We start from the raw sequence: 57,671 nt of genomic DNA on the forward strand, positions 1-57,671 counted from the left end.
ATTATTATATGATTTGATACTAATGCTACTTGGTATAGGTTTCATTTATAGATTTGCCTATAAGGAAAATTTAAAATTAAAGGAAATAATAGAATAAAGAAAGATAGTTATTTATGTATAAAAAAGTAATTGAAATAAATAGTGATGAATTATAATCATTAGAAAAATAATAAGATAGTATTAAAAAAAGGCTGTAACTAATGTGGTAGCCCTTTTAATTTGGTAATAAAGCATAATTACTAGATAAATGTATATGAAATTAAAATCCTATGGACTACTAAAATTTTTAAGTGATATACTAGTAGTTCTAATTTTTGTATATAGTTCACAATTGCATTTAAATATGCAGATAATATATTACATATATGGTAATATATTGTATATTTATCCTTAAAAAATACTAAGGAGTGAGAATATGAGCAATTTAAAAGTTAATTTAGGCATTGGAGTTTCATCAGATGTGAAAAGTGACTATATTGATAAATTAAAAAGAGGAAAAACAAATGAAGAAGTAACCCGAGAGATACTAGAAATGTACAAGGAGGAGCTTACAGATAGTGATGATGGACCAGACGTATGGTTTGGATTAGCAAATGTACAATGGGATTATGGTAGGCTATTACCTGAGGTTAAAGAAAAAGCATTAGAAGCGCTAGAGGAAATAGAACATCTAGACAGGTACAAAGAATCAAGCAAAAGTGTATATGAAAAAAGAGTAAAAACTCTTGAACTATTAAAAGAAAAATTATCTATGGAAATGTCACCTGAGAAGAAGGTCAGTAAGTATAAACCCTATGTAATTGATTGGAAAGATGGAGACATATTTGCCTATAAGCTAGATAATAAATATAGTAAGGAGACAGGCTATTATGGCAAATATGCCTTATTAAGAAAAGTTGGAGATGGAAGTTATTGGCCTGTTCATACAGTTCCAGTAATGCAAATATATAAGTGGATTAGTGATGAAGTACCTAATATAGATATAGTTAATGAGTTAAGTCTTAATCCAGCTTATAGAACACCGAGTATTTATAAGGATTTAAAGAATGATAAGCTTCCATATAAATTTCAGTTGGACATAACATCAAAATCACAAATATCCAAAGATAAATTTGTGTATTTAGGGAATTGTGGTACTACAGAAAATCCTAAACATCAACAAAATCAAACGGAGGGTTTTCATGGTTATTTAATAAAAAGTTTAGATGACATAATAATTTGTTCACTAGAGTGGTGGAAGGATATAATTTAAGAGGTCAGGAACCTGTAAAAAAATACGGGTTCCTGATCTTGTTTTCATTTGGTAAATATAGTTCAGTTTAAAAATGAAGTATGTATTTTAGCCAATCTATCATTTCAAAATTGATTTATAGTATATACTATGAACTTTAGGTTATAAAATAATAATGAAGGTTATATAGTAAGTACAGAAAATTAATGATGAACTAAGGAGGGTGAACTAATGAAGAATTTATCTAATAATCTTTGGAAGTATATATCTATAGCATTGATATCACTATTAGTAGTAGGGCTATCTGTTAATATGATTTCTAGAGGTAATAATGAGGTTAAAGAAACTTTGGCAGAAGAAAGTAGTGGTAATACTATTATTCCAAAACCTATAAGTTATACAAAAGGTGAAGGGAAATTTATACTTACCAAGGATACTTCAATTTATGTAAAGGGAAAAACAGATGAGGAAACAGAAGAAATTAATAAAGTTGCAGAGTTTATAAAAGGAAAGCTAAAAGCTTCAACAGGATTTGAATTAAATATTATTAAAGGAGATAATCCCCCTAAGGGGAGTATTTATTTAACTACCTTAGGATCAGAAGAGAGTAAAGGAAATGAAGGTTATAAAATAGTAACAACTCCTGAAAAGGTTAGTATTATAGCCAATAAACCAGAAGGACTTTCAAGAGGAGTTCAAACTTTAAGACAACTATTACCACCAGATATTGAAAAGAGTACTGTAGTTACTAATGTAGAGTGGAGTATTCCAGCTTCAACAGTAGATGATAAACCTGAATATAGTTATAGAGGTTTAATGATTGATGTGGCTAGACACTTTTTTACTGTAGATGAAGTTAAGAGACAAATAGATCTTGCAGCTCAATACAAAATAAATAGGGTTCATTTACATTTAAGTGACGATCAAGGATGGCGTTTAGAAATAAAAAAATGGCCAGATTTAACTACTATAGGTGGAAGTACAGAAGTAGGTGGTGGACCTGGAGGATATTATACACAGGAAGAGTTTAAAGACATAGTTAAATATGCAGGTGAAAGATATGTAGAAATAATTCCAGAGTTCGATATGCCAGGTCATACTAATGCAGCTTTAGCATCTTATGGATTTTTAAATGAAGATGGTAAAAAGAAGCCTTTGTATACAGGAACAAAGGTAGGATTTAGTTCCTTTATGACTCATAGTGAAAAGACCTATGAATTTATTGATGATGTAATTAAGGAAGTTGCTGCAATATCACCTTCAAAATATTTTCATATAGGTGGAGATGAGGCAGATAGCACTAAAAAGGCAGATTATGATTACTTTGTTGGTAGGGTATCTAAAATTGTTGAGAAGTATGGAAAGACTCCAATTGGTTGGGATCCAATAGATACTTCTCCAGAAATAAATTCAAGTACAGTATTGCAAAATTGGAAGGATTCAAATGAGGCAGCTAGGCAAAAAAAGATGAATATGATTATTTCAATTGCTCCAAAAGCTTACTTAGATATGAAGTACAATGAAAGTACACCATATGGATTAGATTGGGCAGGTTATATACCAGTAGAAACAGCATATACATGGGATCCTACTGATTATGCTCCAAAGGAATTAGTTTTAGGTGTAGAAGCACCATTATGGACAGAAGCAATTACTGATAGAAAAGCTATGGATTATATGATATATCCAAGGTTGCCTGGTTATGCTGAAATAGGATGGACATCTAAAGAAGCTAGGAATTGGAATGAATATAAGAGTAGATTAGAAAAGCAAGGAATAAGGATGGAAAACCAAGGTATAAATTACTACAGGGATAGTAGTATATGGGGATCTGAAAATAAATAAATTTTACTAAAAGCTATTTGAATTATTATTCTTATAGCTTTTTTTATCATTAATGAAGTTATTAACAAACAAAATTGTTGACAGGGAAACAAAAATGAATTAATATTGTATCCAAGGAAACAAAAGAAATGGGGTGATTGCTTTGAATAATATAAATAGTATTATGGGGAGCCTTAAAGAAATATATGAAAAAGAAGAGGTCTTAGGTAAGGTAGCATTTAAAGGAGAATATGAAAAATATGGAGTTTCAGAAATACATTGTATAGACCTAATTGGTAGAATTGAAGATCCTAATGTTACTAAAATAGCTAAGGGAATGAATATGACAAGAGGTGCTATAAGTAAGATTAGCAAGAAACTTTTAAGTAATAATCTTATTGATAAGTATAAAAATCCAAACAATGATAAGGAAATATATTTTAAATTAACAGAGTTAGGAGAAGAGTTATATAAACAACATGAAATAAAACATAAGGAATGGGAAGAACGAAATAACAAGTTTTTTAAAGATATAGATAAAGCTGAGCAAGATGTGATAGCTAGCTTTTTGAAGAAATTCAATAATTACTTGGATGAAATAATAGAAGAAGAGGGAGAGAGATAATATGAATCTACATTTAAAAGAATTTAATATTCCCAAGGAAATACTAAAGTGGGGTGATTCAAAGCCAGCCCATCAAAGACAACATATAGGAACACATATTGATTGTTATAATTTATCAACTATAGAATTACCATCAGAAATAGAGGTAAAGGTAATAGATGTTAGAAATATTGATATTATAGATGTTGATATATTAGATAAAATATCAATAGAGGAAGAATCTTTTATAATATTTAGAACAGGATATTTAGAGAAGTATGGATATGGAAGCGAGAAGTATTTTAACACAGAAGGAAGTCCATATTTGACAAATGAACTTGTAGATAAATTATTAGATTTTAAGGTGAAGTTAATAGGAATTGATTTAAGTGGAATACAGCATGGAAAGGATCATGTAATAATAGATAAGTATATTGAAAGTAAGGGAGCTTATGTTGTAGAAAATATATGCAACTTAGATAAGGTGGATTCTGACTTTAAAGCAAGTTTAAATTGGATTCAATCAGAGGGTGCTACAGCTATAAAAGTTGAGATTGAGACAAAGAGTTCTGTTAATAAATAGGAAGGAAGAGGTAGTAATATTCTTATAATCAAAGTAAGTAATAGAGCTTAAGACATAACTTATGAACCAATTAAATATAGGCCGAATAATATATTATGTATAACATGTGACTAAAATATTAATTAAATTTTAGTTTAGAAAATATATGAAAAGATTAATAAATTAAATCAAAGTATATTGGGGATGAAACAAATGGCATATAGATATATTGGTTCAGGTTCTGGACGTGATGTATTCGATTTGAGAAATGGATATGTAATTAAGGTAGCAAAGAATATGGCTGGAATTGCACAAAATCAAACAGAATATAGGATTTCATTTAATGAGAATTCAGATATATTTGCAAAGGTAATAAAAGTTTCAGGTAATTTTAAGTTTCTAATAATGAAAAAGGCAGAAAGGATAAATAACTTCTCAGAGGTATTAAGATATTTTAGTACTACAAACAATACTGAGCTACTTAGACTAAAGGAAATAGAAGCTATTCAGAGAAAGTATGGTTTACTAGGAGCAGACTTAGGTAGAAGTAGTAGTTGGGGAATAATTAATGGTAAGCCAGTAATTGTTGATTATGGCTTCACTAAAGAGGTAAAAGGGAGATATTATTAAGCAAGTTTTAATAATAATATTAATTATAGAAATCAATAGTTAATAAGAAGGAGCAGTATCTTTTAATGGTATTTCTTCTTCTTTTTTTTATATTAAGATAAGTTAAGGAAAATAGACATTATGAAATAACTTTTGAATGTTATAAAAGAAGGGTTTATGAATAGGACAGGAAGAAATCTGAAATACTTTATTATAGGGGGAAGAAAATAAAACAACACAAATGTTAAAAATTTTTATAAAAAACTATTGAATAAAAATTATTTTCATGATAATATGTAAACATATTCATAAGAAAATTATTTTCTTAAAAAAATAATGGTAAAAATATTTTTCATAAACAAAGGAGGAACAAAATGTTTAAACAACTACAAAAAATAGGAAAATCCTTTATGTTGCCAATTGCTATACTACCTGCAGCTGGTCTATTACTTGGGATTGGTGGTGCATTATCAAATCCTAACACTGTACAAGCTTATCCATTTTTAGATATTCCATGGTTACAAGGTATTTTCTCAATAATGGCATCTGCCGGAGATATAGTTTTTGCAAACCTAGCTCTTATAATGTGTATAGGTCTTTCAGTTGGACTTGCTAAGAAGGATAAAGGTACAGCAGCTTTAGCAGGTGCAGTAGCATTTCTAGTAATGAATGCATCAATAAAAGGTATGATAACTGCTTTTAATCCTTCTGTTGAATCTATTGATACAGGTGTTGTTGGCGCAATTGTAATCGGTTCACTAGTTTCCTATCTACATAATAAGTATCACAATATTCAATTACCTGCTATTTTAGGATTCTTTGGAGGATCAAGATTTGTCCCTATAATATCTTCATTTGCTGCTATTGGTGTTGGTTTTATTTTCTTCTTAATATGGCCTACATTCCAAGGTTGGTTAGTTTCAGCTGGTAATGGAATTGCTAATTTAGGACCAATAGGAACATTCTTATATGGATTTTTATTAAGATTAACAGGTGCAGTAGGACTTCACCATATGATTTATCCATTATTCTGGTATACAGAGTTAGGTGGAGTTGCACAAGTTGCTGGACAAACTGTTACAGGTGCACAAAATATATTCTTTGCTGAATTAGCTGATCCAAATCATGTAGGATTATTTACGGAAGGTACAAGATTTTTTGCAGGACGTTTTGCTACAATGATGTTTGGTTTACCAGCTGCATGTTTAGCTATGTACCACTGTGTACCAAAAGCTAAAAGAAAATTAGTTGGTGGTTTATTCTTAGGAGCTGCAATTACTTCATTTGTTACTGGTATTACAGAACCAATTGAATTTATGTTCTTATTCGTTGCTCCATGGTTATATGTTGTTCATGCAGTTTTTGATGGTTTATCATTCTTCCTAGCTGATATATTAAATATCTCAATTGGAAATACATTCTCAGGTGGATTAATAGATTTCTCATTATTTGGTGTACTTCAAGGTAATGAAAAAACTAATTGGATATATGTAATCTTTATAGGAATAGCTTGGGCTGCATTATACTACTTCACTTTTAGATTCTTAATTACTAAATTCAATGTTATGACTCCAGGTAGAGATACAGAAGGAGATGAAGTTAAGGTAATAACAAAAGAAACTATGGGTGCTACAGCTGCTGAAATATTAGCTGCTTTAGGTGGTAAGGAAAATATAGATGATGTTGATGCATGTATTACAAGACTTAGAGTTGCTGTAAAAGATGTATCAAAGGTTGATAAAGATAAAATCAAATCATTAGGTGCTACTGCTGTACTAGAAGTAAAAGGTGGTATTCAAGCTATCTTTGGAGCAATGGCAGATCCATTAAAGCAAAAAATTAATGAAATTATAGATAATGAGTAGAGATAAGGAGTTAAAGAAATGAATAGAGGATTAATCGTATCATGTCAAGCACTAGAAAATGAACCACTTCATAGCTCTTTTATAATGGGTAGAATGGCTGTTGCAGCTAAAGAAGGTGGAGCTGTAGGAATTAGAGCTAACACAGTAGAGGATATTAATGCAATAAAGAAAGAAGTTGATCTACCTATAATAGGTATAATTAAAAAGGACTATCCTAATTTAGTACCATATATCACTCCAACAATGGTTGAAGTTGATGCACTTGTTGAAGCAGGGGTTGAAGTAGTAGCCCTTGATGCAACAATAAATCAAGATGTAAGCTTTATAAAAGAAGTATTTAAAAAGTATCCAAACCAAAAGTTTATGGCTGATATATCTACTATTGAAGAAGGTATAAGAGCAGATGAATTAGGATTTCATTATATTGGAACTACATTAGTTGGATACACAGATCAATCAAAAGGATTAAATAATTTTGATGTATTAAATGTCTTAATTGAAAAATGTAAGGCGCGTATTATAGCAGAAGGAAACTTCGATACACCTGAAAAAGCTAGACGAGCTATGGAAAATGGTTGTTATTCTGTTGTAGTAGGAGGAGCTATAACAAGACCTCAACTTATAACTAAGAAGTTTAATGATGAAGTAGTAAAAGCATTATAATAGATTAAGTACTACATATGAGATAGAGGTTGTAAAAATCTCTATCTCTTTTATTTCACTAAATCTTGTATTATGCTATTATATAATCAAATCGATTGTATAGTGGAGGTTTTTAAGTGGACATTTTATGCGAAATACAAAGGGTATATAATAGTTTTTCAGATAAAGAAAAATCTATTGCAGACTACATTTTGCAACATGGGGATATGATAAAAAATATCAATATAACGGAACTAGCAAAAAATATAGGAACTTCTGGTGCTACAATTACTAGATTTGTTAAGAAAATAGGCTGTGATAGTTTTGTAGATATGAAAATAAAGTTGAATTCAAATAAAGTAGATATAGATCCTACCCAAGAAGAAGGTATATTTTCTTATGTATATCAATATTATAATGAGGTTATTGAAAGAACCAAGCATCTTATAGATAATGAATCTATTTTTAGAATAGTAAGGGAGATAAAGAAGGCTAATAAGATATACATATATGGTGTTGGAAGTTCTGGGCTAACTGGAAATGAAATGATGCAAAGATTATTGAGAATGGGGTTTAATGTTTATTCAATTTCAGATTCTCATATGATGATAATAAATAGTTCAATAGTTTCTGAAAAAGATTTAGTTCTTGGAATATCTATATCAGGTGAAACTAAGGAGGTAGTACAAGCTCTTAGAATATCGAAAGAGAAGGGTGCAAAAACTGTCTCTATAACAAGCTTGGAAGATAGTAGTATAACAAAGTACTCAGATATTAAATTTACTGTGTATAATGCAAAGTTTATTGATAAAAACAGATTCATTAACACTCAATTTTCTACAATGTATCTTCTAGACCTTATTTCTATGGTCTTATTAAAAGACGTAAACTTAAGTAATAAAATGCAAATTACTATTGATGCAATTATAAAAAAATAGAATAGCCTAAATTGTTAGTAGTAATTTCATACAGAGAAGAGTTTAGAATGAGTCTGAAATATGATATTTAGATAAAAAGTTATACCCTATAGAAGAATCTATAGGGTATATTTATATAAATATTAATAAGGAGATTATATATGAGAAGGGAAAAAGAAATGATGGACCTACTTTTGAAGGTTGCTAGTAAAGATGAACGGATTAGAGCAGTATTTATGAATGGGTCAAGAACAAATATTAATGTACCAAAGGATATTTTTCAAGATTATGATATAGTCTATGTTGTTAAAGAAACAGAATCTTTTATAGAAGATGAAGATTGGATTAAGGTATTTGGAGAAATCCTTTATATGCAGAAGCCAGAGGAAATAGATAAATTATTAGGAGAAGAATGTAATATTTCAAAGTGCTATGGTTATTTAATGCAATTAGCAGATGGAAATAGGTTAGATTTACGTTTAATGAGAATTGATTATGCTAAGAAAATGGTTTTAGAAGATAAGCTTGCAAAGATTCTTTTGGATAAAGATAAAGTTTTACCAGAAATACCTGAGGTAACAGATGAAGATTATCATGTAAAGAGACCTGATGAAATCCTATATTATAGATGTTGTAATGAGTTTTGGTGGTGTCTAAATAATGTTGCAAAGGGCCTATGGCGTGAGGAGATTCCTTATGTTATGGATATGCTAGATCATGTTATAAGACCAGAGCTAAAGTCAATGCTTATATGGAATGTAGGAATAGATACAAACTTTTCTTTAAGTGTAGGTAAAAGTGGTAAGTATTTAAAGAAATACTTAAGTGAAGATATTTGGAGAAAGTATTTAGAGACATATTCAGTTGCAAGAATAGAGGCAATTTGGGATTCTGTATTTATAATGTGTGATTTATTTGAAGTACTTTCTCGTAAGATAGCAAAGGAATTTTCATTTAAATATAATGAAGAAGAGGCTAGAAATAGTCTTAGGTTTTTAAAGAATGTAAGAGAATTACCAAAGGATGCAATAGAGGTTCTATAAGTGATGAGAGTAGTTAATCATTACTTTTTTTATAAGCAATAAAATTTAATTATGATGAAGACTTATAGAGTGAGTTATTAAATAATAAAATATTTGATTAATATGCTATGGGTAAACTAAATGACTTTAATTTATGATTTATTCCCCTTGAAAAGATATTATTTTTTAGAATGTCCCACAAGTGGGTATAGGTGCATTCGCAATTATTATGTACAATTGGGATTATATTGAGGCAAATAGTGTGGAAATTTTAAAAGTATTAAAAAATGTTTTTTATCAGTTTGCAGGTTATATTCAATCATATTATAATGCTATATTAGTACAGAGGGAGAATATTGCAGAAGAAAATGCTAGAAGTCTGCTGGTAAAGGAAAAAGAAGTGGACCAATTAATAAATAGGAGTGATTACATTGATTAAAGGAATTACTTTTAATATTCCTAATGAAGAAGGTGATTATTTATTTAATATATTAAATTGTATAGATATAAAAAAGTATACTTGGTATATATCAGATGATGATGTTTTAGATGAAGATGATAAGTGTTTTTTTGAGAATAGCATTATCTCTGGAGAATTATTATATAATAAGTTATTAAATGAAAAAACATATGTAATTAATTTAAACTTAAGCGGTTATATAGAAGACACAGCTAAACATATATGTTTTCACACATATGAGGAATTTGAAAAAAGTAAATGTAGTATCTGTTTAATAATTATAGATTGTACTGATGTTGAAATATATTTTAGAGATGAGATGGATTTAAAAGATTCATACAATTATTTTAAAAACTATAATATTGATGTTAAATATATAGATGATAAAAGGCTTAGGGCTAGTTTAGATATTTTTTAATTTTATATAATATAAAGGACTGTAGTAGATTTGTGTAAATACAAATCTACTACAGTCCTTTTTATGCCTTATTTCCTCAGCAATAATAATGTCAAATAGAAAAAGACATATTGAATATATGTATTTCAAGTATCAAAAACTGTACCTTATGCAAAGGCTATTGTTATCAGTAATTAAGGAATATATAATAAAATCAACCTAGGGATAAAAAATAAAAATACTACTGAGTAGCAGAGATTGTATGAAAATATTGTAAGTATTTGTAATGGATTATATAATATTCTTTGGCGAAAGAATTTTAAATTTTGGAGAAGAATAATGATTAAAATTGCAATTTGTGATGATGACAGAAATATTATTAATGAAATCAAAAACTGTATAGAAAGTTACCAGGGGTTAGAGTATAGCATTACAACTTATGGAAGTGGAGAAGAACTTTTAGAAGCTAGTGAGAAATTTGATCTAATATTTTTGGATATTGATATGACTGGTATAAATGGTATTGAAACAGCAAAGGAAATAAGAAATTATGACAAAGCTGTAAAGATAATTTATGTTACAAGCTACACTGATTATTTAAATTTGGCATTTAGTGTACATGCTTTTGGATATTTAAATAAGCCCGTTAAAATGGAGCAAATACATAGTCAATTAGATGAAGTTTTAAGTTATTCAATGGAAGAAAAAGAAGAGGTTTTAGAATTTATAACTACAGAAGGAGTAGTTAGGCTAACAGCAAAGGAAATATATTATTTTGAATATATAAACAGGACTGTAAAACTAAAAACACTAAAGGAAAGTTATATTTTAAGAGATAAGATAACAAGAATAGCAAATGAAATGGAAGAGTACGGATTTTTAATGCCACATAAAAGCTTCACAGTAAATTTATTTCATGTTAAATCAATAAAAGGATACGATATCTTTATGATGGATGGAAGTATCATTCCGCTATCACAAAAGAAATCAACAGAATTTAGAGATGAGTTTAATATGTTTTTAGAAAAACGTATTTTACAATAAGGAGACTAAGTTATTATGGATAGCCTACTTCAAGTTACATTGGTAATTATAATTTTGTTACTTCAAGTTTTCTCACTATATATAGTATTTGACTTTATGAGTAAATTTGAGAGAACTTTATATCATAAAAAAAGTGATTATATTTTAAGCTACTTTATATTCTTATTAGTACTTATCTTAACTGGTGTTGTTTTTGGAAATGGGTTTATTAATTTAATCGTAAGCTTGATAGGTACAGTAATTATAGGCCATTGCCTTTATAATGATCAGAAGATTTTCATAGTCTATTATAGTATTTTTATTGTAATCTTATCTGCATCTCAGATTATAGTAAGTAGCATATTTCAAGGTATAGTTACTTTAGGAAATATAACCTTTAACAATTTAGATCTAGCTGTTATAACGAATTCAATTGTAATACAGTTTGCTAATTTAAGTGGATCAAAGTTGTTTATACATTGGTATAAGAATAAGAGGATTAATAGACTAAGTAAAGCTCAATTTTTTAACTTTTTACTTTTACCTATGTTTAGTATATTTTATATAGTTACTTTAATGATGTATTTTCAAACAAATATATCCTTTGGGGACTCCTTGGTATTACTTGTGAATATAGTTTCTATTATTGCTTTAAATATTTTTATTACAGATATTTTTCAATCTATATCAAAAAATAATGAAATGAAAAGTGAGCTGTTACTTTATGAGCAACAATCTAATATGCAGTATGAGTATTACAATTCCTTAGAGGAAAAATATAAAAGCTCTAGAAAGATTATCCATGATATAAAGAATCATCTTCATACTATAGAGAATTTGTATAACCTAAAAGAAGAGGAAAAAGCTAATTATTACAGTAAAGATTTATACAAGATGTTTGATGGTCTTGAGCAAAGATATTATACAGATAATAAGGTACTAAACATTATTATAAATGATAAATGTGAAGTAGCTAAGAAATTTGGAATAAGATTAGATTGTAAGATAGGGGATGTAAATTTAGGTTTTATTAAAGATATAGACTTAACTACAGTATTTTCTAATCTTCTAGACAATGCTATAGATGAGGTTAAAGGTCTTGTAGAAGAGAAAGAAATATTCTTAAAAGTAGACAAGTTTAATGAATTTTTAGTTATTAATATTAGTAATTCACTTAGATCTAAGCCTATAAGAACCAATGATAAATTTAAATCTACTAAGGAAAACCACAAGGGATTAGGATTGCAAAATGTAAAAATGGCAATAGAAAAGTATGAAGGTAATTTAAGAATAGATTTTAATGAAAAAGAGTTTAAGGTTAATATAGTTATTCCAATAGATTAAAAAGAATTTAAGGGGGAAGTTTAGATGAGTAATAATAAGCCGAAAATAAAAATAGAAACAACAAATTTACATAAGCTTTTGGACATAGTGTCACTTATTTTAGTAGGAGTTACATTAGTTTATACAGTTATGAAATATAGTGTATTACCTGAAATAATACCTATTCATTTTGATCTTGCTGGGAAGTTCTCAGGGAATGGAGCAGGTAAGAATGGAATATTTATATTTATCCTTATTGGTGTAATATTATATTTAGGATTATTCCTTTTATCCAAGTTTCCTGAAAAATATATGTATAAGGTTGAAATAACAGAGAAGAATGCAAGAAGACAATATTCATTAGTTAAAACTTATATGAAAGTAGTTAGCTTATTAATTGTCACATTAGTTTGCTATATGCAATATAGTGTAATAAATGCAATTATTCAGGGCAAGGATACTGTAGGTATGTCCTATATGATATTTGGTGGACTAATAGTAATATCAGCAATTGCATATACAGTAAGATCTAAACAGATTAAATAACTTAATTTGTAACTAGTTTAAAATTTTAATATTAGTTAACAGATTATATTAGTATATAAGGAAGATAGCATTATGAATAAATTTGAAAAATATTTAATTAGTACTTGATGGTTGAGATAAAATAATATAGTATATTAATTAATAATCAATATCAATTAATGGATTGAAATAGTTATTTATTTAATAAAAGGAGGGATAACAATGGAGATTCTAATTGGACTTTTAATACCACTTATAGGTACATCATTAGGCGCAGGTTGTGTTTATGCGATGAAAAAAGAAATGAATTCAAAGGTTAATAAAATACTTCTTGCATTTGCTTCCGGTGTTATGATGGCAGCAGCAGTATGGTCTTTAATTATTCCTGCTATAGATATGTCCGCGGATATGGGAAAATTATCTTTTATGCCAGCAGCGATTGGAGTATTAGCTGGAATTATGTTTTTATTTTCTTTGGATAAATTAATTCCACATCTTCATATAGATAGTGATAAACCAGAAGGTCCAAGTAAATACAACATAAACAAAACTACAAAGCTTGTATTAGCAGTAGTACTTCATAACATTCCAGAAGGAATGGCTGTAGGAATTGTTTTTGCAGGTATTATGAATGGAAGCAGTGCAATAACTATTGCTTCAGCTTTTGCACTCTCTATAGGAATAGCAATTCAAAACTTCCCGGAAGGTGCAATAATTTCAATGCCACTTAGAAGCGAAGGTATGAGTAAAAATAAATCTTTTCTTTACGGGGTATTATCAGGAATAGTAGAGCCTATAGGAGCAGCAATTACAATAATATTTGCTAGTACTATTACACCAATAATACCGTATCTGCTTTCATTTGCAGCAGGAGCAATGATTTTTGTTGTAGTGGAAGAGTTAATTCCGGAAGCAGCACAAGACAACAATTCTGATATTAGTGCAGTAGTTTTTTCTATAGGATTTGTAATTATGATGATTTTAGATGTGGCACTATCTTAGTATTGAATTATGAAAAAGCACAACCATTCTTTGTGATATGGAGTGCTTTTTTTATCAACTAATTCATATTTAATTCAAGGAAAGACCTATGCCCCAGAATTAAAATTAAATGCTATAAAAAGCGATTTAGGTCAATCTATTGATGATGATCAAAATAATAACTTAGGTTATGAAAAAATAACTCTATACTTGAAATAATTAAAAAGTTAATTTATAATATAATAAGTAAAAGTTTTAGACGCGTATAATGGTTCAGCGTGAGATCAAGTGATTGGTCTCGCGCTTATTTTTTTGCCTAAATCTTTTAAATATTTAAGAAGAAAGAGGAATGAGTTATGGATTTTCACATGAAATTACCACGAAACAAGAAAGAGTTTGCACTTTTTATGGCAATAATTTCAATTATATCAGTTAATATAATTGCACCATTAATTACTTGCTTTGAAGTTGGATTTCATATGCACGTATGGGGAGATGTGATAAAAGTGATACCGTTAATATGCGTAAGTGTTATTTTATTGGTTTTACTTACACATAAACCTGCTGCATGGATGAAATCAAAAATCATTGAAAAAGATGACAGTTTCAATGCTCATATTATTGTTGAGACATTATGCACTGTATTTTTAATGTCAATATTCTTGACTGTAATTGGAGCTTGGATTGGTGGAAGACAAGTTAGCATGGAACCTATTCATATGTTCTTTTACAAATGGCCACGAAACTTTGCTATTGCTTTTGCAGTGGAAGCTTGTGTGGCACAGCCAATAGCAAGATTGGTTATGCTAAGGTTGCATTTAATAAAGGACAATCAAAAAAGTAATAAAGTAGCTTAAGGAACAAGAGAAGTTGGTTAAAGTATTTGGCTGGTTCTTGATTTGCTTAAAAACTTATATAAAAGTAGTTAGCATAATAGAATGTAGACTGTGGAAAATTTATTATGGATAAAAATAGAAAAAATAAGATAAATATGATATTATATAAGGAATTATAAGTGCAGATAATAATATAATACACTAGCTAAAAATGTTAATCCTATTAAATCTAGCGAGTACTGGATTCCTAAAATGCCATCAGAGTTCTTGAATTATTGGGAGAATCTTAATCATCATTGTCATGGATATTATAAAAGTGTATCGAAGGCATATTATATTAAAATATAATAAGTGAAATATAGTATAGATAGGATGACAGGTGGAGGAGGCTATGAAAATAGGAATGGTTAGACATTTTAAAATTGATTATACACATAAAAGATTAATGGATTCTAATGAGTTTCAAGAATACATTACTAACTACGATAAAGCAGGCGTAATAGAAAATAAGATTGATATAAGTTATGATAAATGGGATAGATGTTACTGTAGTGATTTATCAAGAACTATAAAAACAGCAGAAAGTATTTATGGTGAAGAGATAGAAACTACTAAATTATTAAGGGAAGTTACAATGTATCCAGTAGTAAAATCAAAGATTAGAATACCAAGTTTTATATGGAGTATTACTTCAAGAATTGGATGGGAAATAAATCATAAGTCCCAATTAGAAGGGATAAATGATACTAGGAAGAGAGCAAAGGAATTTATAAATAAGTTGGATATTAATAAGTCAGAAAATATAATTATAGTATCACATGGATTCTTTATGATTACCTTAGTTAAGGAACTAAAAAAGTTAGGATTCAATGGAGATGTTCCAATGAACATTAAAAATGGTTATTTATATATACTTGAAAATTAGATGAAATTTTAAAGCTAATAAAAAATAATCCCCTATGTAAGATAGAATAATGAGTAACTTACATAGGGGATAGTTTATAATTATTTAAATTTATTTGGGAATTGCTTTATTATTCCATCAATAAGTACATCAGCAAACATAATCATATGATCTTCACCTTTATCATAAACTTCAATATCTGTTTTCCAATCCTTATTAAGTCGTGCTACAACTTGATCTGTTATTAGTTGCAAGTGTTTATATAACATATCTTTTAAAGTGGTTTTTGAATAACTAGGATTGATAGAGCTTAAGTAGTCAGCAATTTTATCTGCATTTTCATACCATAGTTTATTATTTTTATCTAATTCATCTTTATTACCTGCTTTAGCTGCATCAACGACTTTTCCGGCAACTTCTATATGTTCTCTTAGAAGAATAGCAAGTTTATTCCCAGCCTCATCTCCAAAGTAAGGTTTAATTGAGTTTCCAATATCATCTTGGTTTTTAAGAAGTCGTTCTGTTACAGGACCTTTGTCTACTAGTGAACTTAAATCACTTACAATAAAACTTCTGGTCCATAAAACATGATCAATCCAAAGTTTTCTTTCTGCCATCCTTAAGTCACAGATAGATTTGTTAGAAAAATTATCTTTGGATGATATATCCTCTATAGCATTTGTTGTTAGTGGTATTAATACTGAAGCAAATAAAAATAATGACAATAATAAATTTCTAAAAACTTTCTTCATTTGTGTATACTCCTTTTATTATTAAATTCAAATTTAGTTTGTTCAAAGTTATATTTATGTATACGATATTTCTATAGGTAATTAATCTTAATAATAAACTTGAAATTACATATAATAAGTTAGGTAAAACTAAAAGGAATAGCAGATGCTATTCCTTTCTCCATTTTAATTGTAATTTAGTAAGAAGTTTTTCTTCATTACCTATTATAGTATGAAGGGTTGTAATTGTATTATCATCATTTTCTATAACCTCAGTTGAGATATGAAGGGTATCCCCATCAGTTGTTTCCTTCTTAAATAAAATCTTAATATTAGCTAATTCATACTCATTAATTATATTCCTTGGTAAAGTATCTATGGACATTTCAATATATTTCACATTATTAACATGATTATTTGAATCAATATCACTATACCTAATAGGGAAGTCCTTAGAGAAATCTTCTTTTTCTAACTTCAATATATCATCTAGTGGAATGTCTTCTTCCAGTTCACCTTTAACGCCATATATCTCATATTGATCAGGATATATTTTCATAGGACGTCTTTTTTCGAAATCTATTAAGATTGCAATTGAAAGTACATCACCTATAACCTTATTTTCTGAATTTCTAATAGTATATTTTCTATAACCATAGAATTTTTTAACTCCTAAAACTTGAGTATCTACTGAGATGGTTTCTTTATATTTAGGATACTCATAAATATTTATATCATATTTTAAAAGAACCCAGATACAATTATTATGTACAAAGCCTTCCTCTGTTTCACCTACAGCTTCAGATTGAGAGATAACTATATCCCATAGATAATTTACTATAGTTGAATATTTACATTTTAAATTCGAATCTACATCGTAAATGTTTATTTGATAATCTTTTTTGAAAATATCATTCAAGCACATCACTTCCTTATAATTCCATAATGTTTTATAATTAAAATAACATAATAATAAATATTATACAATATACGGGGGGTAAATATTAAATAGATTAATTTTAGAAGGGGTGTATAAAAAGTGAAGAGAATGGTAAGTGTAGTATTAGTTATTTTAGTAGGTATTATTGGATTATTTGGTTGTAAAGATTCAAAGTCTAAAGAGATAACATTAGATGGAAGCAATGAATTAATAATGAACTATTTAGAAGCTTTGAGTAATAAGGATATAAAAGAACTTAAGAAATATAGCACTCCTGAATTTGGAAAGAGCATAGGTGATGATAAAACAGTCTTAGAGAATACTCTTAAATCTGCTGAATTATTATTAGCTAAAATTGATTCAATTGAAGAAGATAGAGTGAAGGTATATACAGAGGTGGAGATAATTTGTTATGATACTCCAGAGTCTGCACCAGCTGGTGATTGGATAAATGGAGAAACAATATCAAAGAAGTATTTTGAATTGAAATATGTTGATGGTGAGTGGAAAGTAGATGGATGGGGAGCCTAATAAAGAGTTGTATATTAAGGGGCATTATGTTAAACTTATAACAGTTTCATATGCAACTGAAATTAGGAGGAGATGTCTTGAAGAGAGAATCAATTGGAAAGTACATAGCTGGTATTTATAGAAATTCTCAATGTATTATTAATAAAAGATTAGAAGGTTATGATATTGGATGCGGTCAGCAGGATTTTTTATATATAATATGTAACAATGAAGGTTTAAGTCAAAAGGAATTAAGTGAAAAACTACACATTGGAAAGGCAACTACAGCAAAGTCTATTAAGAATTTAGAGGGGAATGGATATATAATAAGGGAAAAAGACCCTGAAGATAAGCGTTTTTATAAAATATATCTAACAGATAAAGGTAGAGAAATAGCACCTTTAATAAACTCAACTTATAAAGAAATGCTAGATATATATAGTGAAGGCTTTTCAGATGAGGAATATATTCATATACTTAATTCACTCAAGAAAGTCCTTGGTAATCTTCATGGAGCTAAAAACTGTGGAGAGTGTGAGTAGTAATTAAAAGTGATAAATATTGAAAAAAGTAGCTTCCAGTGGTCTTCTGGGCTACTTTTTTAGGTTGATTAATTATTTTGTAAAGTTTTTAAGAGGGATTTCATTTCTTGAACACCCTTACTTTGGGTAGATACTATATTTTCAGCTAATTTTGTTATGTCTGGATCTTTGGTATATCCTAATATGTCCTTTGCCATAGCAATAGCACCCTCATGATGATATATCATTTGTTGAAGGAAATTAACATCAACATTATCAGTGATTTTAACACCTTCCATTTCTTTAAACATATTATCTTTTATTTCATTATATTTTTTTATATAGCTTTCAGAAGATTCCTTATTTGAAGGTGGCTCTTTTTCAAATTTGCTTTTTAACTCCATCATTATTGGAATCTGAGCTTCTTGAGATGTAACGATATTTTCAGCAATTTTTTTTACAGCTGGATTTGAGCCATATTTTATTATTGCTTTTGCCATATTTATGCCACCTTCATGGTGTGGAATCATTTCTACTACAAAGTCTAAATTTACATTTCCAGTATTAGGTGCATCATTCATTCCCTTTTTCATAGTATTAAAGATTGTATTGTACTCCAAGTTATAACCTTTTTCACCTAAGGTGGAAATATTAATTTCACTGTTGGCATACTGATGTGATGTTAGAAAAATTGGATTTACAAGGGTTGTGGCTATCAATAGTGTTAAAAATAATGTTTTCATAAGTTACCTCCTAAAATTCATTTATAAATAGTATTACTTAAAAACATAGAGATATACTTAAACCATAATAGTAGAATTATTCATTATCTTTTTATAGTAAGATAAGAATAATTATTATTTAAAACAAATTAATTCTATGCTATCATATTTGATGAAAATAATAATGTACATATTAATACAATATAGGAAGAGTATATTAAAAATAAATAGAAGAATTTATTTAATTGGACAAGCTAAATTGAATTCTCAATACCATATTAATGAGGAAAATAAGATTCATATATATAATTTGGTATTTGTAGTTAATAGAATAATTTTAATTAATAAGGGGGATGGTTATGAAAATAAAAAAAATAATATCTTTTCTAGTTATCTTATCAATGATTATCTCAGGCATACCAATTACAGCCTATGGAACTGAGAATAATGAAAATATGTCAATTGATAGATTAGATGACTATAATGATTTATATGGGATTAATAGGAATAAAAATAGAAGTACAAGGTCCTCAATAACAGAAGGGAATTTAAATAATATCGCTGTTTTTATTGAGTTTTCTGATAGGGAAGACATTAGTATTGATGACCCAGAAACCCAATCAAAAGCTCAAGAAGTATTTAATACAGGTGGGACAAATGATTCTACATATGGAAAGATACCATTAATTTCTTTGAATGAATATTTAAAGGACTTATCTTATGGAAAATTAAATGTAAAAACAAGTATATATCCTAAAAGTAATTCAACTGTAGTATCCTACAAACCTGACAAACCAAGAACATATTTTATGAAGAAGAGTACTACAGCTAAAGATGGATATACAAATTTATCAGAACAAATGGCTAGGGAAAGAGAACTTATAGGAGGGGCATTAAATGCAGTAAAGGCTCATGTTGAAAAAGAAATGACAGGGAGCCAAATTGATATTAATAATGATGGATACATAGATGCTATTTCTTTTTATGCAGAGGGAGAGTATGGATATGGAACAGGAGTTGAATTCCAATCACTACTATGGCCACATAAAGCAGATGGATACTTTGATACTAAAATAGCTGGGAAGGAAGTTTATTCGTATAATTTAGTAAGTGTGGGAGATTCTAAGCAGCCAGGAGGAGTCTTTAGTAAAAGGAGAACAGTTTATGGAGTAATAGTTCATGAATTTCTTCATGTGATAGGACTTCCGGATCTTTATAGAGTGTTGGGAGATGATGGGGATCCGGTAGGTAGATGGAGTATGATGGCTTCAAATGGACAACAAACTTTAAATCCTATAACATCATTTTATCAGAGGGAAGTTTTAAATTGGGGTTCAAGGCTTGATACTTTGGGTTCAGGAAAGCATACTATAACATTGCAAGCTCCTAAATATATTAATCCAGATGAAAAAAGAGCTATTATAATAAAATCTCCATTAAATGCAAAGGAGTATTTTATAGCAGAATATCGTAAAAAAGAAGGCTATGATAAATATACTAATATGGACAATGGAGGAATAATAGTATATAGAATTAATACTAGTATTAATCAATATGATGGTAATAAAGAAAAAGACTTTATGTATGTTTTTAGGCCAGGAGAAACAGGATTAGGTCTAGGCAAAGGAGAATTAGGCAAAGCTACTTTATCAAAAGAAAGTGGAAGAACAACCTTTGGAAAATCAACAAGTGATTCATCAACATTTGATAATGATACTATTCACTATAGTAATGGTGAAAATAGTGGGATTGTAATTTCAAATGTTTCAAGTGGACTTGGTGATACAATCACTTTTGATGTGGAGGTTCCAACTGTAGAGGGTAATGGTACAGCAAGTAATCCATATATAATAAATGATCCATCAGATTTTAACTTAGTTAGAGGACAGGGTAAAGCATATTTTAAGATGACAAAAGATATTGATATGTCAGCTGTAGATGATTTTAAAAACCTAGGAATGTTTACAGGGAATTTTGATGGACAAGGTTATAAGATAAGTAATCTTACAATTAATGAAGATAGTATTAGTAGTACAGCAGCATTATTTGATGCAATAGAGGTTGGTGGTAGCCTTAGAAATTTAGTTTTAGAAAATATTAAATCAAAGAATAATTCAGGAAGAGCAGCAACTCTTGCAGGTTCAGTATCTGGTAAGATTGATAATGTACAAGTTACTTCAGGAGAGGCAATAGGCTCTAAGCCAGAAAGCTCATATTCTATTGATACAGCAGCTGGGCTAATAGGATACGCTATAGAGACAGCTGTAATTACCAATTCATATTCTAAAGCAAATGTAAGGGGGAATGGTTTCGTAGGTGGATTTATAGGTATTAATTCAAATGCAACAATAGAAAATTGTTTTTCAACTGGTAAGGTAGAAGGAAAGACTAATTCTGATAAAACAGGTGGATTTATAGGTAAGAACTTACTTTATGGTGGTGAATATAAAGCTCCTAAAAATAGTTATTTTGATATGAAAAGTAGTGGTCAAACTAATAGTATTGGTGATGTTGAACTTTGGGGACAAATAACTGGGGCTTTAACTGGACGAGAAGGTGCTATAGGAGTAGAGATAGATAGTAATGTTCTTTTAGATATGCAAGGGATAAAGAGCAAAGAAATTAAATTGATATCAAATCCAGTATCATCATTAAAGGGGAATTGGGAAAGTAAGGATAAATCTATAGCAACTGTTTCAAATGGTACTGTAACAGGAGTATCAAAGGGTAATACAGAAGTAATTTATAGATTACCAGTAGGGACAAATGATATGCTATTTATAACGAAGGTTGAAGTAAAAGATTCATTACCTTTTGAAAAAGAGGATTTAAATAAAGATGGTAAGATTGATTCACTTGATATAGCTATATTATCTAATAATTATAATAAAGTTAGTGGTCAGTCTGGATGGAATACTAATTATGATCTTAATAAGGATAATATAATTGATATATATGATTTAGTATTAGTATCAAGAAAAATAAAATAGTAATTTAATAAATCTCAAACTTATGTAGTTTGGGATTTGTTTTTTGTTTAAACATGTATATCTCCTCTAAGAATAGATTTTATAATTTATTCTAAAATAATTAGTGTGAAACAGAAAATATTAAACATAGCATATTTATGTAAAATCAAAAAGATGGATGCACTAATTAATATTAGTGCATCCATAACTATTTATTTAATTCCGTTTTCGTAACTTTCAACCATTTTTTTAACCATTTCTCCGCCAACACTTCCGTTTTGCTTAGAAGTAAGATTTCCTTTATCAGCATTTTCATAATCCTGTAATCCTACTTGAGAAGCAACCTCATTTTTAAGTCTATTTAAACCTTGTTTTGCTTCTGGTACTAAATTTTTGCTACCACTATTATATGAAGACATATATGTGTACCTCCTAAATTTATTATTCTGTCGACACTAATAGATTAACCATGAATATTGTAGACTACTCTATAAAAATATTGATAAAATTGGAGGATAAAACCTAGATTTCCTATGTTTATTTAATTATTTTCAGGAATAGCTCCTTTGATTTAGAATTTAATAATATAAATACTAATATAGTGGAGGTTTATGGAATTATCTGCAATGAAGTTTGTCAATTAATGAAGACTATGATATCATAGAGTCTCAAAAGAACTCTCTATGTGGTTTTTGTGAATTTTTATTACCTAATTACACTTTCAATGAAGCTGTAAAAGGGGATTAAAAGTTATAAATTATATTTAACAATGAGGAATGGAGGAAATGAAATTATGGATAATTTACCAAATTGCCCAAAATGTAATTCAGAATATACTTATGAAGATGGAAACTTATTAGTTTGCCCAGAGTGTGCTTATGAGTGGACAGCAGGTGGAGAAAATGAAAGTAATGAAGATACTCTTGTTGTTAAGGATTCAAATGGAAATATCTTAAAGGATGGAGATACTGTAACAGTAATTAAGGATCTTAAAGTAAAAGGAGCTTCATCAGCTTTAAAGCAAGGTACAAGAGTAAAGAATATACGTTTAGTTGAAGGTGACCATAATATTGATTGTAAAATTGATGGCTTTGGTGCTATGAAGTTAAAATCTGAATTTGTTAAGAAGATCTAAGGGGATTTAGTTGAGATTTAATTGGATATATAATAAAAAGGGTGCTAATCTTAAAAGGGATTAGCACTCTTTTTTAGATTTTGGTGGATTAATTAGAACATTTACAGCTATACCAATAATTATTCCGCATATTGTTTCAAAGGTTCTATTAACAGCATAATATATTGGATCATTAAAAGCGTGGGTAGTTGTCACTGCAAGAAAAGCAATGCAGGCAACATTTATTGCACCAGGCATTTTAAGAAAAAGATTATTAGAATAAATAACTATAATTATACCTAGGGCTATAAATATGTAAATTATAAGCTTCTTAATAAAAACAGAATCTATATTGTAGGTTACAGCTTTAAATATAAACATTACAATAAGACCAATTAGGGCTCCCATTATTGTTCCTATACCTCTATTTTTACCCATTTTATATGAGTTTTCAACAGTGTCTTGAATACAAAAAACAGAAGTTAGGCAAGCAAAAAAAGGTTCATTAGGTAGTATTGCCAAACATAAAAATACTGCTATAGATGTTTTTATAGTTCTTAGTCCAATCTTTGGTAATTCAAGGTTTTTCATATCTAATCCTCCTATTTTAAAGATGTATTATATCATAAAATTCTAGGATAAAGAATAAGTAATATGATAATTTTCATTTGTTTGAAAATAATACAGAGTCATTTATGTACTAACTATCCATTCAGTGGAGATGATAATATATAATAAGTTAAACTATATAAGGAGAATTAAGATGAATAAAGTAAGTATATTAGAAGTTAATTTTGATTTTGGAGGAGAAGTTAATAGAATTTATCCAGTTGTTTTGGAAGATGAAAGAGAAATGGTTTTAATAGATTGTGGATATCCAGGTTTCTTATTCTTAATTGAGGAGGAAGGAATAAAAAATGGAGTTGATATAGGAAGGTTAACTAAAATAATTATAACTCACCATGATTTTGACCATATGGGATCAGTAGCTGAATTTAAAAGAAAATATCCTAATATAGAAATTTTAGCTGCTAAAGAGGATGAGCCTTATATTAGTGGTAAGGAAAAATCCTTAAGATTACAGCAAGCAGAAGGGATATATGAAAGCTTACCAGAAGAGGAGAAGGAAGGAGCCATGGCATTTCATAAGGTCTTGGAATCAGTGGAATCCTGTAAAGTAGACATAACCTTAGAGGATAAGGATTACTTTGATATTTGTGGTGGTATAGAGATAATAGCTACCCCTGGACATATGCCTGGACATATATCAGTTTATGCTAGAGAAAGTAAATCATTAATAGCTGGAGATGCATTAGTAATAGAGAATGGAAAGCTTGATATAGCTTTGCCTGAATATACATTAGATTTAGTAGATGCAAAAAAATCTGTAAAGAAGTTTTTAAATTACGATATAGATAGGATTATATGTTATCATGGTGGCTTGTTTACAAAGAATATTAGAGAAGTACTTAATGAAATATAAGGAATTAACTTAGTGAAGAAGTAAAAGAAAAGAGAGAAGAAATAAGAATTCTTATTTCTTCTCTCTTAATCATTCCTTGTTAGATGTAAAAATTATTCTGCTTCAGCTACTTTATTATCACTATTATAAACATCCTTATCTATTTCATTAAAGCTATTTCCAACAGTAACAGCAGCAACCATAGTCCCATTTACATTAATTAAAGTACGTCCCATATCTAAGATTGGGTCTATTGCAAGGATTCCTCCAGCTAGAGGGAAGTAAGCTCCAAGGCCCATACCAGATACTACAACTGATACTGCAACAGTAGCTGTTCCAGGAAGTCCTGTAATTCCAAGTGACCCTATTGCAATTACTATAACAAGCATTGCGTAGAAGCTAATATCCATAGGTGTTCCAGACATATTAGCTATTGTAATAACAACTAAAGCTGGATATATACCTGCACAACCGTTCATACCACCATTAGAGCCTAAGCTTCCTACAAAGCTTGCAAGACCATGTTCTAAACCTACTTTTTCAGTTAATGTTTCTATTGTAACTGGTAATGTACCAAGGCTTGAACGTGATGTAAAAGCTAGAAGTAAAGGTTCAGTAACATTTTTAATATACTTTATTGGGTTTAATCCATTTAATGAAATAATAACCAAATGTACCACAAACATAATAGCAAGACTTATATATAATGCTAAAATAAAATCAATTACCGTAAGTATTGCAGATACACCTTTACCTGCAATTGTATTAGCTAATAAGGCTATTACAGCATAAGGCATAAATTTAATTACTGTTATTGTAATACTTGTGATGATTTTATAACCAGCCTCAACTAGATCTGTAAAAGGTTTTATTGCATCTGAATGTTTTACATTTAATCTCTTGATAGCAAGTCCAATAAATGCAGCAAAGATAACAACAGCAACTATATTTGCATCAGCCATTGCCTTTACAGGATTTGATGGTAATAAGCCTCTTAGAGTATCAACTACAGAAGCAACTTCCTTAATTTCTGATTTAGCCTCTATAACTTCAGCTCCAACACCAAGTTTGAATAAATTACCTACAATAATAGCGATTATTGCTGCAATAGCAGTAGTTCCAAGTAACACAGCAATTGATCTACCAGTAAGTTTCCCTAGTTTTTCTCCATCTTTCATATTAATAATAACTCTTATTATTGAAAGAAGTACTAGAGGAACGATTAACATCTTTAAAAGATCCATAAATCCATAACCAAATAATCCGTACCATTTAGTTACTTCACTAATCCAGGCAACTTCACCAGGAGTAGATGGGAATCCAGCTACTGCTTGTATTATTACCCCTAATAATAAACCAGTTAGAGTTGAAATTATCATACGTGTTGAGAATTTCACCTTTTTCTTTGCTAATATATTAACTGCAAAAAATATTCCTATTAATATAGCTATAAATAATACAGTTTTGATATCAGTAACCATTATAAATTTCGAAAAGAATGTACTTTCCATATATATGCCCCCTTACAATTGCATTTCATACTAAACTTATATGTTTAGTTATTTTTTATTAGTATATGCCTCTATTTGGGAAAAGTCAACAGTTTTATAAAAAATATATTAATTTTAAATTTTTTGTTTACTAGGGACTATGTTTTTGAAAAGATGATTTTGTGTTAAAGTATAGTTGTAGATTTTTTATATGAAGGGGGTAGCATGTGCATGTATAGTACAGACCATTTAGTTATTGTATCAAGCTCCAAGCAAAAGCTGTAAAATACAGAGCATATTTTGTGAGGAGCTATTCAAAATTTAATAGTTTATCAAAATAGTTGTGTGCAGTTTTTGCATCTATATTTACATTAATAATAGTGAATAGGAGCAAAAATATGAAATATGAAAATGCACAGAATATATTACCTAGCAGTATAATAAGAGAACTTCAACAGTATGTTGATGGAATATACTTATACATACCTAAGAGGGAGAATAATAAAAAGTCTTGGGGAGAAGATAGTGGTTTTAGACAGGAGTTAGTTAAAAGAAATATAGAAATTTATGAGAAGTTTCTTAAAGGAATATCGGTAAAAGAACTAGCTAAGGGTTATTACCTATCAGAAAGTAGTATAAGAAGAATAATAAGAGAATATAAACTATAAGAATAATAATATATAAAGAGCTAATTGAGATTATTTCATTAGCTCTTTCTTTAATATATAGGAAAGAATATTACAGAACCATACTCTCACATTCACTGTGTATGAACTATGCTATAATTTTAGTATATTATAGAAATTAATTACTCAAAGGAGAAAGTAAAATGAAGGAAAATAAATACGATAATTCTAATTTTTTTAATGAATATAAGAAAATGTCCCGTTCCGTTAATGGATTGAAAGGGGCAGGAGAATGGCATGAACTTAAAAAATTGCTACCTGATTTTACTGGCAAGAGGCTATTAGATTTAGGCTGTGGTTTTGGTTGGCATTGCATGTATGCAATTGAGAATGGGGCAAAATCGGCTGTAGGTATTGATTTATCAGAGAATATGTTAGAAGAAGCTAAAAGTAGAAACTATTCTCCAAGGATTGAGTATATAAGAATGCCAATAGAGAATATAAATTATCCAAAGAACTCCTTTGATGTTGTAATTAGTTCCCTAGCATTCCACTATATAAAATCTTTTAAGGATATATGTGATAAGGTATATAAGTGCCTTACTGTAGGTGGAGATTTTATCTTTTCAGTGGAACATCCAATATTCACAGCAGAAGGTAAACAAGACTGGTATTATGATGAGGAAGGTAACAGAATTCATTGGCCAGTTGATAGGTACTTTACTGAAGGTATTCGTAGTTCAGTATTTTTAGGGGAAGAGGTACAAAAGTATCATAAAACTATGACTACATATATTAACACTTTAATTAAGGCTGGATTTGAGATAACAGGGGTTGTAGAGCCAGAACCAGATCCATCTATGTTAGAAGGAAACTTAGAGATGCAGGATGAGTTACGTCGTCCAATGATGTTATTAATATCTGCAAGGAAAAAGTAAATAGGATATTGAAAGAGCTAATTGAGATTATTTCATTAGCTCTTTATTTATTGAGAGCAAGGGGATAATAGCAATAAAGGATAAAACAATAAAACTAAAGCGCAATAAATATCAATAAAGTACAATAAAATACAACAAAAAGCATTGACTTCTAAAATAACCTTGGTTATAATATCAAATATAGTAGATAAGGAAAGGAAGAATAGTCATGGAAAATAAATTTTATACTATAGATCAAATTGCAGAAATGTTAGGTATGCATCATAAAACTATTAGAAAGTTTATAAATGAAGGAAAACTTGGAGCAAACAAAGTAGGGAAACAATGGAGAATATCAGGACATGATCTAAGTCTCTTTATGGAAAAAAACAATGTTACTAGGTCTAGTAAAAGTGTAAAGGAAGAATCAAGCATTGAGTACTCAGCTACAGGAGGAAAAGGAACTTTAGATAATAGAGTAAGTGTATCTACTGTAGTAGATATTAATGAGATAGATAAGGATGAGTATATGAGGATATCTAATATGCTTTTAGCTATGATGAATTCTAATGATTCTAAAATAGATAAATCAACAATAAATATGCTTTATAAGGAAGAGGAAAATAGATTAAAGGTAATGCTATGGGGTAATGTGAAATTTATTGAAGAAATGTTAAATTCAATTTCAGTTTTAGTAGAAGATAGGATGGGGGATGTATAGAGATGAAATATAGAATAGTAGAAAAAGAAAATAAAAAATATATTATGTACGAAGGTGATGAGAAGAAGATTTCTACAGAGGATGATGTGATAGATATTGTTTCTACTTCCTTTGAACATGATACAGGGTTAATAATTATAAATTCAAAAGCTCTTTCAGAGGATTTCTTTAATCTTAGAACTGGTTTAGCAGGAGTAATGTTACAAAAGTTTATTAACTATCATATTAAGTTTGTTATTCTTTTAGATAATAAAGAGGACTTAAGTTTAAGATTTAAGGAATTAGTTGGTGAGGCTAATAGAGGAAATGAATTTAGGGTAGTTGCTGATATTGCTGAGGGAGAAAAGTGGCTATTAAATATAGGAGAAGATTGATATGAAGAAAATTAGTGCTTTTAAAAGTAAAGAAGGTAAGAGAGATGTTATTGAATATTATAATTCATTTCTTCAAAATTCTACTTTTTCCTTAGAAGAACTATATGTAGATACAGAGTATGGAAAAACATTTATTATAGCAGCTGGAGAAAAGAGCTCACCACCCCTTGTATTGTTACACGGAAGTGCTATGAATTCAGTAATGTGGTTAAAGGATATAGAAAAATATTCAGTTACCTATAGGGTATATGCTATTGATATGATAGGAGAACCAGGAAAAAGTGAAGAAACTCAATTACCACTAGAGGATGACTCATATTCTAAATGGTTAAATGAAGTATTCAATGGATTAACTTTAGATAAAGCTAGTATAATAGGTATTTCATTAGGGGGATGGCTAGGGACTAAATTTGCTATAAGCTATCCTGAAAAGGTAGATAAGCTTCTATTGATTTCTCCATCAGGAATAGGACCACAGAGGAAATCATTTTTATTTAAGTGTATTGGACATATGATCTTTGGTGAAAAAGGTATGGATAAGCTTTATTATAAAGTTAATGGAAATCAACCTATACCAGAAAAAATGTTGAAATATCAAAAGCTTATAGGGAAAAACTTTAATAATAGAACTGAAATAATTCCTATATTCTCTGATGAAGATATAAAAAGATTAAATATGCCAACCACGCTGTTTGTAGGTTTAAAGGACATAATGCTTCACTCTGATAAGACAGCAAAACGTTTAGAAAGATTACTTCCACAGGCTAAAATAAATATATGCCCAGAAGCAGGGCATACAATTATAAATCTTACTGATGAAATAAATAAATTCCTTAATGTTAAGTTTAGTTGACAAATATCCATTTATACTTGATAGAAAAGGGCTGTAGTTTCTAGTATACTATAGCTACAAGTTAACTTGAAATGAATGAAAGTATGGTGGTTATTATGTCATTAGGGGAAAGATTATTATATTTGCGTAAAAAGTCAGGTTTATCTCAGGAAGATGTTGCTGAAAAATTAAGTGTATCTAGACAAACAGTTAGTAAATGGGAAACGGATCAAACTGTTCCTGAGTTACTTAAGGCAAAACTATTAAGTCAATTGTACAATGTAAGCTATGATTATCTTGTAAGTGAAAGCCATATTGGTGGGGACCTTACTAGTATGGAAATGATAGTAGATGAAATTGATTGGACGAGTGCATGGAGTAAAAAATATCCTATTTTAGCTTCATATCAAGGTATAGAAGGAATAAATAAATATTGTGACAAGGTATCAGAATTGTACGATAGTTTTAAAGAAGAATTTAAACTTAATGATCAGGATACAGTTTTAATTTTAAAAGATATCCTTTATCAAAAGTATAAAAGGGAAAATAAGAAGTAATATATTTAAAAGCGCTTATCAGAAATGTTAGGTGCTTTTTATTTTAAGTATATTATGAATATATTTCATCTCTTTAAATGAAAATATATTAAAGAGATAAAGGAGCTACTATATTATGAAGATAATTATTTGCTTGATTCTAGCTTTAAGTTTAAGTCATAATAATATAGCCAATGAGAAAGATAAAAGACCACCTTTCATAGAGGCAATTATTCTTGCTTATGATGCTATGTATACAGGAGATAAAGAGGAATATAAGGATTTTATAATACTGGATATGGAGTCAGTATATTTTGTTGATACTACTTATGAAGAGCGAGGAAAAGCAATTAATTATTTTAAAAAGTACAATAAAAAAGTTTTAAATGCTTCCTTATTTAAATTAAAAGAGATAGGATTGGTAGATGAAATTGGGCAAATTAGTATTAATGGAGATTTGTTAATGATAAATAGTATAGTATCGGATAATGATGATTCTATAGTTATTGAAGGATATAAATATTATGGACCAATTTCTGCTTATAGATATAAAGTTAAACTTAGAATTATAGATAGGCAATGGAAGGTGATTAATATAGAGGAGGTAGGAGTAGCTTAGTACATATAAATAAAAATGCAGTAAACAGAATTTTTGTTTACTGCATTTTACTATGCGATTTTATCATCATTATCAATAATGATTCCAAGTTTAGTAGAAATTATAGTATTAAGTCTATTGATTGATGAAGAAAGACACAGTATTTGCTTTTCAAGTCTAATAAGCAAATAAGCGCTAACAGCAACAGGAAAACCAACATTACCTACAAGACCTACTAATTCATTGATTTCCATAAAAAAATCACCTCTCTTTCATATAAGATATATGCTAAAAGAGGGAAAATCTAAGTTCTAGTTTAAGTAGGCAGAATTTTCTTTAAGGGATCTACTAAGCTTTTTCATTAAAGTACCTTTTCTATAAACAGCAGTAGAGTATGGTATATCTTTTAAATTTGAATACTCACGTATACTTTTATTCTGTAAAGTTATGAAATGTAGGAATTCCTTTTCTTCAGAATTTAGGTTATTAATAGCTTTACTAAGTTCTTCACTTTCGCAAGCTGAACATATCCTATCATCTATATAAGACTTATCTGATAAGTTTAAGTTTTCTAAGTCACCATCCATAGTTAAAGCATCAGCTCCATCTGTACCTGATCGTTTTTTAGATTTTCTAATAAGTAGATATATTGAATTTTTTATGGCCATAGTGGCATAGGCAACAAAACGATGTCTATCTAAATCATAATATTGAAGTGCTTTGAAAAGTGCCTTATAACATTCATTTTGTATATCTAAAAGTTCATAACCGTGAATAAAGCTTTTACTTGAAAGATTGAATATAAAGGGTTTAAATTCCTCTATCAGACTTTCTTTAGCCTTTTCATCACCATTCTTAGCATGTAATGCTAGGGTTTCAATTGTTTTATAGTTCATAAACTAATCCCTCCTCTCTTAGGTTATATATGCTTTCAAAGGCGAGATTTAAGTTCAAAATATTATAATTTAAATTTTAAATATCTTTAAAGTGGTTGTTACAGATTAGTAATTTAATTATAGTATATAATGGAAGTAAATGGAATAAAGAGAAATATCAATTAAGTAACAAAAGATAATTCTGAAAATCTATTGACAAGGTTTACATAAGGTGTTACAATAGCATCATATTAAGGCTGGAGTCATTTTTGGATTGTTACTGTTCGGCAGGCAAAACCTAAATTGATACCAAATTTGTTGTGGGATAACCATAACTATTTGATATTGATTTGGGTTTTTTATATTCCAAAAAATACAAATATCTAATGAAAAAGTTAGCACGAAGGAGATTAGGAATATGCTAATAAACAAGGTGTTAAATAACAATGTAGTTACAATTATAAATGATAATAATGAAGAATCAGTTGTTATGGGAAGAGGTATTGCTTTCCAAAAGAAAAAAGGGGATATGATTGATGAGGAGAGTATAGAAAAAATCTTCACTTTAGAAAATAAAGGGATTAATGATAAATTGATTTCCTTAGTTAATGATATTCCAGTAGAGAATTTAGAAGTTGCAGAGGAAATAGTTAAGTATGCGGAGGAAAAGCTAAATACTAAGTTAAATGAAAATATTTATTTAACACTTACTGATCATATAGGATTTTCAATTGATAGATTAAAAAATAACTTAGCAGTGAAAAATGTAATGCTCTGGGATATAAAAAGACTTCACAAAGAGGAATTTTTAGTAGGTGTTAAAGCCTTGGAGATTATTAAAGATAGATTTGGTGTTGAACTTCCAGAAGACGAAGCTGCATCAATAGCTATGCATATTTTAAATGGGGAATTAGATCAGGATATGCCAGATGTAGTGAATATGATAAACTTAATTGATGAAATACTTAAAATTGTAAAATATCATTTTAATGTTGATTTTGATGAGGAATCAATAAATTACTATAGATTTATAACTCATTTAAAGTTCTTTACTCAAAGACTTGCAAGTGGAAGGTATTATGAAGACGATGATAATGAATTGTTTGACATGATTAAAGTGAAGTATCCAAAGTCTTATGAGTGTACTAAAAGAATTGAAGGCTTTATTAAGCAAAAATATAACAATGACTTAACTAAAGAAGAAAAGCTATACTTAATAGTACATACTGCAAGAGTTGTACAAGAAGGAATTGAACAATAAAGTGATTCTTAGCTTCAGGTGGAGTTTTCTTAATAGGAATACCCTACTCCATCTGAAGCTTAGAAGAACTAATCCAGGCGCGTAGCAGTGCTTAGCTCCCACTTATAGAAGATAGGAGTGTTAGCAATGGTAGCGATCGGATAAAATAGAAGCTTTAGGCTTCAATTGGGATTGTTACTGATTCGATCAGGCAAAACCTAAATTAATAATTAAAATTAGGCTACAAGTTTACTATATCTGCTTATTATCAAAGATTATAGGAGTAAATTAGCTAAAGTTTTAATGGTTAGTTTAGGTTTTTTTATTTATATAAGTACTGATAATTCAATTTTAGTGAAGGAGGATAGGAGAAGGATTTAATTTATAACCAGAAGTTTCATAGGATTGTTACTGATTAGATCAGGCAAAACCTTAATTCTTCATAATTTTAAATCAAAAAAATTAAAATTTTGAAATGGAGGAATTAAGCTATGAATTATGAAAATTTAGCAAAATCAATATTAGAAAAAGTAGGCGGAGAAAAGAATGTATCAAATGTAACACATTGTGCAACAAGATTAAGATTTAATCTAAAGGATGTATCAAAGGCAAAGACAGATTCTTTAAAGAAAACTAAGGGAGTTCTTGGAGTTGTGGACAATGGACCTCAATATCAAATAATTATTGGTAGTGATGTTTCAAATGTTTATAAGGAAATACTAAAGCTTGGAGATTTCCAAAGCAATAGCTCAAAATCAGAAGGTGAAAAGTCAGGTAAGCTTGCAAAGGTATTTGATATAATTTCAGGTACATTTACACCTATTTTACCACCACTTACAGCAGCAGGTATGCTAAAGGCAGTGCTAGTTATATTAACATCTTTAGGATGGATGGCAAAGGATAGCCAAACCTATTACATCTTAAGCTTTATGGGAGATGCAATATTCTTCTTATTCCCAGTAGCTCTAGGATATACAGCTTCAGTTAAGTTTAAGTGTAACCCATTTATGGGGATGTTACTTGGTGGAATAATGATTCACCCTAACTGGAATGCATTAGTTTCAGCAGGGGATCCTGTTTCACTATTTGGTTTACCAGTTAGACTTGTAAGTTATACATCATCAGTTATTCCTATAATATTAGTTGTTTGGATAATGTCTTATGTTGAGATGTTTGCAGATAAAATATCACCAAAGCCAATTAAGTTCTTCTCAAAACCATTAATAACAATTTTAGTTATGGGACCTCTTGCATTAATAGCTTTAGGACCTATAGGTTCAATTTTAGGAGATGGATTAGCAAATATTATTACTAGTATCAATAGTGTAGCACCTTGGTCAATTCCAATGATAATTGGTGGAGTTATGCCACTATTTGTTATGGTAGGTATGCACTATGCAATAATTCCAATTGCATTTAATGAATTAGGATTAAAGGGGCAAGAAAATGTATTAGGGCCTGGTAACCTTGTATCAAATGTAGCTCAAGGTGGAGCAGCATTCTGTGTAGCAGTTAAGAGTAAGAATAAGGACTTAAAGCAATTAGCAGGATCAGCAGGTTTAACAGCTGTACTTGGTATAACAGAACCAGCTATGTATGGTGTTACATTAAGACTTAAAAAGCCATTAATAGCAGTTTGCACTGCTGGGGCATTAGGTGGATTATATGTTGGTCTTATGGGAGTTGTTCGTTACTCTTCAGGAGCACCAGGACTTGCATCATTACCAATATTTATGGGTGAGAATCCAATGAATATAGTTCATGCAGTTATTGGTTGTGTTATCTCATTTGTTAGTGCCTTTGGTTTAACTTGGATTATTGGATTTGAAGATCCAGTAGATGAGGATGAAGAAGTTGAAGAATTAGAAGTAGTTGAAGATGATAAAAAGCCTTTAATGAATAAAATTAAAATTGCTAGCCCATTAAATGGAGAATTAGTACCTTTATCAAAGGTTAAGGATGAAACTTTTGCATCAGAAATGATAGGTAAGGGAGTTGCAATTAATCCAACAGAGGGTAAGGTTGTATCACCAATAGATGGGACAGTTGAAATGGTATTTAAAACTAAACATGCTATAGGTTTAAAATCAAAGGATGGAGCAGAAATCTTAATTCATATTGGTATGGATACAGTTCAATTAGAAGGTAAGTACTTTACAGCACATGTTAAAGATGGTGAGGAAATAAAGGTTGGAGATACTTTAGTAGAATTTGATATTGATGCTATTAAAAATGAAGGTTATGAATTAATAACACCTATTATTATCACAAATACTATGAATTATTTAGAAGTATTACCTGCAGAAGAAGGGGATATTAAAGCAGGAGAAAATATTTTAACTATTATTTAGTAGTTAATAAAGTATAGGGAATAACTTTAATTAAAGGTTATTCCCTTAATGAAAAATTAGTGGAGGTATTTATTATGAAAGAGTTAAATAGATTTCCTGAAAATTTCCTATGGGGAGGAGCATTAGCTGCAAATCAATGTGAAGGTGGATATAAAGAAGGTGGGAAAGGTCTAACAACAGTAGATCTATGTCCAGCTGGAGAAAATAGACGTAAGGTTATGGAAGGAAAAATTGATATTTTAAGACCAGTTGAAGGTGAATATTATCCTTCTCATGAAGGAATAGATTTCTATCATAGATTCAAAGAAGATATAAAGTTATTTGCTGAAATGGGCTTTAAGTGTTTGAGAATATCAATAGCTTGGTCAAGAATATTCCCAATTGGAGATGAAAAAACTCCAAATGAAGAGGGATTAAAGTACTACGATGAAATTTTTGATGAGATGCTAAAGTATGGTATAGAACCAATAGTTACTATATGCCACTTTGATACACCAATTGGAATTATAGAGAAGTTTTGTGGATGGAAGAATAGAAAGTTTATTGATTTCTATTTAAATTACTGTGAAGCTATATTTAAAAGATATAAGAATAAAGTTAAGTACTGGATGACCTTTAATGAAATAAATATGATATTACATCTTCCTTTCATGGGAGCTGGTGTTAGATTTGAAGAAGGGGATAATGAAGAGCAAATCAAGTATCAAAGTGCTCATCATGAACTTGTAGCAAGTGCATTAGCAACAAAGATGGCTCATGAAATTATACCTGGATCAATGGTTGGTTGTATGTTAGCTGCTGGGTCTACTTATCCATATTCTTGTAATCCTAATGATGTTCAAAAGGCTATGGAGAAGGATAGAGAAAACTTATTCTTTATAGATGTTCAATCTAGGGGGGAATATCCAGGTTATGCAAAGAGATTTTTAAGAGAAAATGGAATTGAAATTGAATTTGGACCAGAAGATGAAGAAATATTAAGGAATAATACAGTTGATTTCATAGGATTTAGTTATTATTCAAGCAGATGTGCAAGTACTGATCCTGAAATATTAAATGGTAAAACTTCTGGAAATGCCTTTAAAACCGTTAGAAACCCACATTTAAAAGTATCAGAGTGGGGATGGCAAATAGATCCATTAGGATTAAGAATAACTTGTAACACATTATATGACAGATATCAAAAACCTTTATTTATAGTTGAAAATGGATTAGGTGCTGTAGATAAGATAGAGGAAGATGGTTCTATAAATGATGATTACAGAATTGAATACCTAAGAGAACATATAAAAGAAATGAAGGAAGCTGTAATGGATGGAGTTGATTTAATAGGATATACTCCATGGGGGTGCATAGATATAGTATCTGCCTCTACAGGGGAAATGAAGAAACGTTATGGATTCATTTACGTAGATAAGGATAATGAAGGAAATGGAACTTTAAAGAGAAGTAAAAAGAAGAGCTTTGTCTGGTATAAGAATGTTATAGCAAGTAATGGTGAAGAATTATAGAATAATAGTAGTTGTGAAAATCCACGGTAATTTATCGTGGATTTTTTTGTGATCTTGTAAAGAAATTTACTGATAATTCATTATAAATGGAGAGATAATTTCATCTAGCTTTGTTAATTTATTTGATATTATATTAAGTCCCTCTATTAAAGGTTGATAACATCTTTAAAGGAATAATTTACAATAAAACAAGTAAGTGGTAAAGTTTATATTGTAAGGATATTAATTAATAGTATTAGAACAGAGGTGTATAATGTCAAAGTTTATTATAGAAGAAGAAGCTACTAAAGCAAAAGCAAATACAGCCTCCACTGCAGTTGAAAATATAAGAAATACATTGATTAGTGCAGAAAGATTTATAAATAGTGCTATTGAGCTAATTAATGAGGATGAGGAATTAGGGAATTTATATTTTCCATCTCAAAGAGGCTTTTATAATGAACTTGATGATAAAATACTTGATTTAAGAAGATTTGGAGATATATGCTATTTCTATGATAGGGAAGTAGATGGACCTTTTACTAAGAACTACGAACAGGTAGTAGATATGGTAAGCAATATAAAATCAGATGAGATAACTATTCCTAATAATATTGGTGCAACAAAAACTGAATACTATAGAGAAATGGGACCAGGAGGCAGCATGAATAGCGGCTCAAGGGAGGTTCTAAAAGAAGGCATATCCTTTGATGATGTATTAGGTTACGGAGATATCGGTGAACTAATGAAATCAAACTACGAAGCCTTTTCAAAGGCTAATCCGGATATAAAAACTGAATATCCAACCTTTGAAAAGTACTTAGATGGGCTTATTCATCAAGGAGAGTTTGACTACGAAATAATTCCTGAATGGAAGGAGTATACATCATTAGTTATAGATTGTATACCTGTAATTGGAGATGCTAAAGGCGTAATCGAGGCTCTTGTTGGACAAGACCTAGTAACAGGTAGAGATTTAAGCTTATTAGAAAGAGGCCTTTGCTTAGTTTCTTTAATTCCCTTAGTAGGGGACGGTGCTAAGATTGGTGGGAAGCTTGTAAAAGAAGGAATACAAACAGCAGCAAGATCCTTGGGAAAAGAGTTAGTTAAAAATGCAACTATGATGGTAGGTACAAATGCTCTTGCCTCTATGGGAATAAATCCAATTGCATGCATGGTTTTATATGCTGGTGGTAAGGGAATTAAGGGCGGTATTAATCTGCTAGAGGCTAGTGGATTAGGAAAAAACTTTGACTTGGCTAAGTCAGAGTTTAAAAATGTTATGAAAAGTAAAGGTGATGGAATAAAATCTGTTATTAGTAATATATCAGAGCAGAATGGTGAAATAAAGATAACTCTAAAAGATGGAATTGGTGATGTTAAGAAAATTATCTTTAGAAGTGAAGAGCTAACTCCTTATCAGAGATATGTTTGCTTTAATGGATGCTTTACTGCCGATACGTTAGTCGTAACAGAGAATGGATATAAAGAAATATCCTCTATAGTTGATGGGGAATTAGTGCTAGCAAGAGATGAGATGACTGAGGATATTGGTTATAAGAAAGCTAAATTGATACAGAAGTTAGCTGAAGAATTAGTAGTAGTAACAGTAAATAATGAAATTATACAAGCTACAAAAGATCATTTATTTATGACTGATAAAGGATGGGTCAGAGCAGGTGAACTAAAAGAAGGAGACAAGCTACTTACATCAGAAGAAATCTATAAGACCATAGAAAGTGTAGAAAAAACAGGATATAATAAGGGTAAAGTTTATAATTTAGAAGTCGAAGATTATCATACCTTCTACGTAAGTAAGTTAGGTCTTTTAGTCCATAATGATTATAGTATTACAGAGTTAAAAGATATATACAAGAAGTTTAATAGTAGTATAAAGGATGTAGGATTAAAAGCAGAGTTTAAAACTATGTTAGATAAACTTGAAAACTTACCAGAGGGTAAAATAAAAGATAACTTGCTAAAGGATTTCCATGGTAAGTTTGAAGGAATAACAGGTGCGGATGATGCTGGAATTAAGAAGATTATTGAGGATGTTAATGGGAAAATTACTGAGGGGGTAAGTAAAGCTACTGAAGGTTATTCTGGAGATTTAATGTCTGTTAAAGATGCAGAACGATATAGTGAACATTGGAGAAAGTTGGGTATTGGGTCAGATAAAACATGGAATGAATTTTCAAAAGCTAATCCTGGAAAAACTATTGATGATTATTATGAGTTAATAAATGGAATGTCGCCATGGCCTATAGGAGAATCAGGAAATACTAATGTTTTAAAGGCAGGAGATAGATTCTATATGGCAGTAGAAAATAATGCACCAGATAATATGATAGGAGGTTTTGGTGTAAAGGAAAGAATTCAAAGTACAGAATTTATTAGAAAAAATTTAGCAGTAAAATCTGATTGGAAAAATACATGTAACGTAATAAGAGAGTTTGAGGTTAATGAGGGAATAAGTTTAGAAGTTTTAGAAGGGCCAGTTGGTCCTCAAATAGATTTACTTATTGATAGTTATTTGCCGGGTGATATGAATATTACACAATATGACTTATTTTCTAAGTTGAATGGTAGAGTAAATAGAACAGATTATGTTCATATAGTTGATGAATTTTGGGTGGATTAAGTATGGAGGAGTTGCAATGAATATTTTTACAGATAGAAAAAATGGAATAGTAAAATGGAGCTATAATAATAAGGATATTAAAATACAGAATACAGATATGATGTTTGCCTTTGAATATGCTAATGATATGGTAATGTTAAAGGTTAAAGGAAATGATAGTAAAATAGGTTTTATTTTATATAATACTGATGGAACTATAATTTTATCATATTCAGCTAAGGCAGAAGAAATAGTTATTAAAGAAAATAAGCATCTAAAAATAAATAATTTGATATCAGTTGAGTATAGCAAGAAATATAATAAAATTATTATTCTTAGAGGTATAGATGATGAAAATCAAAAATTAATTATTATGGATTGTAATGGAGATGAAATTTCAAGTATTAAGAATCCAGTAGGCTATACCTTTTACTATACTAAAAATGTAGGAAATATGGTAATGGTAGTTTGTCAAGGGAATAGTGATTTAACCAAAGATAAATATGGAAGAAATGAGTGGAATTATAGAATTGATTTGGATAATTACTATGTTGAAAAATTATCTATAACACAATAAATATATTTTTATATGCCAATGTTTCTTAATAAAGAGATATTGGCACTTTTTGTATAGTAATCAAGCTATATTTGCAACAGTACCATTAGTAGTAGCAATAGCAACAAGAGCAGCCATAGGAGAAATAATTAATAAGAAAATAAGTATTATTAATACTGGTAAAGCGTGGGTTGGTGAAGGCTATAAAACAATAACTAAGAATGCAGGAGATATAATTGGCTACTCAAGTAGTGATGGAATGTGAGCTTTTAGAATTCAGTATAAACCTAGAGAAGGAATGTGGAGAGGTGATTTTACAGAAAATTACAAGTATATCAATGAATTTGGCGACATAACAAATAAGCAATTGAAGAATGTCCATATTTATATTTTAGGTAAATAGGAGGTTGAAAATGAAATTAGAGATAAAAGCTTATAATGTAATTAATGAAATCTGGGATGATATAGATGATTTTTTCTTATCATGTCAAATAGATATAGGATTCAAAGATGAAATAGGAGCAGAAATATATTCATTTGATATTGTAAGTCCTAAAAAACTTCAAAAAATGTTAGTAAGAGATGGGATTGAGATAGGAAAAGGATATTTCATTATGAATGATTATAATAAGAATTCAGTATGTGATAAAATAGGGAAATTAATTAACAGAGAGATTTCAGAAGAGAATAAGTATGATGTTTTTGATGAAATTAGTGCTTACTTCAGAGAGCAAATTTAACTGCAAAATAAAGAATTAAGTAACTGCATAAAATATAACAGGATGATAATCTAGTTAAATCAATAAGAGAAAGAAAATTTAACACCGCATAATTCTAATAATGCAGTAAGAGAATGATAGAATGAACTAGCTGAAAAATAAGAAGGCTAGTTCATTACTATTTATAGTGATAAAATATTGGTAGGTGTTGAGAAAACTCAACTCAACCACTAAAACCTAATAAGGGAAACTCTGCCCCGAGGGGGTAAGTAAAGCTGATTTATTAAAAAATTCTGGATTGGATAAAGTAAAGGTAGATGAAATAGTGTCTATATCTAAAGGAAGTAGACCAGACCCGTCAACATATCTTAGCAAGGATTATATAGAACAACATTTAAAACAATTTGAAAATGGTGGTTCATTTGTTATGACTAGAGACCAATATGAATGGTATGTAGAGGGCAATAGTTTTATTGGATTTAATGACAATACCCAATTTATTGCTCCAAAAGATTTTATGGATAAAATAGAGAAAGTAGCAAGTGGCGATATTAGTGTTTATGAAAAAATGCTAGGATTTGATGATGGATATTTTCAATCAGGTGGAGGATTAGTTAGATTTGACACAATAAATTTAAAGGATTTAGAAATAAGAATACCATCAGGAAATGAAGCAGGGGCTAACTCGCATTGGATACCGGGTGGGCTTACTGATGGAGGAACACCAGAGGCAATAATCAATAAAATACCTAATAATGATGAGTATATTAAGATATCATTTATTAATTAAAGGAGTAGTATAAATGGATATAAAGGAAAAGTTGTTGGTAGCAATAGAAAATAATGAAGTTATAGATTTTTTAGAAGGGGAAGGTCAGTATAAAATTGAGTTTCATCAGTGGGTTAGTTCGAATTCACCTACAGATATCACTCAGATTATGACTCAAGGAATATATAAATTGTATAATGAAAGACCTGACTTGAATATTGATAAAGTTTTAGAAAGTAAATTATTAGAAATGATGAATTTAAATGAGTTTGATATATATATATCATTACAAATAATATATTTTCAGTTAATAAGAGAACAACGAGGAGATTCACCATTTAAACTAGATATGGAAAAGATATTAAAGAAAAACAGAGAAGCATTAATAAATAATAAAGAAAATATGATAAAATATAAAAAATGGGCAGGAGAAGGAAAAGAAAATGGCTTATGGGATGATGTAGTTCGTATAGATACTTTATGTAAAAGAAAGTGGAATATTTCAATTTTATAAAGTTATTAAGGATAATGCATAATAAAGAACTAATTAACTGCATAAAAAATAATGATAGCAGAATCTAGTTAAATCAATAAAAGCAAGAATAGTTAACACTGCATAAATCTAATAATGAAGTGAGAGAAGTTAAGAAGATTAATGTTTCAGTGATTTGAGCATTAATCTTTTTTCATAAGTAGTAATGTAGATAAAAAGTGTTATGAATGATAAAATAAATTTAACATATTAAGGGGAATTAAGGTTAAAAAGTAACTACATAACAGAAAATATGGTAAGTGATTAGAAATGGCTAGAAAATAGTGTAAGGCATTGAAAACACTAGATTTATAGAAAAGACAGACCCTGCCCCAAGGGGGTTAGTAAAGCTAGTCCGGCAGAGGTAGCTCAAAGTTGGCAAGGGAGTTTTCCGTATGTTGGAGTTGATAATTATAAAAACATAACATTGAAGAAGGGGAAAGTAATATATGTTGGAGACCCTTATCCAACAGGATATGCAACTACTAAAAGTGCTCTAGATAGAATAGATGGAGACGCAAGGAAGTTGTTTGAAGGACTACAAGTTAAACCTTATTGGGAAGATGGAATGGATGTTGCTGAATATAGAAGTAAAATGATGGCTTATGAAATAACAGAACCAATAGATGTAGCTTTTGGAATAACGAAGGCTAATCCGCAATTTGAAAGTGGTGGACTACCTCAAATGTTTCTGCCAGATTTTAAAGAGTTACTAAGTAGTGGTAAAATAAAGAAAGTTGAACTAAAGGCAGTGGAGTTGAGTAATTATAAAATGCAATTAGATGATTACAATAAAGTGTTAGATGTATTAGAAGGACTAAAGTAAAAATAGGAGGATATAGATGAGACTAGATAAAGGCAAAATAGTTATAAATAATAAAGAAATATATAGTGGAATGGATAGTGAAAGTTTTAAAAAAATATTTTTAATAGATGTAAATAGTTATACAAATGGAAATATTGAAAGATATAATTTTAAAAGTCCACAAATAATAGATGGATTATCACTATGGGTTAAAATTATATTTAAAGATAGTTTCCTATCATCGATAGAAATGAAAAATGCAGATTTAAAATTGAAAAATTCTTATGATAATTGGAGTGATGATAAAGTAGAATTGAAAAGAGAAAGTCATAATAACTGGTTAATAAATAATTTAGGAGAAGCTCATGAAAAATTACCAGTAGCACTAATATATAGATATAGTTGGGGGAAAATAGAATCATATTATGACCCTAAAGCAGCAGATAGTGGAATATTAATAACTTATAATAGAAATAATGCATAATAAGGAATTAATTGAATTCATAAAAAAGAGTAGTAAATGAAGTTGCTTAAATTAATAATATTATAACTGATTTTAACAATGCATAATATTAATAATACAGTGAGATAAAGACGTAGAAACTAGCTGAAAAATAAAATAGGCTAGTTTCTATTTTTTCTTGAGAGAGTTATTGGAAATACTAGTGTGTAGCAGTAAAATATAATAAGACAGACTCTGCCCCAGGGGTCGGCTGAAGCTGTTAACCTATGGAGAAAATCTGGATGTAGTAATGATGAATTATATAATTATTTATTAAAAAATGTAAATTCAGATGTGGCAAACAACTTTTTAAAAGAGGGCAAATGGCCAGAGGGTATTCAAATTCTAAAGAATTCATCAGTAGTGAATCCTGATGGTTCAATTAATTGGAGTAAAGCTGCGGAAGGTGGATATATATTAAGTGCTGACGGAACTGCAATAAAACAGCAGTTTAATCCTAAGGTTGGAGAAGTAATTGATAGATATGGTAATGCTAATGGTAGATACACATCTCCTGTAATTGATGGAAAAGCATATTCATATACAGAACGTTCGCTACCATATGTAGAAGATTTATCTAATTATCATCAATATGAAGTTATTGGAGATTTTAATAAAATTGAAGAGTATGTTAAAAATTGTTCTGATATTAAGTTAAAAACTCAAATAGATGCAGCGGTAACAAAATATTATGATGGCGATTATAGCAAACTAGTATCATATAAAGGTGAAATTGCAGGAATTAAAGGATGGGGAACAGGAGGGGGAATTCAATATGAATTTTCTATAACAGTTGAGCAATTAGAGCGGTTAGGATTATTAAAAGAAATAAAGTAGGAGGAACTAATAATGACAAGAGAAGACGCAATAGATATTATTTCTAAAGAAGGATTGAAAAGTTATAACCTTAATGAAGAGAGATATAATAGAGAAGATGAATTGGTTATTAAGAAGGAAAATGATACTTGGATTGTATATGCAACAGATGAAAGAGCAAGCGTAATTACAGGTTCAAAGAAAATATTTATCAATGAAGAGGAAGCGTGGGACAATTTAATAAAGAGGTTAAGAGCTGATAAAATTTTAAGAGAAGTATAAAGTTAATACTGCAAAATGTAGTATAATATAAATGCATAATAAGTTTATTCGGTTTAATTTATTAAATTCAATAAAAGAGTCAGATAAACAGATTGCATAAATCTAATAATGCAGTGAAAGAAGTTGAAAAGATTAATGTTTCAGTAAGTGGAACATTAATCTTTTTTTATAACAGCATGTTGTAGAAATCAAAGAGGTTGCATGATAAAACAAGATTAACATATTAAGGAAAATTAAGGTTGAAAAAGTAGCTACATAACAGAAAAAATGATAAGTAGTTGAAAGTAGTCTTGAAATTGTGGTAAGGCTTTTTAATCAGAACGTATAATAGAATCAATAATATTACGTGAATTTAATATAGCATAATTTCAATAATGTAGTGAATAAGTTGAGAAGGTTAATGTTTAAGTAATTGAACATTAATCTTTTTTCATGTATTGAAATATTTATAAAAGCTAAGATAACTAGAATTGAATTTCACTCAATAATAAAAAGAATTGAAAAGATGAAAGATATAAATAAAATATATTAGCGCTGATATTATCACTAAAAAATAACAATTATGTTATTTTATCCTTCCTAACTGAGATAGCTTTGTTACATTTAAGGAGTAATATTAAATTAAGGAGGTAATGAAAAGGTTTTAATAAAGTAAAAATATTATAGGGGGAGATAGTAGTGAAGAAAACATTTGTAACATTAGCTCTTATCTTATCAATGATAGGGGGAGTATCAAGTAGCTCAAATAGCTTGGCAGAGGATAAAGGAATAGACATAAATCAAGAAGTACAGAAAAAGATAAGTATTATGACTATTGAAGAGAAAGTTGGACAGATGATGTTTTTTGGTGTAGACGGAACTAAGGTAGACCCTAAGACTATAAATCTTTTTGAAGATCAACATGCAGGAGGAATAATCCTATATGGATGGAGAAACTTCTGGGGAAAGGGCTATGAGGATAATATTAAGTATGTTAATGCACTTAAAAAAGCCAATAGTCAAAATAATGGAATTCCATTACTCATAGGATTTGATGAAGAGGGGGGAAGCTTATCTCATTTACCTCAAGAGCTTTTAAGAACACCTTATAAAGGTGAGATAGGTAATTTTAACGATTCAAGTCTAGCAGAAGGTATGGCTACATCCACAGCTAAGAAATTAAATTTATTAGGTATAAATACTGATTTTGGAACTGTTTTAGACATAAATACAAATAAGGATAATCCTATAATAGGAATTAGGTCTTATGGAGCTACAAAGGAAAAAGTAACTGAATTCGGGCTTAAAGAAATGAATGCTATTAAAAATGAAAATGTAATTCCAACCTTAAAGCATTTTCCAGGTCATGGTGATACAGAAGTAGATTCTCATGTAGGATTACCTTCATTAAATCATGATATAGATAGATTGAAAAATGTAGAGCTTGCACCATTCCAAGAAGCAATAAATAATGGGGCAGATATGATAATGACAGCACATATTATGTTACCTAAAATTGATGAAGAGTATCCAGCAACTATGTCTAAAAAGATATTAACTGGATTACTAAGAGAAGATATGGGTTATAAGGGTGTTGTAATAACTGATGACCTTGAAATGGAAGCAATAGCTAAGAATTGGGATCTTGGGGAAGCTGCAATTAAATCAGTTGAAGCAGGAACAGATATTTTATTAGTTTGTCATACATTAGAAAATCAACAAAAAGTATATAATTCTGTATTACAAGCTGTTATTGATGGAAAGATTGATGAGAAGAGAATAGATGAAAGTGTTGAAAGAATTCTATCATTAAAGTACAAATATAAACTTTCTGATAAGGCAGTTAAGCCAACTTTGGATGATATGTATAGTGTAAATAATTATATTTATGAGCAACTTAATAAGTACAATAAAAAAGTTGTAGATAATATGTATAATTAGAATGAAAAGCCAGGACAAATGTCCTGGCTTTTATTCTTATAGAGCTGCTTTATATTCAGATGGAGTAATCCCAGTTATTTTCTTAAAGGTTGTACTGTAATATCCTTGATTATTAAATCCAACATTTAATGCTACATCAAATAAAGTTAATGAAGGATTCTTCAAGAATATCTTACTTTTTTCTATTCTCCACATTGTTAGAAATTGAGTAAAAGTATAGCCAGTTTCCTTTTTAAACAAGTTACAAAAGTAGCATTTATTTATTTTTAAATCATGGCAGATCTTGTCCATAGATATATCTTCAAAATAGTTGCTATGGATATATTGGATAGCTCTATTAATAAAGGGGTTATAACTTTTATCATAAATATCATCTAATACTTGAGATAGTAAATTATTTATATATTTATAGGTGCTAGGGGGAAGTAAAGAAAGATTGTACTCTTTATTCTCACTATTATTATAAAAAGGTCCGATTAAAAAAAATAGTGGTTTATTTATGTTAAAAATATAGGGCTTGAGTAAAAAACTAATATTGTTATTATAGTCAAGCACTGAATAGGTATCTTCTAATTTATGATTACCTAAATTCTTAAGAATCTTTAAATTACTTATAATCTCTTCAGTAATATCTGTATGTCCACTCTTATTCAAAACATTATAGTTATTGTCTAATAAGTAAATAGGTAGCTTACAGCAGTTCTGGAAATTTTCTAAAACAGAATTTAAATAAAACATATATCTCTCCTTCAATAAAACTAAATATTTTTTAAATATAACTAAATATATTTGAAACTATTATATTTAAAACATGGTAATATCTAATTGTTATTGAAAATCAATTTCAATTAGATAAAAGTCATGTGTATATTATCTATCAGGGAGATAGGATTGTCAATTATACAAAGTCAAATAATTTATATTAATAAAGGAGAATTAACTTGAAGAAAATTGCGATTTACGGAAAAGGCGGTATAGGAAAATCAACAACAGTTTCAAATGTATCAGCAGCATTATCTACTTTAGGGTATAAGGTTATGCAGGTAGGATGTGATCCTAAGGCTGATTCAACAAAGAATCTAATGAAGGGGGAATTTATTCCAACAGTATTAGATGCTATGAAGAACAAGGGGGATGAATTAGAACTTAAGGATATAGTATTTGAAGGTTTTAATGGAGTTCTATGTGTTGAAGCTGGTGGTCCAACTCCAGGGGTAGGCTGTGCAGGAAGAGGGATTATAGCTGCCTTTGAACAATTAGAAGAGTTAAATGCCTTTGAAACATATAAACCAGATATAGTAATCTACGATGTTTTAGGGGATGTTGTCTGTGGCGGATTCTCAATGCCAATAAGAAATGGATATGCAGAGGAAGTATATGTAGTTACCTCAGGGGAAATGATGTCTATGTATGCAGCTAGCAATATTTCTACAGCTGTTAAGCAGTTTAAGAATAAGGGGTATGCGTCATTAAAGGGATTAATTTTAAATGCTAAGAATGTTGAGAATGAAGTTGAACTTGTAAATAAGTTATGTGATGAAATAGAAACTAAGATTATTCATTATGTACCAAGAAATCCATCAGTACAAGTAGCTGAAAATGATGGGAAGACTGTTATTGAATATGATAAGGACTGTGAAATGGCATCAGTTTATTTTAACCTTGCTAAAAAGATTATGGGATAAAGTGATTCTTTATAAAAATTAATAAATATAGGAGTGAATAAATATGATTAAAAAGTTAATGATAGCAGCTTTAATAGGTGTAAGTATTTTAGGGGTATCCTGTGGAAAAGCTACTACAGAGGTGGCAGAAGCAAAGAAGGTAGTAAGTGCAACAGTATCAGCAACACAAGTAATGGACAAGTTTGGTCTTGATTTAGTTGGAGTTCCAAAAACTAGTACAACTTTACCAGAAAGATATAATGGAGTTCAGGAAATAGGACAAGCGTTTGCACCTAATTTTGAAACTATAGTGTCATTAAATCCTGATTTATTAATTTTTGATATTAACTTTAAAGAAAAGGTAGAAAAGCAAGTTAGCGATTATGGAATGAATGCTTTTTACTTTAATACTAAAAGTTTTACTGAATTTAAGAATAGCATAATTGAATTAGGAGATTTAACAGGTAAAAAGAAAGAAGCGAAAAAAGTAGTTACAGAGCTTCAAGAATCTGTTGATAAAGTTTTAGCTAAGGGTAAAAAAAGTGATAGCAAACCAAAGGTTGCTATAGTATTTGGATCAGCTGAAAGTTATATGCTAGCTACAGATACATCATATGTAGGAGATTTATTAAATACAATTTGTGTAGATAATATCACTGATGATATAGATTCTGTTAATTCAGCTTATTTAAACTTTAGCATGGAACAAGTTGTGCAAATGAACCCAGATTATATATTAAGACTATCTCATGGTGATTTAGAAGAAAGTAAAAAAGCTTTTGAAAAAGAATTTGCAACTAATCCAGCTTGGAGTTCGTTAAAGGCTACTAAAGAAGGAAAGGTCTATGATTTAGATCCAGGATTATTTGCAGTAACAGCTAATCTTTCAGTAACTGATGCTATAGAAGAACTTGGAAAAATAATATATGGTGAGTAGTATGAAAGATAAATCTAAACTTATATTAATAGGACTTGGAGTACTAGTATTAAGTGCTTTAATAATAATTTTATCAGCTATAGGAAGTGTTAATTTAAGTCTTGGAGATATATTTTCAGCCTTGATTAATGGTGATAACAAGACGGTTTCAACAATTGTTTTACAAATGAGACTGCCAAGAAATATCTTGGCAGTGCTAGTTGGAGCTAACCTTGCAATATCAGGATGTTTACTTCAATCTGTAATGAAAAATCCATTGGCAGATCCAGGAATAACAGGGGTCTCCTCTGGGGCAAGTGTATTTGCAATAGTAATATTGCTTCTATTACCACAATATACAGGGATACTTCCTTTAGTTGCATTTATTGGAGGAGCATTGGCTTGTACAGTAGTGTATTTTATGGCATGGAAGAATGGATTAAAAGCAATAAGAGTTGTTCTTGCAGGGGTAGCAGTTAATGCAATCCTAGGTGGATTTATATCATTATTAACAACTTTATATAGTGACAGAATTCAAAGTGCATTATTATGGTTAAACGGAAGTTTAGCATCTAAAACTTGGAGTGATGTAAGGCTTGTAGCAATATATTCACTTATTGGTTTATCACTATCTTTATTATGTATTAGGGGAGCTAATGTTTTAAATTTAAGTGATGAATCTGCAACAAACCTTGGATTCAATGTTAATAAGACAAGAGTATTATTATCTGCTGTTGCAGTATTTTTAGCAGCAACCTCAACTGCTGTAGTAGGGATAATTAGCTTTGTTGGGCTAATAGTACCACATATAAGTAGGATGGTAATTGGATCTGATCACAAGTATACAATACCATTTTCTATGGTACTTGGAGGAATAGTATTGTTAGTTGCAGATACAATAGCTAGAACAATACTAGGTTCATTAGAATTACCAGTAGGTGTAGTTATGTCTATTGTTGGTGGGCCATTCTTCTTATATCTACTAAGAAAGAAAGGAGGAGAATAAATGATAGAAGCAAGAAATATAAAGGTTGGATATGAAGGTAAAACTATAATTCAAGATTTATCATTAAAGATAGGCAAAGGCGAGGTTGTTTCTATAATAGGTCCAAATGGATCAGGGAAATCAACCTTACTTAAATCATTATCAAAGCTTTTAAAGAGAGAGGCTGGAGAAGTTCTAATTTTAGATAAATCCATAGATTCAATGAAAAATAATGATGTAGCTAAAGCCTTATCTATGCTATCACAACAAAATTCTTCTCCTGAGGATATAACAGTAAAACAGCTTGTATATTACGGAAGAATACCTCATAAGAAATGGTTTGAATCAAAAAATACTGAAGATGAAGAAATAGTAAATTGGAGTTTAGAGCAAACTGGAGTAGCCCATTATGCTGATAGGAAGGTAGTAAGCTTATCTGGTGGGGAGAGACAAAGAGTTTGGCTTGCTATGGCTCTTGCTCAAAAAACAAAGATACTTTTCTTAGATGAACCTACAACATATTTAGATATGGGCCATCAACTAGAGCTTATGGAGTTAGTTCAGGAAATTAATAAGAAGTTTGATATGACAATTGTTATGGTATTACATGATTTAAATCAAGCTGCTAGATATAGTAGTAGGGTGGTAATTATGAAGGATGGGGAAATAGTTGCTGATGGCAAGCCGGAAGAAGTTATAGTTAAGGACATAATTCATTCTGTATACAATGTTAAATGCAGTATTCAGAAAGATCCTATTAACAATAAACCTCAGATTTACCCACTTGAAGTATGCTATAGGAATAAGGAGAGGTGCGATAACTGTGAATTATAGTTTAGATATATTAAATAGATTAAGTGAAATTAATGTGGATAAGGATATTAAGGGATTAAGTCATGCAATATTTCCCGGGACACATTGCCCATTATTTGGGGTAGCCCTTACAGCATCTTATGTTGAGAATTTAGCTATGTTAGTAGTAGGGACAAGCGAGTGTACATATTATACAAGAATATTCTCAAATAACAGACAGAAGGGTAATGATAATGTATATTCACTAGTTCTTAAGGAAAAGGATGTTGTCTTTGGAGCTGAAAAAAGTGTAAGAGAAGCATTGGAGTATATTAAAGAAAGCTCAAATCCAGATGGAATTATGATAGTTACTACTTGTGTTCCAGAATTAATTGGGGAAGATTATGAAGGAATAGTAGATGAAGTAGAGGATGAGCTTAATATACCAATTTTTGTTGTTAGAACAGAACATTATAAGTGTAATAGCCATATCCCAGGTATGGTTAGAGCTTTAGGTTCTTTTGTTAAGACTATGAAAAGTAGTAAAGAGCTAAAGGGGATAAATATATTAGGTCATAGACAAGAGGGAGTAAAGAATACTGAACTTGTTAAGTTACTTGATAAACATAATATAGAAATAAATACTATAATTCCATCTAAGTGTAAGGTTTCTGAAATTCAATTAGCACCAAGGGCAAAGCTTAATATTGTTACAGATATGATAGCATTAGACCTAGCTAAAAAGATGGAGAAAGAATTCAAAACTCCTTATATATTCTTTGACAAGCATATGAATAAAGAAGCTATAGAGTCAGCATATAAAAAGCTTGAAAAAGTTTTAGAAATAGATCTAACTTCAGATTTAAAAGAAATTAAAGAAGAGTATGAAGAGTTATTTGAGAAGACTAGAAAAATTTTAGGTGGTAAAAGCTTCGTTTATGGAAATACTCCAATGATGGCATTTGAAACTGCAGAATTCTTAGTTGAATTAGGATTAGAGCCTAAGTTAATACAAGTCAGAGAGTTATATGATGTAGATGTAAAGTGGAAAGATAGAATATTAGAATTAGGATTTGATCCTTATGTTACTAGAATTGCTAATATTGCACCTTTAAGAGAACTATATGATTCACTTAATGTAGAGCTTTATGTAGGTCATGAAAATCCTATGTTATTAAAGTCAAAGGGAATAATGCAAGTAACCTTAGACTCTAACGCACAAAAAATAGGATATGAATTACCTATTGGTATTATGAAAACTTTGATTGAGAAAGCAATGGAGGGCTAGTTATGAATATATATAAGTATTTCCCTGTAGCATCAGATAGAATGGGAATCATATGGACATTAAGCTCTATAGAAGATCTTTGTATTATAGAGTTTGGACCAGCTGGAACTACTCACTATGCAGTAGAATCAATTGGACAATTAAATGGAGAAGATTTAGCTACTATATATTCTACTCATATGGATGAAAGTGATATTACCTTTGGATCCTATGAAAGACTAGAGAATTCTATTAAAGAAGTAGATATTAATAAAAAGCCTAAATATATATTTGTTATGGCATCTTCTGTATCTTCAATAATTGGAGCAGATGTTAAGAGTATTTGCCGTGAACTACAAGCAGGAATTAATGCAAAACTTATACCAATTACAACTGGTGGCTTAAAGGATGACTATAATGTAGGTGTTGAATCTGCATTAGAGTTAATTGCAAAAAACATGGTTAAAGAATCTGATGAAAAAGAAGATAGATTTAATATTATTGGTAGCAATATTGATGGATATAACTTCTTATCTGATGCAGAAGAAATAAAAAGAATGATGAAGACTTTCTTTAATAAGGATTTAAACACAACATTCACAGCTTATACCTCTGTAGAAAAATTAGAGGAAGCTGGGAAGGCTTCATTAAATATTGTTATTAGAAAAGAGGGCTTAAAGGCTGCTGAATATATGAAAGAAAAGTTTAACATCCCATATGTTTATAAGAAGCCAATAGGATTAACTCAAAGTATAGCTTGGATTGAAGAAATAAAAGCTCTTATGAAATATGAAGTAAATGAAGAGGCTTTAAATGAAGAGATAGCTTTAATTAAGAAGTACTTATTTAGAATGAGATTTAAGTTAAGAGCATTAGATAATAAGGATGTAGGTATTTTTGCAGACTATGACACTGTTATATCTATGAAAAGTTTTATAGAAGAACTAGGTTTAAATGTAGATAGAGCAGAGGTACTTCATGGATGTAAAAAGGATAGAGATGACATCTTAATTAATTTAGGAGAACCAAGTAGATTAAAATACTTAAAGAAGGAGCTACTAATTTTAATGGGGGATGGTGCTACCTTAGACATGGCACATAGTAGCAAATTAGACCTTCAAATTAGTAATCCAAATATAAAAGCAAAAAATATATATCCTTATACCCCATATATAGGTTTTAGAGGATCTTTACTATTATTAGAAAAAATACTATCAGTTTAGAAATTATTAAAATTAGAGGAGAGATAAAAATGGAAAAATTATTAAATAAACAAAAAACATTAATTATAAGTGCACTAGATAAGGATAATAAGGCTAGAATTAGTTACTCACCCTTTGTACTTGATGGAGGAAAATTCTATATTTATATAAGTAAAATAGCAGAGCATTATAATAATATTGTGAATAATAATGAGATAAGCATAATGATAATAGAAGATGAACAAAATGTTGATATTACATTTGCAAGAGAGAGAGTTTCATTTAAAGGAACTGCAAGAGTATTAGAGGATAATCAAAAGATAATTGATAAGTTCAGTGAAAGACAAGGAAAATCTATTATGGATGTATTAGTAGGATTAGATTTTGATGTATTTGAAATTGAAGTTTCAGAAGGAAGATTGGTTAAGGGCTTTGGAAAAGCATTTGATGTAAAGATGGTTGATGGTGAATTTGTCACAGAGGCTGTAGTAATAGATAAGGGTCATAAATAGATAATAGTTATATTTCCCAAGGTTAATATGACAAGAATTAAATGATAAGTTAAGATATATTAAATTATTGTATAAAAAATATATAAAAAGGTTTACAATGGTAAAAATATGGCGTATAATGGAATAAAATTAATATTTAGAATATTTTGTATGGCGTGTTACCATTTGGGCACAAGCTTCCCTACATTTTGTAGGGGAGCTTTTTTTACTCCCTAGGAAATTATAATCATTATTAACTTGTGGATGATTTTTGTAAGTATGTATGTTATCAAAGTTATCCTAGCAGAGTAAAAAAATAAATATATGCGCCTGCAAGATTTTCCAAAGACAAGCTTTGGAAATGCAGATGCGCAAAAAAAATCGACGACTCGGCAAGCTCGTCTTGACGATTTTTTTATTTTACTAAATTAACAAACTACATTTTAAGATGAAAATATTTGAAGAAATATTTAAAACACCAGGGTTAAGACTTAAATAGTTGATAAGTTTAAATTAGCAGAAAAGATTTTGCTAATTTAAGTTTATATAAATTTTAAGAGGAGTGAAACAAAGAGTGATTATGAAGAAAAAAAGAAAACTAAAATCTATCATTTCATTTGCACTTGTAGGCTTAATTACTATAGGATTTGTTCCTGATATTGTTGTATCAGCCAAAGAGGATAGTAAAGAGTACAAGATCTACCCAAATCCACAATTAATAGAGTATACTGGTGGAAGTTTTGAAATTTCTAAGGATGTCAATGTAGTTTATGAAGGTGGAATTGATGTCTATACAAAAAGATTAGTGGAAGATATTTTAGAGATTAAAGGTAGAAGTAGTTCAGTATCAAATGAAGTAGTAGATGGAAAGACAAATATTCTTGTTGGTATTTATGGATCAGAAGAATATGTTGATAATTATTCTAAGAATAAAGATATTACTGGAGATACAGCATTATTTAATAAAAAAGATTCTCATGTTGTAAATATTAAGGATGATGTAATTTCTGTATTAGGTAGTGATACAGATTCAGCATTCTATGGACTTACTTCATTAAAACATATATTTAGACAAATATCTGGAGATAGTGTTTTAGAGTTGAGTATAAGAGATTATTCAGATGTACCTTTTAGAGGATTTATTGAAGGTTATTATGGAAATCCTTGGTCAAATGAAGATCGTGCTGAATTAATGAGATATGGTGGAGAGTTTAAGATGAATCAATATATCTTTGCTCCTAAGGATGATCCTTATCATAATTCAAAATGGAGAGAGTTATATCCAGAAGAAAAACTAGGAGAAATTGCTGAGTTAGCTAAGGTTGGAGAAGAATCAAAGAATAGATATGTTTATTCATTACATCCATACATGTCAAATCCAGTTAGACATGGAAGTGAAGGTACATATAAAGAAGATTTAGAAATTATAAAAAAGAAGTTTATTCAATTGATGGATGCAGGAGTTCGTCAGTTTGGTATTTTAGCAGATGATGCTGCAGTGCCTGCTGGTGGTGCAGAGAGCTATGTTAGGTTAATGAAGGATTTAACAGATTGGCTAGAAACAATGCAAAGTCAATACTCAGGATTAAAGAAAGAAATGATTTTCTGTCCAAATGATTACATGGGTAATGGTGGGTCAGAACAATTAAAAATAGTAAATAAGATGCCTCAATCAGTAAGTATTGTTATGACTGGAGGTAGAGTATGGGGAGAAGTTTCAAACGAATTTGTTAATAACTTCTACAATAATATTGCTAGTGAAGGAAATCAAGGAAGAGGACCATACATGTGGATTAACTGGCCATGTACAGATAATTCAAAACAACATTTAATTATGGGTGGTAATGATACTTTCTTACATCCAGGAGTAGATCCAGAAAAGATCCAAGGTATTGTACTTAACCCAATGCAACAGTCAGAAGCATCAAAGTCAGCTATTTTTGCAAATGCTGATTATGCATGGAATGTTTGGGAGACTAAAGAAGAAGCAGATCAAAACTGGAATGATTCATTTAGCTATATGGATCATTTAAATATTAATGATACAGAAGGATCTGTAGCTTTAAGAGAATTAAGTAAGCATATGATAAATCAAAATATGGATGGACGTGTTACTAAATTAGAAGAATCTATAGAATTAGCACCAAAGCTAAATGCTTTTAAAGAAACATTAGAATTAGGTGAGTCAATTAAAGGACAAGCAGAAGAACTAATTTTAGAATTTAATAAATTACTAAATGCTGCAAAGACTTATGAAGCAAAAGCAGGAAATAAGAGAACTCTTGGACAAATTCAATATTGGATTGATTCTTGGAAGAATACAGCTACTGCTAATATCGCATTATTAGAGGGATTAATTGAATTTGAAGAAGAAAATTATGATAATGTTTGGGATAAATATTCATTAGCACAAAGTGAATTTGAGCAATCAAAAACACATTCCTTCTGGTATGTAGATCATTATGAAAATGCTGAGGTAGGGGTGCAACATATAGTACCATTTACTAAAACTCTATTATCTGATTTAGGAAATAAGGTAACTGGTATTCTAGATCCTACAAAGGTAATTACAACAGCAATTTCTAATCGTAAAGCAGATTCAGGGAAGTTAAGTGATCTTTTAGATAAAGATTTAAAAACAGAAGTTGCCTTTAAAAATCCAAACACAATTGCAATAGGAGATTATGTTGGAATTAAATACAATAAGGAAGTTAAAATTAATAATGTAACTTTCAATATGGGATTAAATGCTAACGTGGCAGATACATTCAAGAAAGCAAAGTTACAATACACTGTTGATGGCAAGGAATGGCTTGATATAGAAGGAACTAATTTTGTTGGAAATGAAAGTGAAATTACTGTAGATAACTTAGATTTAACAGCAAGAGGAATTCGTTTAATTGCAACTGAGGAGAAGAAGGGAACATGGTTTGGATGTCGTGAAATCCTAGTAAATGAAAAGATAGAAGAACCAGAAGGACCATCCTTTGAAAGTAAAGGAATTTACAACACTGAAGTTATGAGTATTAAGGGTGGATCTATTACAAATCTTACTGATGGAAATGAAGGTACATTTGCTCATTTCGCCAAAGGCCCTTATGTATCAGGAGATCCAGATAGAGATACTACTCCAGTAGGAGCATGGGTAGGTTTAGAATTTGATAAGGCAATTACCTTAGGGGAAGTAAAGTTTGTTCAAGCCACAGGAGATAAAATTCTAAAGGGAGAATTAGAATATAAAACAGAAGGTGGCGAATGGTTACCTGTTCCAGGAGCAACATATGCAGGGGAAGGAACCTATACACATACCTTTAATGATGAGGTTATAGCAAAAGGAATTAGACTAAGAAATACTGAAAAGATTAATAAATGGTGGCAAGTAAAAGAGATTACTGCCACAGAAAGAGGTACAGCAGTCCTTGGTAAAGATATTATTAAAACAGATATTTGGAGTGTATATAGAGGGCCAGAAAGTAACTTAACTGATGGTAGTGATAATACATTCGTTTGGTACGATCCAGATGGTTCAACTCAAGCAAATCTTGATGCATCTATTCCAGGAGATTTCATAGGATTAGATTTAGGGCGTGTGGCTCATATTGGAGAAGTTAGAATTGTTGTTGGAGCTGGAGATGGTGATAAGTGGAAGAAGTATCACTTAGAATATTCAGAAGACAATGTAACTTGGAAGACCTTTAAGTCATACTCTGGTTTAAATAGTGGAAAAGACATTATTGAGGAAGATTTCAAAGGTAAGGAAGCACGTTATATTCGTCTTGTTAATGATGAGAGAGTAGGTGCTTGGGTAAAATTCTCAGAGTTTAGTGTTAGTGAAAGTTCTACTCCTGGTTGTGTAGATTATACATATACCAATGTAGATTCTTATAAAACAATTATTAATGATTTTGGTAAGGATTTTGCATCATTACTTGTTGATGGAAGCTATACACTAAAGGAAAATGAATATATTGGAGTTGTATTTGATAGAATTAGAGATTTAAGAGAAATAAAATTAGATGGTACAACTTTAGATGGATTAAAGCTTCAAGTTTCTAATAATGAAATTGAATGGATTGATGTAACAGATAA

At 29.7% G+C, this 57,671-nt stretch carries 62 protein-coding genes (2 of these 62 cut by a window edge); 53 read left to right on the forward strand and 9 right to left on the reverse strand.

Annotated features, from left to right (window positions below; all coding sequences use genetic code 11):
• The 19 genes from ACSYT2_RS01420 to ACSYT2_RS01510 form a co-directional block, all read left to right on the forward strand.
• Window positions 1-97, forward strand: partial view of a hypothetical protein gene (locus ACSYT2_RS01420; RefSeq protein ID WP_438382926.1) — the final stretch only. Its footprint begins 707 nt before the window's first position; the window shows 97 of its 804 coding nt (coding positions 708-804); the start codon falls outside the window, past its left edge; its stop codon occupies window positions 95-97.
• 318 nt (window positions 98-415) lie between these two features.
• Window positions 416-1,252 carry a hypothetical protein gene (locus tag ACSYT2_RS01425; RefSeq protein ID WP_438382928.1) on the forward strand — a complete coding sequence of 279 codons (837 nt, stop codon included), beginning with the start codon at window positions 416-418 and terminating at the stop codon, window positions 1,250-1,252.
• 210 nt (window positions 1,253-1,462) lie between these two features.
• On the forward strand, window positions 1,463-3,076 hold the full coding sequence (locus ACSYT2_RS01430; RefSeq protein ID WP_430858184.1) for a beta-N-acetylhexosaminidase: 1,614 nt from the start codon (window positions 1,463-1,465) through the stop codon (window positions 3,074-3,076).
• A gap of 163 nt (window positions 3,077-3,239) precedes the next feature.
• Entirely contained in the window at window positions 3,240-3,680 is a 441-nt protein-coding gene (locus ACSYT2_RS01435; RefSeq protein ID WP_430858219.1) for a MarR family transcriptional regulator, read from the forward strand.
• A 1-nt stretch (window position 3,681) separates the two neighbouring features.
• The gene (locus ACSYT2_RS01440) at window positions 3,682-4,242 is read left to right on the forward strand and encodes a cyclase family protein (protein WP_438382930.1); all 561 of its coding nucleotides are present in this window, start codon (window positions 3,682-3,684) and stop codon (window positions 4,240-4,242) included.
• A gap of 192 nt (window positions 4,243-4,434) precedes the next feature.
• A complete protein-coding gene (locus tag ACSYT2_RS01445; protein WP_438382932.1) occupies window positions 4,435-4,851 on the forward strand; it encodes a hypothetical protein in 417 nt (138 codons plus the stop codon).
• Between the two features lie 353 nt (window positions 4,852-5,204).
• Window positions 5,205-6,695: a PTS transporter subunit EIIC gene (locus ACSYT2_RS01450; RefSeq protein WP_438382934.1), complete on the forward strand. Its 1,491-nt coding sequence runs from the start codon at window positions 5,205-5,207 to the stop codon at window positions 6,693-6,695.
• 18 nt (window positions 6,696-6,713) lie between these two features.
• A complete protein-coding gene (locus tag ACSYT2_RS01455) occupies window positions 6,714-7,358 on the forward strand; it encodes an N-acetylmannosamine-6-phosphate 2-epimerase (protein ID WP_438382936.1) in 645 nt (214 codons plus the stop codon).
• Between the two features lie 116 nt (window positions 7,359-7,474).
• The gene (locus ACSYT2_RS01460; protein ID WP_438382938.1) at window positions 7,475-8,275 is read left to right on the forward strand and encodes a MurR/RpiR family transcriptional regulator; all 801 of its coding nucleotides are present in this window, start codon (window positions 7,475-7,477) and stop codon (window positions 8,273-8,275) included.
• Between the two features lie 140 nt (window positions 8,276-8,415).
• Window positions 8,416-9,297 (forward strand): aminoglycoside 6-adenylyltransferase, encoded by an 882-nt coding sequence (locus ACSYT2_RS01465; RefSeq protein ID WP_438382939.1) that lies wholly within the window; start codon window positions 8,416-8,418, stop codon window positions 9,295-9,297.
• Window positions 9,298-9,505: 208 nt separating this feature from the next.
• A complete protein-coding gene (locus ACSYT2_RS01470; RefSeq protein WP_438382941.1) occupies window positions 9,506-9,715 on the forward strand; it encodes a hypothetical protein in 210 nt (69 codons plus the stop codon).
• Complete coding sequence (locus tag ACSYT2_RS01475; RefSeq protein WP_438382942.1) at window positions 9,708-10,154, forward strand: DUF2691 family protein; 447 nt, start codon at window positions 9,708-9,710, stop codon at window positions 10,152-10,154. The genes ACSYT2_RS01470 and ACSYT2_RS01475 overlap by 8 nt, the downstream gene beginning before the upstream one ends.
• Window positions 10,155-10,472: 318 nt before the next feature.
• Window positions 10,473-11,177 (forward strand): LytR/AlgR family response regulator transcription factor, encoded by a 705-nt coding sequence (locus ACSYT2_RS01480; RefSeq protein ID WP_438382944.1) that lies wholly within the window; start codon window positions 10,473-10,475, stop codon window positions 11,175-11,177.
• 15 nt (window positions 11,178-11,192) lie between these two features.
• Complete coding sequence (locus ACSYT2_RS01485; protein WP_438382946.1) at window positions 11,193-12,500, forward strand: sensor histidine kinase; 1,308 nt, start codon at window positions 11,193-11,195, stop codon at window positions 12,498-12,500.
• Window positions 12,501-12,524: 24 nt separating this feature from the next.
• Window positions 12,525-13,025, forward strand: coding sequence for a DUF1648 domain-containing protein (locus tag ACSYT2_RS01490; RefSeq protein WP_438382948.1), 501 nt, complete (start codon window positions 12,525-12,527; stop codon window positions 13,023-13,025).
• Between the two features lie 201 nt (window positions 13,026-13,226).
• Window positions 13,227-14,006: a ZIP family metal transporter gene (locus ACSYT2_RS01495; protein WP_438382951.1), complete on the forward strand. Its 780-nt coding sequence runs from the start codon at window positions 13,227-13,229 to the stop codon at window positions 14,004-14,006.
• Between the two features lie 42 nt (window positions 14,007-14,048).
• Complete coding sequence (locus ACSYT2_RS01500) at window positions 14,049-14,204, forward strand: hypothetical protein (protein WP_430858191.1); 156 nt, start codon at window positions 14,049-14,051, stop codon at window positions 14,202-14,204.
• A 137-nt stretch (window positions 14,205-14,341) separates the two neighbouring features.
• Complete coding sequence (locus tag ACSYT2_RS01505) at window positions 14,342-14,842, forward strand: hypothetical protein (RefSeq protein WP_430858192.1); 501 nt, start codon at window positions 14,342-14,344, stop codon at window positions 14,840-14,842.
• 370 nt (window positions 14,843-15,212) lie between these two features.
• Window positions 15,213-15,746, forward strand: coding sequence for a histidine phosphatase family protein (locus ACSYT2_RS01510; RefSeq protein WP_438382952.1), 534 nt, complete (start codon window positions 15,213-15,215; stop codon window positions 15,744-15,746).
• An 80-nt stretch (window positions 15,747-15,826) separates the two neighbouring features.
• Here the strand turns inward: ACSYT2_RS01510 and ACSYT2_RS01515 are convergent, their stop codons facing one another.
• Window positions 15,827-16,477: a glycosyltransferase gene (locus ACSYT2_RS01515; RefSeq protein WP_438382954.1), complete on the reverse strand. Its 651-nt coding sequence runs from the start codon at window positions 16,475-16,477 to the stop codon at window positions 15,827-15,829.
• A 148-nt stretch (window positions 16,478-16,625) separates the two neighbouring features.
• Complete coding sequence (locus ACSYT2_RS01520; RefSeq protein ID WP_430858195.1) at window positions 16,626-17,375, reverse strand: acyl-[acyl-carrier-protein] thioesterase; 750 nt, start codon at window positions 17,373-17,375, stop codon at window positions 16,626-16,628.
• A gap of 120 nt (window positions 17,376-17,495) precedes the next feature.
• On the opposite strand from ACSYT2_RS01520, the gene ACSYT2_RS01525 reads away from it, so the two are divergent.
• Window positions 17,496-17,927 carry a hypothetical protein gene (locus ACSYT2_RS01525; RefSeq protein WP_438382955.1) on the forward strand — a complete coding sequence of 144 codons (432 nt, stop codon included), beginning with the start codon at window positions 17,496-17,498 and terminating at the stop codon, window positions 17,925-17,927.
• A gap of 77 nt (window positions 17,928-18,004) precedes the next feature.
• Window positions 18,005-18,448, forward strand: a complete 444-nt coding sequence (locus ACSYT2_RS01530) for a MarR family winged helix-turn-helix transcriptional regulator (RefSeq protein WP_430858197.1) — start codon at window positions 18,005-18,007, stop codon at window positions 18,446-18,448.
• Window positions 18,449-18,516: 68 nt separating this feature from the next.
• Here the strand turns inward: ACSYT2_RS01530 and ACSYT2_RS01535 are convergent, their stop codons facing one another.
• Window positions 18,517-19,170 carry a DUF305 domain-containing protein gene (locus tag ACSYT2_RS01535; protein ID WP_438382958.1) on the reverse strand — a complete coding sequence of 218 codons (654 nt, stop codon included), beginning with the start codon at window positions 19,168-19,170 and terminating at the stop codon, window positions 18,517-18,519.
• A 338-nt stretch (window positions 19,171-19,508) separates the two neighbouring features.
• Here ACSYT2_RS01535 and ACSYT2_RS01540 point away from each other — a divergent pair, with 338 nt between their 5' ends.
• Window positions 19,509-22,139, forward strand: coding sequence for a M6 family metalloprotease domain-containing protein (locus ACSYT2_RS01540; RefSeq protein ID WP_438382960.1), 2,631 nt, complete (start codon window positions 19,509-19,511; stop codon window positions 22,137-22,139).
• A gap of 191 nt (window positions 22,140-22,330) precedes the next feature.
• Here ACSYT2_RS01540 and ACSYT2_RS01545 read toward each other — a convergent pair whose 3' ends face one another.
• The gene (locus ACSYT2_RS01545; RefSeq protein ID WP_430858200.1) at window positions 22,331-22,537 is read right to left on the reverse strand and encodes an alpha/beta-type small acid-soluble spore protein; all 207 of its coding nucleotides are present in this window, start codon (window positions 22,535-22,537) and stop codon (window positions 22,331-22,333) included.
• A 374-nt stretch (window positions 22,538-22,911) separates the two neighbouring features.
• Here ACSYT2_RS01545 and ACSYT2_RS01550 point away from each other — a divergent pair, with 374 nt between their 5' ends.
• On the forward strand, window positions 22,912-23,253 hold the full coding sequence (locus ACSYT2_RS01550; protein WP_430858201.1) for a zinc ribbon domain-containing protein YjdM: 342 nt from the start codon (window positions 22,912-22,914) through the stop codon (window positions 23,251-23,253).
• Between the two features lie 60 nt (window positions 23,254-23,313).
• Here the strand turns inward: ACSYT2_RS01550 and ACSYT2_RS01555 are convergent, their stop codons facing one another.
• Window positions 23,314-23,823: an FUSC family protein gene (locus ACSYT2_RS01555; protein ID WP_430858202.1), complete on the reverse strand. Its 510-nt coding sequence runs from the start codon at window positions 23,821-23,823 to the stop codon at window positions 23,314-23,316.
• A 172-nt stretch (window positions 23,824-23,995) separates the two neighbouring features.
• Here ACSYT2_RS01555 and ACSYT2_RS01560 point away from each other — a divergent pair, with 172 nt between their 5' ends.
• Entirely contained in the window at window positions 23,996-24,715 is a 720-nt protein-coding gene (locus ACSYT2_RS01560) for an MBL fold metallo-hydrolase (RefSeq protein WP_438382963.1), read from the forward strand.
• A gap of 92 nt (window positions 24,716-24,807) precedes the next feature.
• Here the strand turns inward: ACSYT2_RS01560 and ACSYT2_RS01565 are convergent, their stop codons facing one another.
• Window positions 24,808-26,205, reverse strand: a complete 1,398-nt coding sequence (locus tag ACSYT2_RS01565; protein WP_430858205.1) for a cation:dicarboxylate symporter family transporter — start codon at window positions 26,203-26,205, stop codon at window positions 24,808-24,810.
• A 377-nt stretch (window positions 26,206-26,582) separates the two neighbouring features.
• Between ACSYT2_RS01565 and ACSYT2_RS01570 the strand changes: the two genes are divergently transcribed.
• The 7 genes from ACSYT2_RS01570 (at window position 26,583) to ACSYT2_RS01600 (ending at window position 30,809) form a co-directional block, all read left to right on the forward strand.
• A complete protein-coding gene (locus ACSYT2_RS01570) occupies window positions 26,583-26,852 on the forward strand; it encodes a CD3324 family protein (RefSeq protein WP_430858206.1) in 270 nt (89 codons plus the stop codon).
• A gap of 161 nt (window positions 26,853-27,013) precedes the next feature.
• Complete coding sequence (locus tag ACSYT2_RS01575) at window positions 27,014-27,748, forward strand: class I SAM-dependent methyltransferase (protein WP_438382964.1); 735 nt, start codon at window positions 27,014-27,016, stop codon at window positions 27,746-27,748.
• 208 nt (window positions 27,749-27,956) lie between these two features.
• Window positions 27,957-28,448: a helix-turn-helix domain-containing protein gene (locus ACSYT2_RS01580; protein WP_438382966.1), complete on the forward strand. Its 492-nt coding sequence runs from the start codon at window positions 27,957-27,959 to the stop codon at window positions 28,446-28,448.
• Between the two features lie 2 nt (window positions 28,449-28,450).
• Complete coding sequence (locus ACSYT2_RS01585; protein ID WP_438382967.1) at window positions 28,451-28,822, forward strand: DUF4180 domain-containing protein; 372 nt, start codon at window positions 28,451-28,453, stop codon at window positions 28,820-28,822.
• A gap of 1 nt (window position 28,823) precedes the next feature.
• Window positions 28,824-29,675, forward strand: coding sequence for an alpha/beta fold hydrolase (locus tag ACSYT2_RS01590; RefSeq protein ID WP_438382969.1), 852 nt, complete (start codon window positions 28,824-28,826; stop codon window positions 29,673-29,675).
• Between the two features lie 95 nt (window positions 29,676-29,770).
• Window positions 29,771-30,211 carry a helix-turn-helix domain-containing protein gene (locus ACSYT2_RS01595; protein ID WP_438382971.1) on the forward strand — a complete coding sequence of 147 codons (441 nt, stop codon included), beginning with the start codon at window positions 29,771-29,773 and terminating at the stop codon, window positions 30,209-30,211.
• A gap of 115 nt (window positions 30,212-30,326) precedes the next feature.
• Window positions 30,327-30,809, forward strand: coding sequence for a hypothetical protein (locus tag ACSYT2_RS01600; RefSeq protein ID WP_438382973.1), 483 nt, complete (start codon window positions 30,327-30,329; stop codon window positions 30,807-30,809).
• 50 nt (window positions 30,810-30,859) lie between these two features.
• Here the strand turns inward: ACSYT2_RS01600 and ACSYT2_RS01605 are convergent, their stop codons facing one another.
• Both ACSYT2_RS01605 and ACSYT2_RS01610 read right to left on the reverse strand, forming a co-directional pair.
• Window positions 30,860-31,042: a YvrJ family protein gene (locus ACSYT2_RS01605; protein ID WP_438382975.1), complete on the reverse strand. Its 183-nt coding sequence runs from the start codon at window positions 31,040-31,042 to the stop codon at window positions 30,860-30,862.
• A 57-nt stretch (window positions 31,043-31,099) separates the two neighbouring features.
• Window positions 31,100-31,684 (reverse strand): sigma-70 family RNA polymerase sigma factor, encoded by a 585-nt coding sequence (locus ACSYT2_RS01610; protein WP_438382977.1) that lies wholly within the window; start codon window positions 31,682-31,684, stop codon window positions 31,100-31,102.
• Between the two features lie 397 nt (window positions 31,685-32,081).
• Here ACSYT2_RS01610 and licT point away from each other — a divergent pair, with 397 nt between their 5' ends.
• The 14 genes from licT to ACSYT2_RS01680 all read left to right on the forward strand — a co-directional run bounded on the left by licT (window position 32,082) and on the right by ACSYT2_RS01680 (window position 46,265).
• Window positions 32,082-32,924 carry a BglG family transcription antiterminator LicT gene (gene licT / locus ACSYT2_RS01615; RefSeq protein ID WP_430858213.1) on the forward strand — a complete coding sequence of 281 codons (843 nt, stop codon included), beginning with the start codon at window positions 32,082-32,084 and terminating at the stop codon, window positions 32,922-32,924.
• A gap of 470 nt (window positions 32,925-33,394) precedes the next feature.
• Window positions 33,395-35,254 carry a beta-glucoside-specific PTS transporter subunit IIABC gene (locus tag ACSYT2_RS01620; RefSeq protein WP_438382979.1) on the forward strand — a complete coding sequence of 620 codons (1,860 nt, stop codon included), beginning with the start codon at window positions 33,395-33,397 and terminating at the stop codon, window positions 35,252-35,254.
• A 74-nt stretch (window positions 35,255-35,328) separates the two neighbouring features.
• Window positions 35,329-36,765 (forward strand): 6-phospho-beta-glucosidase, encoded by a 1,437-nt coding sequence (locus ACSYT2_RS01625; protein WP_438382981.1) that lies wholly within the window; start codon window positions 35,329-35,331, stop codon window positions 36,763-36,765.
• A gap of 253 nt (window positions 36,766-37,018) precedes the next feature.
• A complete protein-coding gene (locus ACSYT2_RS01630; RefSeq protein ID WP_438382982.1) occupies window positions 37,019-39,385 on the forward strand; it encodes a polymorphic toxin-type HINT domain-containing protein in 2,367 nt (788 codons plus the stop codon).
• Complete coding sequence (locus ACSYT2_RS01635) at window positions 39,366-39,941, forward strand: hypothetical protein (protein WP_438382984.1); 576 nt, start codon at window positions 39,366-39,368, stop codon at window positions 39,939-39,941. Before ACSYT2_RS01630 ends, ACSYT2_RS01635 begins: the two co-directional genes overlap by 20 nt.
• A gap of 49 nt (window positions 39,942-39,990) precedes the next feature.
• Entirely contained in the window at window positions 39,991-40,185 is a 195-nt protein-coding gene (locus tag ACSYT2_RS01640; RefSeq protein WP_438382985.1) for a hypothetical protein, read from the forward strand.
• 148 nt (window positions 40,186-40,333) lie between these two features.
• Window positions 40,334-40,660, forward strand: a complete 327-nt coding sequence (locus ACSYT2_RS01645) for an Imm8 family immunity protein (protein ID WP_438382987.1) — start codon at window positions 40,334-40,336, stop codon at window positions 40,658-40,660.
• 277 nt (window positions 40,661-40,937) lie between these two features.
• Window positions 40,938-41,429, forward strand: a complete 492-nt coding sequence (locus ACSYT2_RS01650; RefSeq protein ID WP_438382989.1) for a hypothetical protein — start codon at window positions 40,938-40,940, stop codon at window positions 41,427-41,429.
• A gap of 13 nt (window positions 41,430-41,442) precedes the next feature.
• Complete coding sequence (locus ACSYT2_RS01655) at window positions 41,443-41,922, forward strand: hypothetical protein (protein ID WP_438382990.1); 480 nt, start codon at window positions 41,443-41,445, stop codon at window positions 41,920-41,922.
• A 325-nt stretch (window positions 41,923-42,247) separates the two neighbouring features.
• Window positions 42,248-42,766 (forward strand): hypothetical protein, encoded by a 519-nt coding sequence (locus ACSYT2_RS01660; RefSeq protein WP_497527378.1) that lies wholly within the window; start codon window positions 42,248-42,250, stop codon window positions 42,764-42,766.
• Window positions 42,767-42,782: 16 nt separating this feature from the next.
• Window positions 42,783-43,229 carry a hypothetical protein gene (locus ACSYT2_RS01665; protein WP_066891389.1) on the forward strand — a complete coding sequence of 149 codons (447 nt, stop codon included), beginning with the start codon at window positions 42,783-42,785 and terminating at the stop codon, window positions 43,227-43,229.
• Window positions 43,230-43,541: 312 nt separating this feature from the next.
• Complete coding sequence (locus ACSYT2_RS01670) at window positions 43,542-44,084, forward strand: TNT domain-containing protein (protein WP_438382993.1); 543 nt, start codon at window positions 43,542-43,544, stop codon at window positions 44,082-44,084.
• Between the two features lie 12 nt (window positions 44,085-44,096).
• On the forward strand, window positions 44,097-44,345 hold the full coding sequence (locus ACSYT2_RS01675) for an Imm59 family immunity protein (RefSeq protein ID WP_438382994.1): 249 nt from the start codon (window positions 44,097-44,099) through the stop codon (window positions 44,343-44,345).
• Between the two features lie 678 nt (window positions 44,346-45,023).
• The gene (locus ACSYT2_RS01680; protein ID WP_438382996.1) at window positions 45,024-46,265 is read left to right on the forward strand and encodes a glycoside hydrolase family 3 protein; all 1,242 of its coding nucleotides are present in this window, start codon (window positions 45,024-45,026) and stop codon (window positions 46,263-46,265) included.
• A 36-nt stretch (window positions 46,266-46,301) separates the two neighbouring features.
• Here the strand turns inward: ACSYT2_RS01680 and ACSYT2_RS01685 are convergent, their stop codons facing one another.
• On the reverse strand, window positions 46,302-47,003 hold the full coding sequence (locus ACSYT2_RS01685) for a helix-turn-helix domain-containing protein (RefSeq protein ID WP_430857059.1): 702 nt from the start codon (window positions 47,001-47,003) through the stop codon (window positions 46,302-46,304).
• Between the two features lie 203 nt (window positions 47,004-47,206).
• Here ACSYT2_RS01685 and ACSYT2_RS01690 point away from each other — a divergent pair, with 203 nt between their 5' ends.
• The 8 genes from ACSYT2_RS01690 to ACSYT2_RS01725 form a co-directional block, all read left to right on the forward strand.
• Window positions 47,207-47,950: a nucleotide-binding protein gene (locus ACSYT2_RS01690; RefSeq protein ID WP_438382998.1), complete on the forward strand. Its 744-nt coding sequence runs from the start codon at window positions 47,207-47,209 to the stop codon at window positions 47,948-47,950.
• Between the two features lie 43 nt (window positions 47,951-47,993).
• A complete protein-coding gene (locus ACSYT2_RS01695) occupies window positions 47,994-48,866 on the forward strand; it encodes an ABC transporter substrate-binding protein (RefSeq protein ID WP_438383000.1) in 873 nt (290 codons plus the stop codon).
• A gap of 1 nt (window position 48,867) precedes the next feature.
• Complete coding sequence (locus ACSYT2_RS01700; protein ID WP_438383002.1) at window positions 48,868-49,851, forward strand: FecCD family ABC transporter permease; 984 nt, start codon at window positions 48,868-48,870, stop codon at window positions 49,849-49,851.
• Window positions 49,852-50,664: an ABC transporter ATP-binding protein gene (locus tag ACSYT2_RS01705; protein WP_438383004.1), complete on the forward strand. Its 813-nt coding sequence runs from the start codon at window positions 49,852-49,854 to the stop codon at window positions 50,662-50,664. It begins immediately after the preceding gene.
• Window positions 50,654-51,910 carry a nitrogenase component 1 gene (locus ACSYT2_RS01710; RefSeq protein ID WP_438383006.1) on the forward strand — a complete coding sequence of 419 codons (1,257 nt, stop codon included), beginning with the start codon at window positions 50,654-50,656 and terminating at the stop codon, window positions 51,908-51,910. The genes ACSYT2_RS01705 and ACSYT2_RS01710 overlap by 11 nt, the downstream gene beginning before the upstream one ends.
• Window positions 51,911-51,912: 2 nt before the next feature.
• Complete coding sequence (locus tag ACSYT2_RS01715) at window positions 51,913-53,112, forward strand: nitrogenase component 1 (RefSeq protein WP_438383007.1); 1,200 nt, start codon at window positions 51,913-51,915, stop codon at window positions 53,110-53,112.
• A 29-nt stretch (window positions 53,113-53,141) separates the two neighbouring features.
• The gene (locus tag ACSYT2_RS01720) at window positions 53,142-53,603 is read left to right on the forward strand and encodes a HugZ family pyridoxamine 5'-phosphate oxidase (RefSeq protein WP_438383009.1); all 462 of its coding nucleotides are present in this window, start codon (window positions 53,142-53,144) and stop codon (window positions 53,601-53,603) included.
• A 559-nt stretch (window positions 53,604-54,162) separates the two neighbouring features.
• Window positions 54,163-57,671: the 5' portion of a beta-N-acetylglucosaminidase domain-containing protein gene (locus tag ACSYT2_RS01725; RefSeq protein ID WP_438383010.1), read on the forward strand. It continues 2,167 nt past the right edge of the window; only the first 3,509 of its 5,676 coding nucleotides appear in the window; the start codon lies at window positions 54,163-54,165; its stop codon lies off the right edge, out of view.

The sequence above is a fragment of the Clostridium zhoujianii genome, from assembly GCF_051590805.1.
Taxonomy (GTDB): domain Bacteria; phylum Bacillota; class Clostridia; order Clostridiales; family Clostridiaceae; genus Clostridium.

Bases quoted from the DNA above. Each gene is read 5' to 3' on its own strand.
- ACSYT2_RS01425 (WP_438382928.1), top strand. From the start codon at position 416: ATGAGCAATTTAAAAGTTAATTTAGGCATTGGAGTTTCATCAGATGTG.
- ACSYT2_RS01430 (WP_430858184.1), top strand. From the start codon at position 1,463: ATGAAGAATTTATCTAATAATCTTTGGAAGTATATATCTATAGCATTG.
- ACSYT2_RS01435 (WP_430858219.1), top strand. From the start codon at position 3,240: ATGGGGAGCCTTAAAGAAATATATGAAAAAGAAGAGGTCTTAGGTAAG.
- ACSYT2_RS01440 (WP_438382930.1), top strand. From the start codon at position 3,682: ATGAATCTACATTTAAAAGAATTTAATATTCCCAAGGAAATACTAAAG.
- ACSYT2_RS01445 (WP_438382932.1), top strand. From the start codon at position 4,435: ATGGCATATAGATATATTGGTTCAGGTTCTGGACGTGATGTATTCGAT.
- ACSYT2_RS01450 (WP_438382934.1), top strand. From the start codon at position 5,205: ATGTTTAAACAACTACAAAAAATAGGAAAATCCTTTATGTTGCCAATT.
- ACSYT2_RS01455 (WP_438382936.1), top strand. From the start codon at position 6,714: ATGAATAGAGGATTAATCGTATCATGTCAAGCACTAGAAAATGAACCA.
- ACSYT2_RS01465 (WP_438382939.1), top strand. From the start codon at position 8,416: ATGAGAAGGGAAAAAGAAATGATGGACCTACTTTTGAAGGTTGCTAGT.
- ACSYT2_RS01470 (WP_438382941.1), top strand. From the start codon at position 9,506: ATGTACAATTGGGATTATATTGAGGCAAATAGTGTGGAAATTTTAAAA.
- ACSYT2_RS01480 (WP_438382944.1), top strand. From the start codon at position 10,473: ATGATTAAAATTGCAATTTGTGATGATGACAGAAATATTATTAATGAA.
- ACSYT2_RS01485 (WP_438382946.1), top strand. From the start codon at position 11,193: ATGGATAGCCTACTTCAAGTTACATTGGTAATTATAATTTTGTTACTT.
- ACSYT2_RS01490 (WP_438382948.1), top strand. From the start codon at position 12,525: ATGAGTAATAATAAGCCGAAAATAAAAATAGAAACAACAAATTTACAT.
- ACSYT2_RS01495 (WP_438382951.1), top strand. From the start codon at position 13,227: ATGGAGATTCTAATTGGACTTTTAATACCACTTATAGGTACATCATTA.
- ACSYT2_RS01505 (WP_430858192.1), top strand. From the start codon at position 14,342: ATGGATTTTCACATGAAATTACCACGAAACAAGAAAGAGTTTGCACTT.
- ACSYT2_RS01510 (WP_438382952.1), top strand. From the start codon at position 15,213: ATGAAAATAGGAATGGTTAGACATTTTAAAATTGATTATACACATAAA.
- ACSYT2_RS01515 (WP_438382954.1), bottom strand. From the start codon at position 16,477: ATGAAGAAAGTTTTTAGAAATTTATTATTGTCATTATTTTTATTTGCT.
- ACSYT2_RS01535 (WP_438382958.1), bottom strand. From the start codon at position 19,170: ATGAAAACATTATTTTTAACACTATTGATAGCCACAACCCTTGTAAAT.
- ACSYT2_RS01540 (WP_438382960.1), top strand. From the start codon at position 19,509: ATGAAAATAAAAAAAATAATATCTTTTCTAGTTATCTTATCAATGATT.
- ACSYT2_RS01545 (WP_430858200.1), bottom strand. From the start codon at position 22,537: ATGTCTTCATATAATAGTGGTAGCAAAAATTTAGTACCAGAAGCAAAA.
- ACSYT2_RS01550 (WP_430858201.1), top strand. From the start codon at position 22,912: ATGGATAATTTACCAAATTGCCCAAAATGTAATTCAGAATATACTTAT.
- ACSYT2_RS01555 (WP_430858202.1), bottom strand. From the start codon at position 23,823: ATGAAAAACCTTGAATTACCAAAGATTGGACTAAGAACTATAAAAACA.
- ACSYT2_RS01560 (WP_438382963.1), top strand. From the start codon at position 23,996: ATGAATAAAGTAAGTATATTAGAAGTTAATTTTGATTTTGGAGGAGAA.
- ACSYT2_RS01565 (WP_430858205.1), bottom strand. From the start codon at position 26,205: ATGGAAAGTACATTCTTTTCGAAATTTATAATGGTTACTGATATCAAA.
- ACSYT2_RS01570 (WP_430858206.1), top strand. From the start codon at position 26,583: ATGAAATATGAAAATGCACAGAATATATTACCTAGCAGTATAATAAGA.
- ACSYT2_RS01575 (WP_438382964.1), top strand. From the start codon at position 27,014: ATGAAGGAAAATAAATACGATAATTCTAATTTTTTTAATGAATATAAG.
- ACSYT2_RS01580 (WP_438382966.1), top strand. From the start codon at position 27,957: ATGGAAAATAAATTTTATACTATAGATCAAATTGCAGAAATGTTAGGT.
- ACSYT2_RS01585 (WP_438382967.1), top strand. From the start codon at position 28,451: ATGAAATATAGAATAGTAGAAAAAGAAAATAAAAAATATATTATGTAC.
- ACSYT2_RS01590 (WP_438382969.1), top strand. From the start codon at position 28,824: ATGAAGAAAATTAGTGCTTTTAAAAGTAAAGAAGGTAAGAGAGATGTT.
- ACSYT2_RS01595 (WP_438382971.1), top strand. From the start codon at position 29,771: ATGTCATTAGGGGAAAGATTATTATATTTGCGTAAAAAGTCAGGTTTA.
- ACSYT2_RS01600 (WP_438382973.1), top strand. From the start codon at position 30,327: ATGAAGATAATTATTTGCTTGATTCTAGCTTTAAGTTTAAGTCATAAT.
- ACSYT2_RS01605 (WP_438382975.1), bottom strand. From the start codon at position 31,042: ATGGAAATCAATGAATTAGTAGGTCTTGTAGGTAATGTTGGTTTTCCT.
- ACSYT2_RS01610 (WP_438382977.1), bottom strand. From the start codon at position 31,684: ATGAACTATAAAACAATTGAAACCCTAGCATTACATGCTAAGAATGGT.
- licT (WP_430858213.1), top strand. From the start codon at position 32,082: ATGCTAATAAACAAGGTGTTAAATAACAATGTAGTTACAATTATAAAT.
- ACSYT2_RS01620 (WP_438382979.1), top strand. From the start codon at position 33,395: ATGAATTATGAAAATTTAGCAAAATCAATATTAGAAAAAGTAGGCGGA.
- ACSYT2_RS01625 (WP_438382981.1), top strand. From the start codon at position 35,329: ATGAAAGAGTTAAATAGATTTCCTGAAAATTTCCTATGGGGAGGAGCA.
- ACSYT2_RS01630 (WP_438382982.1), top strand. From the start codon at position 37,019: ATGTCAAAGTTTATTATAGAAGAAGAAGCTACTAAAGCAAAAGCAAAT.
- ACSYT2_RS01635 (WP_438382984.1), top strand. From the start codon at position 39,366: ATGAATTTTGGGTGGATTAAGTATGGAGGAGTTGCAATGAATATTTTT.
- ACSYT2_RS01645 (WP_438382987.1), top strand. From the start codon at position 40,334: ATGAAATTAGAGATAAAAGCTTATAATGTAATTAATGAAATCTGGGAT.
- ACSYT2_RS01655 (WP_438382990.1), top strand. From the start codon at position 41,443: ATGGATATAAAGGAAAAGTTGTTGGTAGCAATAGAAAATAATGAAGTT.
- ACSYT2_RS01665 (WP_066891389.1), top strand. From the start codon at position 42,783: ATGAGACTAGATAAAGGCAAAATAGTTATAAATAATAAAGAAATATAT.
- ACSYT2_RS01675 (WP_438382994.1), top strand. From the start codon at position 44,097: ATGACAAGAGAAGACGCAATAGATATTATTTCTAAAGAAGGATTGAAA.
- ACSYT2_RS01685 (WP_430857059.1), bottom strand. From the start codon at position 47,003: ATGTTTTATTTAAATTCTGTTTTAGAAAATTTCCAGAACTGCTGTAAG.
- ACSYT2_RS01695 (WP_438383000.1), top strand. From the start codon at position 47,994: ATGATTAAAAAGTTAATGATAGCAGCTTTAATAGGTGTAAGTATTTTA.
- ACSYT2_RS01700 (WP_438383002.1), top strand. From the start codon at position 48,868: ATGAAAGATAAATCTAAACTTATATTAATAGGACTTGGAGTACTAGTA.
- ACSYT2_RS01705 (WP_438383004.1), top strand. From the start codon at position 49,852: ATGATAGAAGCAAGAAATATAAAGGTTGGATATGAAGGTAAAACTATA.
- ACSYT2_RS01715 (WP_438383007.1), top strand. From the start codon at position 51,913: ATGAATATATATAAGTATTTCCCTGTAGCATCAGATAGAATGGGAATC.
- ACSYT2_RS01720 (WP_438383009.1), top strand. From the start codon at position 53,142: ATGGAAAAATTATTAAATAAACAAAAAACATTAATTATAAGTGCACTA.